This is a genomic window from Streptomyces luteolifulvus (assembly GCF_008806595.1).
In the GTDB taxonomy this organism is placed as follows: domain Bacteria; phylum Actinomycetota; class Actinomycetes; order Streptomycetales; family Streptomycetaceae; genus Streptomyces; species Streptomyces luteolifulvus.
Window position 1 is genome coordinate 54493 of sequence record NZ_VZRB01000023.1, and the last position, 56377, is coordinate 110869.

The 56377-nt window shown below is 71.1% G+C and carries 49 protein-coding genes, 4 tRNA genes and 2 pseudogenes (2 of these 55 running past the window's edge); 21 read left to right on the plus strand and 34 right to left on the minus strand.

Annotated features, from left to right (window positions below):
* From glxA to F7R91_RS28260, 3 genes are all read right to left on the minus strand, one after another.
* Positions 1 to 235: the start of a radical copper oxidase GlxA gene (gene glxA, locus F7R91_RS28250; RefSeq protein ID WP_150952873.1), read on the minus strand. The gene continues 1703 nt to the left of window position 1, outside the view; 235 of the gene's 1938 nt are visible here — the first part of the coding sequence; its start codon is at positions 233 to 235; the stop codon falls past the left edge of the window.
* The gene (locus tag F7R91_RS28255) at positions 232 to 2214 is read right to left on the minus strand and encodes a glycosyltransferase family 2 protein (protein ID WP_150952876.1); all 1983 of its coding nucleotides are present in this window, start codon (positions 2212 to 2214) and stop codon (positions 232 to 234) included. The genes glxA and F7R91_RS28255 overlap by 4 nt, the downstream gene beginning before the upstream one ends.
* Before the next feature lie 487 nt (positions 2215 to 2701).
* Positions 2702 to 2775: transfer RNA gene (locus F7R91_RS28260), tRNA-Lys, on the minus strand.
* Between the two features lie 201 nt (positions 2776 to 2976).
* Between F7R91_RS28260 and F7R91_RS28265 the strand changes: the two genes are divergently transcribed.
* From F7R91_RS28265 to F7R91_RS28285, 5 genes and pseudogenes are all read left to right on the plus strand, one after another.
* Positions 2977 to 4425: a peptidoglycan-binding protein gene (locus F7R91_RS28265; RefSeq protein WP_150952878.1), complete on the plus strand. Its 1449-nt coding sequence runs from the start codon at positions 2977 to 2979 to the stop codon at positions 4423 to 4425.
* A 42-nt stretch (positions 4426 to 4467) separates the two neighbouring features.
* Positions 4468 to 5589, plus strand: coding sequence for an SPFH domain-containing protein (locus F7R91_RS28270; protein WP_150952881.1), 1122 nt, complete (start codon positions 4468 to 4470; stop codon positions 5587 to 5589).
* Positions 5590 to 5687: 98 nt separating this feature from the next.
* A complete protein-coding gene (locus F7R91_RS28275; RefSeq protein WP_150952884.1) occupies positions 5688 to 6293 on the plus strand; it encodes a lytic polysaccharide monooxygenase auxiliary activity family 9 protein in 606 nt (201 codons plus the stop codon).
* Between the two features lie 84 nt (positions 6294 to 6377).
* Complete coding sequence (locus F7R91_RS28280; protein ID WP_150952887.1) at positions 6378 to 6842, plus strand: hypothetical protein; 465 nt, start codon at positions 6378 to 6380, stop codon at positions 6840 to 6842.
* A 47-nt stretch (positions 6843 to 6889) separates the two neighbouring features.
* Positions 6890 to 8555, plus strand: a pseudogene (locus F7R91_RS28285) (long-chain-fatty-acid--CoA ligase).
* Here F7R91_RS28285 and F7R91_RS28290 read toward each other — a convergent pair.
* The 6 genes from F7R91_RS28290 to ehuB form a co-directional block, all read right to left on the minus strand.
* Positions 8521 to 8594 (minus strand) — tRNA-Lys (locus F7R91_RS28290). The pseudogene F7R91_RS28285 and the gene F7R91_RS28290 sit on opposite strands and share 35 nt — an antisense overlap.
* A gap of 123 nt (positions 8595 to 8717) precedes the next feature.
* Positions 8718 to 9476 carry an IclR family transcriptional regulator gene (locus F7R91_RS28295; RefSeq protein ID WP_150952889.1) on the minus strand — a complete coding sequence of 253 codons (759 nt, stop codon included), beginning with the start codon at positions 9474 to 9476 and terminating at the stop codon, positions 8718 to 8720.
* Between the two features lie 194 nt (positions 9477 to 9670).
* On the minus strand, positions 9671 to 10456 hold the full coding sequence (ehuA, locus tag F7R91_RS28300) for an ectoine/hydroxyectoine ABC transporter ATP-binding protein EhuA (RefSeq protein ID WP_150952892.1): 786 nt from the start codon (positions 10454 to 10456) through the stop codon (positions 9671 to 9673).
* Complete coding sequence (gene ehuD, locus F7R91_RS28305; protein ID WP_150952895.1) at positions 10446 to 11096, minus strand: ectoine/hydroxyectoine ABC transporter permease subunit EhuD; 651 nt, start codon at positions 11094 to 11096, stop codon at positions 10446 to 10448. Before ehuD ends, ehuA begins: the two co-directional genes overlap by 11 nt.
* Positions 11093 to 11812: an ectoine/hydroxyectoine ABC transporter permease subunit EhuC gene (ehuC, locus tag F7R91_RS28310; protein WP_150952898.1), complete on the minus strand. Its 720-nt coding sequence runs from the start codon at positions 11810 to 11812 to the stop codon at positions 11093 to 11095. Before ehuC ends, ehuD begins: the two co-directional genes overlap by 4 nt.
* Complete coding sequence (gene ehuB, locus F7R91_RS28315; protein ID WP_191971662.1) at positions 11809 to 12723, minus strand: ectoine/hydroxyectoine ABC transporter substrate-binding protein EhuB; 915 nt, start codon at positions 12721 to 12723, stop codon at positions 11809 to 11811. Before ehuB ends, ehuC begins: the two co-directional genes overlap by 4 nt.
* A gap of 47 nt (positions 12724 to 12770) precedes the next feature.
* Here ehuB and F7R91_RS28320 point away from each other — a divergent pair, with 47 nt between their 5' ends.
* Entirely contained in the window at positions 12771 to 13265 is a 495-nt protein-coding gene (locus F7R91_RS28320; protein ID WP_191971663.1) for a DUF3830 family protein, read from the plus strand.
* Here F7R91_RS28320 and F7R91_RS28325 read toward each other — a convergent pair.
* Both F7R91_RS28325 and F7R91_RS28330 read right to left on the minus strand, forming a co-directional pair.
* Positions 13246 to 14640 (minus strand): amidase, encoded by a 1395-nt coding sequence (locus tag F7R91_RS28325; RefSeq protein ID WP_150952903.1) that lies wholly within the window; start codon positions 14638 to 14640, stop codon positions 13246 to 13248. The genes F7R91_RS28320 and F7R91_RS28325 overlap by 20 nt on opposite strands.
* Positions 14641 to 14668: 28 nt before the next feature.
* Positions 14669 to 15616, minus strand: a complete 948-nt coding sequence (locus F7R91_RS28330) for a D-2-hydroxyacid dehydrogenase (protein ID WP_150952906.1) — start codon at positions 15614 to 15616, stop codon at positions 14669 to 14671.
* 160 nt (positions 15617 to 15776) lie between these two features.
* Here F7R91_RS28330 and F7R91_RS28335 point away from each other — a divergent pair, with 160 nt between their 5' ends.
* The 3 genes from F7R91_RS28335 (at position 15777) to F7R91_RS28345 (ending at position 18475) form a co-directional block, all read left to right on the plus strand.
* On the plus strand, positions 15777 to 16580 hold the full coding sequence (locus tag F7R91_RS28335; RefSeq protein ID WP_150953065.1) for a maleate cis-trans isomerase family protein: 804 nt from the start codon (positions 15777 to 15779) through the stop codon (positions 16578 to 16580).
* Entirely contained in the window at positions 16577 to 17308 is a 732-nt protein-coding gene (locus F7R91_RS28340) for a maleate cis-trans isomerase family protein (RefSeq protein ID WP_150952909.1), read from the plus strand. The genes F7R91_RS28335 and F7R91_RS28340 overlap by 4 nt, the downstream gene beginning before the upstream one ends.
* Positions 17309 to 17386: 78 nt before the next feature.
* Entirely contained in the window at positions 17387 to 18475 is a 1089-nt protein-coding gene (locus F7R91_RS28345; protein ID WP_150952912.1) for an LLM class flavin-dependent oxidoreductase, read from the plus strand.
* A gap of 591 nt (positions 18476 to 19066) precedes the next feature.
* Here the strand turns inward: F7R91_RS28345 and F7R91_RS28350 are convergent.
* Entirely contained in the window at positions 19067 to 20902 is a 1836-nt protein-coding gene (locus F7R91_RS28350; RefSeq protein ID WP_150952914.1) for a putative bifunctional diguanylate cyclase/phosphodiesterase, read from the minus strand.
* Positions 20903 to 21204: 302 nt separating this feature from the next.
* On the opposite strand from F7R91_RS28350, the gene F7R91_RS28355 reads away from it, so the two are divergent.
* The gene (locus F7R91_RS28355) at positions 21205 to 22548 is read left to right on the plus strand and encodes a M6 family metalloprotease domain-containing protein (protein WP_191971664.1); all 1344 of its coding nucleotides are present in this window, start codon (positions 21205 to 21207) and stop codon (positions 22546 to 22548) included.
* A gap of 134 nt (positions 22549 to 22682) precedes the next feature.
* On the opposite strand, the gene F7R91_RS28360 is transcribed toward F7R91_RS28355, so the two are convergent.
* The 7 genes from F7R91_RS28360 to F7R91_RS28390 form a co-directional block, all read right to left on the minus strand.
* A tRNA-Lys gene (locus F7R91_RS28360) sits at positions 22683 to 22756 on the minus strand.
* On the minus strand, positions 22747 to 23364 hold the full coding sequence (locus tag F7R91_RS28365; protein ID WP_150952917.1) for a bifunctional DNA primase/polymerase: 618 nt from the start codon (positions 23362 to 23364) through the stop codon (positions 22747 to 22749). Before F7R91_RS28365 ends, F7R91_RS28360 begins: the two co-directional genes overlap by 10 nt.
* A gap of 126 nt (positions 23365 to 23490) precedes the next feature.
* On the minus strand, positions 23491 to 23856 hold the full coding sequence (locus F7R91_RS28370) for a hypothetical protein (RefSeq protein ID WP_150952921.1): 366 nt from the start codon (positions 23854 to 23856) through the stop codon (positions 23491 to 23493).
* Between the two features lie 136 nt (positions 23857 to 23992).
* Complete coding sequence (locus tag F7R91_RS28375) at positions 23993 to 25333, minus strand: AAA domain-containing protein (RefSeq protein WP_150952924.1); 1341 nt, start codon at positions 25331 to 25333, stop codon at positions 23993 to 23995.
* On the minus strand, positions 25330 to 26943 hold the full coding sequence (locus F7R91_RS28380) for a hypothetical protein (protein ID WP_150952927.1): 1614 nt from the start codon (positions 26941 to 26943) through the stop codon (positions 25330 to 25332). The genes F7R91_RS28375 and F7R91_RS28380 overlap by 4 nt, the downstream gene beginning before the upstream one ends.
* Positions 26934 to 28073, minus strand: a complete 1140-nt coding sequence (locus F7R91_RS28385) for a hypothetical protein (RefSeq protein ID WP_150952929.1) — start codon at positions 28071 to 28073, stop codon at positions 26934 to 26936. The genes F7R91_RS28380 and F7R91_RS28385 overlap by 10 nt, the downstream gene beginning before the upstream one ends.
* Positions 28024 to 28977 carry a phosphatase PAP2 family protein gene (locus F7R91_RS28390; protein WP_150952932.1) on the minus strand — a complete coding sequence of 318 codons (954 nt, stop codon included), beginning with the start codon at positions 28975 to 28977 and terminating at the stop codon, positions 28024 to 28026. Before F7R91_RS28390 ends, F7R91_RS28385 begins: the two co-directional genes overlap by 50 nt.
* Positions 28978 to 29193: 216 nt before the next feature.
* Here F7R91_RS28390 and F7R91_RS28395 point away from each other — a divergent pair, with 216 nt between their 5' ends.
* On the plus strand, positions 29194 to 29787 hold the full coding sequence (locus F7R91_RS28395; RefSeq protein WP_150952935.1) for a histidine phosphatase family protein: 594 nt from the start codon (positions 29194 to 29196) through the stop codon (positions 29785 to 29787).
* Positions 29788 to 30055: 268 nt separating this feature from the next.
* Here F7R91_RS28395 and F7R91_RS28405 read toward each other — a convergent pair whose 3' ends face one another.
* Positions 30056 to 31519, minus strand: coding sequence for a tetratricopeptide repeat protein (locus tag F7R91_RS28405; RefSeq protein WP_150952937.1), 1464 nt, complete (start codon positions 31517 to 31519; stop codon positions 30056 to 30058).
* 280 nt (positions 31520 to 31799) lie between these two features.
* On the opposite strand from F7R91_RS28405, the gene F7R91_RS28410 reads away from it, so the two are divergent.
* Together F7R91_RS28410 and F7R91_RS28415 are read left to right on the plus strand one after the other, a co-directional pair.
* Positions 31800 to 32216, plus strand: coding sequence for a hypothetical protein (locus F7R91_RS28410; RefSeq protein ID WP_408056069.1), 417 nt, complete (start codon positions 31800 to 31802; stop codon positions 32214 to 32216).
* Between the two features lie 52 nt (positions 32217 to 32268).
* Entirely contained in the window at positions 32269 to 33138 is an 870-nt protein-coding gene (locus tag F7R91_RS28415) for a spermidine synthase (RefSeq protein ID WP_150952939.1), read from the plus strand.
* A gap of 21 nt (positions 33139 to 33159) precedes the next feature.
* On the opposite strand, the gene F7R91_RS28420 is transcribed toward F7R91_RS28415, so the two are convergent.
* Positions 33160 to 33669, minus strand: coding sequence for a hypothetical protein (locus tag F7R91_RS28420; RefSeq protein WP_150952941.1), 510 nt, complete (start codon positions 33667 to 33669; stop codon positions 33160 to 33162).
* Positions 33670 to 33766: 97 nt separating this feature from the next.
* Between F7R91_RS28420 and F7R91_RS28425 the strand changes: the two genes are divergently transcribed.
* The 4 genes and pseudogenes from F7R91_RS28425 to F7R91_RS28440 form a co-directional block, all read left to right on the plus strand.
* Entirely contained in the window at positions 33767 to 34471 is a 705-nt protein-coding gene (locus F7R91_RS28425; RefSeq protein ID WP_150952943.1) for a response regulator transcription factor, read from the plus strand.
* The gene (locus F7R91_RS28430) at positions 34468 to 35871 is read left to right on the plus strand and encodes a sensor histidine kinase (RefSeq protein ID WP_150952945.1); all 1404 of its coding nucleotides are present in this window, start codon (positions 34468 to 34470) and stop codon (positions 35869 to 35871) included. Before F7R91_RS28425 ends, F7R91_RS28430 begins: the two co-directional genes overlap by 4 nt.
* Positions 35872 to 35980: 109 nt before the next feature.
* Positions 35981 to 37453: a glycoside hydrolase family 18 protein gene (locus F7R91_RS28435; protein ID WP_150952948.1), complete on the plus strand. Its 1473-nt coding sequence runs from the start codon at positions 35981 to 35983 to the stop codon at positions 37451 to 37453.
* A gap of 130 nt (positions 37454 to 37583) precedes the next feature.
* Positions 37584 to 37861 (plus strand): annotated as a pseudogene (locus F7R91_RS28440) (PIN domain-containing protein); the annotation flags it as partial.
* Between the two features lie 72 nt (positions 37862 to 37933).
* Here F7R91_RS28440 and F7R91_RS28445 read toward each other — a convergent pair.
* From F7R91_RS28445 to F7R91_RS28460, 4 genes are all read right to left on the minus strand, one after another.
* On the minus strand, positions 37934 to 39370 hold the full coding sequence (locus tag F7R91_RS28445; protein WP_150952952.1) for a GH1 family beta-glucosidase: 1437 nt from the start codon (positions 39368 to 39370) through the stop codon (positions 37934 to 37936).
* 176 nt (positions 39371 to 39546) lie between these two features.
* Entirely contained in the window at positions 39547 to 40455 is a 909-nt protein-coding gene (locus tag F7R91_RS28450; protein ID WP_150952955.1) for a carbohydrate ABC transporter permease, read from the minus strand.
* A gap of 12 nt (positions 40456 to 40467) precedes the next feature.
* A complete protein-coding gene (locus F7R91_RS28455; RefSeq protein ID WP_150953072.1) occupies positions 40468 to 41481 on the minus strand; it encodes a carbohydrate ABC transporter permease in 1014 nt (337 codons plus the stop codon).
* A 5-nt stretch (positions 41482 to 41486) separates the two neighbouring features.
* Positions 41487 to 42848 carry an ABC transporter substrate-binding protein gene (locus F7R91_RS28460; RefSeq protein ID WP_150952958.1) on the minus strand — a complete coding sequence of 454 codons (1362 nt, stop codon included), beginning with the start codon at positions 42846 to 42848 and terminating at the stop codon, positions 41487 to 41489.
* A 343-nt stretch (positions 42849 to 43191) separates the two neighbouring features.
* Between F7R91_RS28460 and F7R91_RS28465 the strand changes: the two genes are divergently transcribed.
* Entirely contained in the window at positions 43192 to 44247 is a 1056-nt protein-coding gene (locus F7R91_RS28465; protein ID WP_150952960.1) for a LacI family DNA-binding transcriptional regulator, read from the plus strand.
* A gap of 104 nt (positions 44248 to 44351) precedes the next feature.
* Here F7R91_RS28465 and F7R91_RS28470 read toward each other — a convergent pair.
* The 3 genes from F7R91_RS28470 to F7R91_RS28480 form a co-directional block, all read right to left on the minus strand.
* A tRNA-His gene (locus F7R91_RS28470) sits at positions 44352 to 44424 on the minus strand.
* A 113-nt stretch (positions 44425 to 44537) separates the two neighbouring features.
* Entirely contained in the window at positions 44538 to 45140 is a 603-nt protein-coding gene (gene orn, locus F7R91_RS28475; protein WP_150952963.1) for an oligoribonuclease, read from the minus strand.
* Between the two features lie 109 nt (positions 45141 to 45249).
* A complete protein-coding gene (locus F7R91_RS28480; protein ID WP_150952966.1) occupies positions 45250 to 46488 on the minus strand; it encodes a helix-turn-helix domain-containing protein in 1239 nt (412 codons plus the stop codon).
* A gap of 827 nt (positions 46489 to 47315) precedes the next feature.
* Between F7R91_RS28480 and F7R91_RS28485 the strand changes: the two genes are divergently transcribed.
* Both F7R91_RS28485 and F7R91_RS28490 read left to right on the plus strand, forming a co-directional pair.
* On the plus strand, positions 47316 to 47843 hold the full coding sequence (locus F7R91_RS28485) for a universal stress protein (RefSeq protein WP_150952969.1): 528 nt from the start codon (positions 47316 to 47318) through the stop codon (positions 47841 to 47843).
* A 150-nt stretch (positions 47844 to 47993) separates the two neighbouring features.
* Entirely contained in the window at positions 47994 to 48560 is a 567-nt protein-coding gene (locus F7R91_RS28490) for a GPR1/FUN34/YaaH family transporter (protein WP_150952973.1), read from the plus strand.
* A gap of 115 nt (positions 48561 to 48675) precedes the next feature.
* On the opposite strand, the gene glmS is transcribed toward F7R91_RS28490, so the two are convergent.
* The 3 genes from glmS to F7R91_RS28505 all read right to left on the minus strand — a co-directional run bounded on the left by glmS (position 48676) and on the right by F7R91_RS28505 (position 51782).
* Positions 48676 to 50493, minus strand: coding sequence for a glutamine--fructose-6-phosphate transaminase (isomerizing) (gene glmS / locus F7R91_RS28495; protein WP_150952976.1), 1818 nt, complete (start codon positions 50491 to 50493; stop codon positions 48676 to 48678).
* A gap of 13 nt (positions 50494 to 50506) precedes the next feature.
* Positions 50507 to 50764, minus strand: coding sequence for a hypothetical protein (locus tag F7R91_RS28500; RefSeq protein WP_150953075.1), 258 nt, complete (start codon positions 50762 to 50764; stop codon positions 50507 to 50509).
* A gap of 133 nt (positions 50765 to 50897) precedes the next feature.
* Entirely contained in the window at positions 50898 to 51782 is an 885-nt protein-coding gene (locus tag F7R91_RS28505; protein ID WP_150952979.1) for a DUF4429 domain-containing protein, read from the minus strand.
* An 80-nt stretch (positions 51783 to 51862) separates the two neighbouring features.
* On the opposite strand from F7R91_RS28505, the gene F7R91_RS28510 reads away from it, so the two are divergent.
* Positions 51863 to 53452, plus strand: a complete 1590-nt coding sequence (locus tag F7R91_RS28510; RefSeq protein ID WP_150952982.1) for a beta-N-acetylhexosaminidase — start codon at positions 51863 to 51865, stop codon at positions 53450 to 53452.
* A 56-nt stretch (positions 53453 to 53508) separates the two neighbouring features.
* Here F7R91_RS28510 and F7R91_RS28515 read toward each other — a convergent pair whose 3' ends face one another.
* The 3 genes in view from F7R91_RS28515 to F7R91_RS28525 are tightly spaced (each overlapping or abutting the next) and all read right to left on the minus strand, a layout consistent with a single transcriptional unit that may run on beyond the window.
* Positions 53509 to 55278: an IucA/IucC family protein gene (locus tag F7R91_RS28515; RefSeq protein WP_150952985.1), complete on the minus strand. Its 1770-nt coding sequence runs from the start codon at positions 55276 to 55278 to the stop codon at positions 53509 to 53511.
* Positions 55275 to 55829: a GNAT family N-acetyltransferase gene (locus F7R91_RS28520; protein WP_150952988.1), complete on the minus strand. Its 555-nt coding sequence runs from the start codon at positions 55827 to 55829 to the stop codon at positions 55275 to 55277. The genes F7R91_RS28515 and F7R91_RS28520 overlap by 4 nt, the downstream gene beginning before the upstream one ends.
* A protein-coding gene (locus tag F7R91_RS28525; protein WP_150952991.1) for a lysine N(6)-hydroxylase/L-ornithine N(5)-oxygenase family protein crosses the window boundary here: on the minus strand, positions 55826 to 56377 show its 3' end. 735 nt of this gene lie beyond the right edge of the window; 552 of the gene's 1287 nt are visible here — the last part of the coding sequence; the start codon falls outside the window, past its right edge — the gene reads right to left on this strand; the stop codon is at positions 55826 to 55828. Before F7R91_RS28525 ends, F7R91_RS28520 begins: the two co-directional genes overlap by 4 nt.

Genomic DNA, 56377 nt, shown 5'->3' on the forward strand with positions numbered 1-56377 from the left:
TGCCGGTGCGCAGCAGTGCGGCGTGGATGGTGTTCTGGCGGTACTCCTCGGGGAACTCCACGATCTCCCAGTGGCCGTTGTCCGCTTTGTACTCGGGTCTGTTGATCTGGTACTCGTGGTACTTCTGTGTTCCGACGCGGTAGAGCCACGGCCCGTTCATCCCGGCCAGCGCGAGTGCGACCGCCGTACCGATCGCGAGACGACGGGCCCGACGGTGCCCGGCACGGTCGCTCATTCCTTACGTCCCCCCAGTCCGCCCAGTCCGCCCAGTCCCCCCAGCGCGATCTGCAGGGTCGGGTCCCCGCCCGCCCCGTCCCGTCCGGGCGTGTGCGCCGCAGCCGGCGGTGCGTACGGCGCGGCCACCGTGGGAGCCGGTGCCGGTGCCGGGACCGTGTCCCGCGGCTCCGGGGCGGCGGGCTGCCGCCTCGCGGCCCGCAGCGTCCAGCGCCAGGCGAAGACCGGTGACGCGGTGATCAGCAACGCGAACGAGGCCCAGATGATCATCGCCGGGTGGGCGTGCCCGAGGACGAATCCGGCGACGATGGAGGCGCCGAAGACCACGATGAAGAACAGATGGATGCGGAAGGTCCCGAACAGGGTGTCAGGGCTCGCCGAGTCGCCCTTGGGCGTCACCACGAACTTGCTCTTGCGGCGCAGCAGGGCGTCCATCAGGGAGCGGGCGTAGATCGGCGCGGACAGTGCCGACATCACCATGCCCGCCACACCGCCGGAGCCCTCGGGCTCGTGCGGGGAGACATTGTGCCGGCGGTTCCAGATGTACAGGCCGATCTGGAGCGCGGAGGCGTTGCCGTACAGCATCAGCCACACGGTCGGGTCGATGTTCACACCCGAGGCGCCCAGGCCCAGGAACAGTGCGCAACTCAGCGCCGCCAGGATCCAGTTGAGGGCCGACATCGGGTAGAAGACGATCATCATCGTGTAGTTGAAGAGCTTGCCCGGCGGCAGGGAGAAGAAGCCCTTCCAGTACTGCTTGAGGATCGTCTCGTACGTCCCCCTCGACCAGCGCAGCTGCTGGGTGAAGAAGTCCGTCCAGGCGCCCGGCCCCTCGCCCACCGCGAGCACGTCCGGTGTGTAGACGGACCGCCACTTCCTCCCCGTCGCCGGGTTCTTGTGGCGGTGCATCTCGAAGCCGGTGGCCATGTCCTCGGTGATCGAGTCGTACAGACCGCCGATCTGCTTCAGCGCCTTGATCCGTACGGCGTTGGAGGTGCCGACGAACATCGGGGCGCCGTACCGGTTGCCGGCGCGCTGGATCAGCGCGTGGAAGAGGAACTGCTGCGACTCGGCGGCCTTGGTGACGAACGTGTCGTAGTTGCCGTACACCTGCGGGCCGATGACGAAGCCGACGTCGGGGTCGCGGAAGAAGCCGAGCATCCGCTCCAGGTAGTTGGGCAGCGGCACATGGTCGGTGTCGACGGAGGCGAAGTAGTCGTAGTCGTCGCCGTGCGCCTCCAGCCAGGCGTTGTAGTTGCCGTGCTTGGTCCTGGCGCGGTGCGGGCCCTTGGGCCGGTTCCACTTCTCGATGCCCTTGCGGGAGAAGTGGTGCACACCGAGCCGCTCGCAGACCGCCTTCACCCCGGGGTCGTCGCCCTCGTCGAGGAGCCAGACGTGCAGCAGGCCCCGGTGGCGCACCCTGACCGCCGCCTCCAGGGTCTTCGTGACCATCTCCAGGGGCTCCTTGCCGGGCACGAAGGAGGTCAGGAAGGCGACTCTCGTGCCGGTCTCGGGCACGACCGGGACCGGGTCGCGGGCGACGAGGGTGGCGTGCGCGTTCGACAGCACGTTCAGACAGCGGAAGAACTCGATCAGACCGATCGAGACGAGCATCACGACATCGAGGGCGGGCAGCCACGCGAAGGCCGGGTAGTCACGCTCGGTCCAGTGTTCGGGCTGCAGCAGCCAGCCGAGCAGGACCAGCGAGAGCAGCGGCGCGGCCGCCAGCATCAGGGCGACCCGGACACGGTGCGGTTCCTGCGAGATCAGGGAGCGGTACTGCACCTTGTAGGGCTTGCGCGGATCCGGCTGGGTGAGGGGGCCTGCCAGCCGGCTGTAGTGCTCGTAGTCGTACTTCGGCAGCGATGTTCTGATCCGGTGCAGAGCCCCCGTGTTCCCGGCCCGGTGCGAAGGCAGCCTGAGCTGGGTGGTCCGAGACGAGTCGGAGTTCTGCCGGGCGCCAGTCGGCGTCGACGTCATGAGTCATCCCCCCAACACGCGGTGGGCGCGTGTTCGTCGGTTCCTCGACCATCTGGTCGGGCCCCCCTCGGCCCTCACAGGCGTTTCAGTGACGGGTCACAGCGATCACACAGTGCATTCACAGGGACATCAGACCGTGACCGTGCGGTTGCAGGATGCCCCCCACATCCTTCGTTGCCGGGGCCCCCTTCCCCCGCAACACCGGCAACCGTTTCCTTTCCCCCCAAGTGCCGCGAATACGCAGCATCTTGAAAACCAGGGTTCTACGGCGTTCATCATGATCGCAAGGTGGGAAACGCGGTGTTTACCGGTCATAGGCGCTCATTGTGAGGCCCCTGGGAAGCTTGTGGAGCCTTTGTAGGCAGGCTGGCGCGGATGTTGCGGAAGTGTTCCTTCGGGACGTTCTCGGGCCCATATCTGATCAACGGCCGCACCGCCCCACACGGCAGCAGGCCCCCCGTGCGAAACGGAGGGCCTGCTGTGTCGGTGCGCCGCCAGGGACTCGAACCCCGGACCCGCTGATTAAGAGTCAGCTGCTCTAACCAACTGAGCTAGCGGCGCCTGCTGACCTGCACACCTTACCCCACCCCGGGGCTGCTCCCGACCGCCTCCCGGCCACCTCCCGACCGCCGGGCACCCGCCCCGGGGGGCGCCCTCTGTACATCATTCGGACCGTCAACATGCGCGTCCCGAACACAGTTGGGAAACTGGCGAACGTGCACAGTTGCGGACATTTCCACCTGGAATGTGAAAGGGCGTCGCATGAAGACTCCGGTATTCGAGGAATTCGATCCGGCGAGCGACTGCGACTGCCCCGGATGCGCCCACTGGGGGCGCGTGCCGCCGCACCCCCGGGCCGGCCGCACCGGCGGTCGTCCGGCGGCCCATCGCGCCGTGATCCTGGCGGCCGCGGCCTCCGCCGCCCTCGGCGCGGGTCACGCGGCCCCTGCCGTGGCCGCCCCGCACGCACCCGACCGGCCGGGCGTTCCCGCAGGTGACGAGCCCGAGACACCGCAGGGCGGCAAGGCCCCGCTGCACGGCCCGGGAGGCACTGCGGCGCAGCCGGCGGGCCCGCTGGTCACACCGGCGACCACCCGCGCGGACATCATCATCCGGGCCAAACTGTGGGTCGCCGAGAAGGTGCCGTACAGCCTGAGCGACTACCGGCCCGACGGCTACCGGCAGGACTGCTCGGGCTTCGTCTCGATGGCCTGGAACCTGCCGGGCAACGAATGGACGGGCACGCTCGACCAGTACGGGGTGCGCATCACCAAGGACGAACTGCAGCCCGGCGACATCCTGCTCTTCCACAACCCGGCGGACCCCGAGCGGGGCTCCCACGTCGTCATCTTCGGCGGCTGGACGGACTACACGCACACCTACTACCTCGCCTACGAGGAGACCCGCCCGTCCGCCCGCAGCCAGGCCACGCCCTACCCCTACTGGAGCCACGCGGAAAGCTATGTCGCCTACCGCTACAAGGGACTCACGAGCGGCACGGCGGACGCCGCGGCGGCAGCCGCCGGCACGGGCGGGGCACCGGACACGGGATCGGCGACGGCACCGGACCTCGGCACGGCCGCCGCCCCGGACCCCGCTACGACTCCCGCCCCCGCCCCGGCCCCGGCCCCGGCTCCGGACACGGCCGCGGCGGCCCCCGCCCAGGAAGCGACCCCGTACCCGGGCGCGGTGTACTTCGGTCCTGGCGCCGACAACAAGTACGTCACCCAGCTGGGTCAGTTGCTCGTCGCGCGCGGTGCCGGGACCTACTACACCAGCGGTCCCGGCCCGCGCTGGACGGACGCGGACCGTCGGGCCACGCGGGCGTTCCAGTTGGCGCAGGGCTGGACGGGCGTGCACGCGGACGGGCTGCTGGGCCCGCAGACCTGGGCGCTCCTGACGACCGGCGGGGGAAAGGGCGTCACGGCCCCCGCGGCCGCACCGCCCGCACCGCCCGCACCCCCACCGGCGGTTCCCGGCTACCCCGGACCGGCCGTGTTCCGGCCCGGGGCGGCCAACGAGTACATCACCCAGCTCGGAAAGCAGCTGGTGAAGAAGGGGTTCGGCAAGCACTACACGACCGGGCCGGGGCCCCGCTGGACCGAGGCGGACCGGCGGGGAGTCGAGGACTTCCAGCGCGCCCAGGGCTGGCGGGGCGGCGCGGCGGACGGCTACCCGGGGCCCGAGACCTGGCGGCGGCTCTTTTCCTGACCATCTGTTGTGACGCATCTGGCGCGGAGGCTGGAGGCACGCATGAGCACCATCACTTCACACTCGCCCGAGTCCGAGGAGCCCACCGAGGGACCGTCCAGGCCCGCCCGGCTCATCCAGAACGAGGCGACCACCGAGATCCCCGTCCACCTGCTGTTCCGCGACGACCCGGACACGGCGCCGGTGCCGCTCGGACCGGCGGTCGTGGGGCGCCGGCACGGCACGGGGGAGCAGCCGCGGCTGCGACGGCCGGCACCGGCCAAGGCCCGTCCGGTGCCGCAGGTCGACCCCGAACTGGTGGAGCGGCCCGCGCCGGTGCTGCCCGGGTCGGCGGGTGTGCTCGCCGGTGCCTGCGGGCTGGCCGGTTGCGTGGTCTCCTCGTGGTGGGCGGGCGCGCTGCCGCCGCTCGCGATGGAGGCGCTGCGGCTGCCGTCGTTCGCCGGGGCGGGGCTCGGGCCCGTGCAGTGGGCCGCGTTCACGGGTGCCGGGGTGGTGAGTCTGCTGGGTTTCGGCGGGCTGGCCCGCGGGCGCACCGGGCGGGCCTCGGTGCTCGGCCTGTTCGGCCGCTACCGGGGGACGGTGCGGCGCACCGGCCTGATGTGGGTCAACCCGCTGCTGCTGCGGCGCCGGGTGGACGTACGGCTGCGGCACTGGCGCAGCGAGCCGATGCACGCGGCCGACGGCCACGGGGTCGCGGTGCGGGTGGTGGTGCTGGTGGTGTGGCGGGTGCGGGACACGGCCCGGGCCACGCTGGGTGTCGAGGACCACGAGACATATCTGCGGGAGTGTGTGGAGGCGGCGCTGGTCCGGGTGCCGGTGGAGCCGCCGGGTACCGGCCGGGGTTCCGCCGACGAGGCCGGGGAGGCGCTGACCCGGCTGGTCGTGGCGGACGCGGCGCCGGTCGGTCTGGAGGTGTTCTCCGTGCAGCCGGTCCGGGTGGAGTACGCCCCCGAGGTCGCCTCCGCGATGCACCGCCGGCGTATCGCCGCGCTGGACGCGCAGCACCGGGCCACCGTGCTCACCTCCGTCGTGGACTCGGTCGAGGACACGGTGACCCGGCTGACCATGCGGGGGCTGGTCGAACTCGACGACTACGAGCGGAAGGTGCTCGTGAAGGATCTGACGGTGGCGTTCTGCTCGGGGCGCGGGGAAACCAGCCCGTGATTGGTATGGACATGTTCAAGCGTCAGCAATAATCTGGAACTTGGTCTAGACCTGCACGGCTCACAGGACTTCCCCACACGTTCTCCAGGAGCGGCAGCATGCGCACAAAGACCAAGTTGTATGCCGCGGTGCTGGGCCTCGCCACGACCGGAGCCCTCGCGCTCTCCTCAGGCGGCGCCAGCAGCCACGGCTACACCGACCTCCCCATCAGTCGTCAGAAGCTCTGCCAGAACGGCACGGTCACCAACTGCGGCGACATCCAGTGGGAGCCGCAGAGCGTCGAGGGCCCCAAGGGCTTCCCGGGCTCCGGCGCGGCGGACGGCCGGATCTGTTCCGCGAACAACACACGCTTCGCCCAGCTCGACAGCCCGCGGACACCCTCCGGCGGCGCCTGGCCGACCACCAGGGTGACGGGCGGCCAGAACTACACGTTCCGCTGGCAGTTCACGGCCATGCACGCCACGACCGACTTCAAGTACTACGTCACCAGGCAGGGCTGGAACCAGAACCACAACCTGGCCCGCTCGGACCTCAACCTCACGCCGTTCCTGACGGTCCCGTACGGCGGGCAGCGGCCGCCGTCGACCCTCTCGCACAGCGGCAGGCTGCCCACCGGCCTGAGCGGCCACCACGTGATCCTCGCGGTATGGACGATCGCGGACACGGGCAACGCGTTCTACGCCTGCTCGGACGTCACGTTCTGAAGTCTGAGGGTTACTTGAGACAGGCCGGTCTCCGCGACGGGTACCTTCCCCACACCAGACGTACCTGACCGCGGGGGAAGTGCCATGGACCTGTTGTTCTACGTCGTGCCCAGCCTGATGATCGCCATCGCCGTGTTCGCGGCGTACCGCGTGGTGCGCCGCTGGCTCCAGATCCGGGGCGCCTGGAACAGCGGGCTGACGGCGGAGGGGCGCTGTCTTCGGGCGTACACGACGACCCACGGAGGCAGCAACAACTCGTCCGTCCGCACCACGCTGCACCACGTCTACGAGTTCACCGCCCGCGACGGCCGGGCCGTCCGCTTCGAGGAGGAGGACGGCCCGGGGACCATCGTCGAGGGCGACTTCGTCACCGTGTACTACACCGAGGGACGCGAGGTGGTGGCCACGGCTCTGCCGCCGCGCCGCGGCAAGCAGGCCGCGGCCACCTTCGGCATCCTGGCGTTCCTCGGGGTGTTCGTCGCGTTCTGCATCGGCTTCATGATCCAGTACGCCGTCGTCTTCGAGACGTCGGACACCGGCGGGTTCTGAAGCGCGACCCTCCTCATCTGACGCTACGTCAACTACCGTGCACCTCCATGGAGTCCATGAGGGGCACGGTCGCACAGCTCGTCGCCGCCCGGTGGGGCGACCACCGGCCGGGGCTGTGGTTCGAGGAGCGGACGCTCACCCATCACGAGGTCGCGGCCGGCGCCGCCGCCCGCGCCGCGCTGCTGGCCGAGCTGCTGCCGCCGGGGGCGGAGCCGCACATCGGTGTCCTCCTCGACAACACCCCCGAGTACCCCATGTGGCTGAGCGCGGCGGCCCTCGCGGGAGCCGCCGTCGCCGGGATCAACCCCACCCGCCGCGGCCCCGAGCTCGCCCGCGACATCCTCCACACCGAGTGCCGGATCCTGGTCACCGAACCCGCCCACCTCCCGCTCCTGACCGGCCTCGAACTGCCCGGCGTACGGCTGCTGGTGACCGGCACCGAGGAGTACGACGACCTCCTCGCACCGTTCGCGGACGCGGAACCCGACCACTCCCGGGCCGCCCCCGAGGACCGTCTCCTGCTCTACTTCACCTCGGGCTCGACCGGCGCCCCCAAGGCCGCGATCTGCTCCCAGGGCCGGCTGGCCGCCGCCGGCGCCTCGCTCGTCGGCCGGTTCGGGGTGGGCGCGGACGACGTGCACTACGTCTGCATGCCGATGTTCCACGGCAACGCGGTGATCGCCGACTGGGCGCCCGCGCTGGTGGCCGGAGCGGGGGTGGCGCTGCGGCGGCGGTTCTCGGCGTCCGGCTTCCTGGCGGACGTACGCGGGTACCGGGCGACGTACTTCACCTATGTGGGCCGCGCGATCCAGTACCTCCTCGCCACCGAGCCGCGGCCCGACGACCGGAACCATCCGCTGCGGCTCGGCTTCGGCACGGAGGCGGGTGCCGTGGACGCCGCCGCCTTCGAGCGGCGGTTCGGAGTGCGGCTGGTGGAGGGGTACGGGTCCTCGGAGGGCGGCGCGGCGATCCAGTGGACGCCGGGGACCCCGGCCGGGGCGGTCGGCCGGGCGGCACCCGGTCTCGTCGTCCTCGATCCGGAGACGGGCAAGGAGTGCCCGCCGGCCCTCTTCGACGCGTCCGGGCGGCTGCTCAACGGGGACGCGGCGATCGGGGAGCTGGTCAACCGGGGGCCGAACCCCTTCGAGGGGTACTGGCGCAATCCCGGGGCGGAGGCCGAGCGGCGCAGGGACGGCGGGTACTGGACCGGGGACCTCTTCTGCCGGGACGCCGACGGCTTCCTCTACTTCACCGGCCGCACCGACGACCGCCTCCGCGTCGACGGCGAGAACCTGGCCGCCGCGATGATCGAGAACATCCTGGCGCGCTACGACGGTGCCGCCGCCGCCGCCGCCGTCGCCGTCTACGCGGTGCCGGACCCGGTGACCGGTGACCAGGTGATGGCGGCGATCGCCGGGACCTTCGATCCGGCCGCCTTCGTGCGGTTCCTGGCCGCCCAGCCCGATCTCGGGACGAAGATGGCGCCCCGCTTCGTACGGGTCGTGGAGCGGATGCCGGTCACGGCCACCAACAAGATCCACCGGGCACTGCTCAGGAGGGAAGGGTTCCGGTGTGCCGGTCCGGTGTGGTGGCGCCCGCCCCGGGGAGCCGGCGTACCGGAGGCTGACCCGGGAAGACGTGGAAGGGCCTCTCGCTCCCACGAGAGGCCCTTCACAGGTGCGCCGCCAGGGACTCGAACCCCGGACCCGCTGATTAAGAGTCAGCTGCTCTAACCAACTGAGCTAGCGGCGCATGACTCCCGCCGTCCGCTCTTCGCGGCCGGCGACAGAGAAAATACTACCTGGTCCAAGGGGGTGCTCCGGACCACGCCCGTGAGCGGTAAACCCAGGGCCGGCGTGATCCGGACCACAGACCCTAGATCGTCAGTGAGAGGAGCACGGGTGCCGCGTTTCTGTTCAGGGTGTCTGCGGCCCGGCGGAGGCGGTGGGCGTGTTCGATCGGGAGGGACAGGGCCAGGCTGCCGACCGAGGAGCCGGCTGTGATCGGGACGGCCGCGCAGACCGTGCCGATCGCGTACTCCTGGAGGTCGAGGTGGGGCACGGTGGGCGGCTGGGACTCCAGGCGGGAGAGCAGCAGCTTGTCGCTGGTGATGGTGCGCGAGGTGAGGCGGGCCAGCTTGTGTCGGGAGAGGTGGTCGCGGCGGCCGTTGTGGTCGAGCTGGCCGAGCAGGCTCTTGCCGGCCGCGGTCGCGTGGGCGGAGTAGCGGAAGTCGACCCATTCGTTGACCGCCGGCGTGGCCGGGCCGGCGGCGTACTGGGTGACCTTGACCTCGCCGTCGACGTACCGGCTGATGTAGACGGCGGCGCCGACGGAGTCGCGCAGCCGGTCCAGGGTGCGCTGGAGCTTGTCGTGCAGCGCCTCCTCGCGATCATGGGCGGAGCCGAGGCGGACGAGGGCGTCCCCGGTGACGTACGCCCCCTCGGCGATCTGCTCGACGTAGCCCTCGCGGCGCAGCATCCTCAGGAGCGTGGTCACTCGCTCCGGGCTGAGGCCGGTATGCCGGGAGAGCTGGACGTCGGTTACTCCGGTGGTGTGCCGTGCCACGGACTCCAGGACGCGCAGGGCGTCCTGGGCCGAGTGGTACGGCGCGGTCGGCTCGTGCATCAGCGCCACGGTTTCCCCCTGCGCTCGCTTCTTGGGCCGTGATCCGGACGGCGAACCCCTCCACGATATCGGTCAAGTGACCTGTTGGGAGCGGCTGTTGACCGGTTTCCGTCGCTCTCAGCAGGGGCGGAGCCGCGCTGGCATATGTCCGGGACATGACCCGCAGTGTGGACCTCGGGCGTTGGTGCGTTCACTTCTCGCGGTCAGAGGACCGCACCGAGAAATTCCCGGGTCCGCTCCTGCTCCGGATCGCTGAAGATCTTCTCGGGAGGCCCGGACTCGATGACCCGGCCCGAGTCGAACATCAGGACCTGGTCCGAGATGTCACGGGCGAAGTTCATCTCGTGGGTCACACAGAGCATCGTGATGTCGGTGGTGCGGGCGATGTCCCGCAGCACGTCCAGGACGCCCGCGACCAGCTCCGGGTCCAGCGCCGAGGTCACCTCGTCCAGGAGCAGCACCTGCGGCCGCATCGCCAGCGCCCGGGCGATCGCCACCCGCTGCTGCTGGCCGCCGGACAGCTGGGTCGGACGGGCGTCGCACTTGTCGGCCAGGCCCACCAGGTCCAGCAGCTCGCGGGCGCGCGCCTCCGCCTCGTCCTTGGACAGGCCCAGCACGGTGACGGGGGCCTCGGTGATGTTTCTGAGCACGGTCATGTTCGGGAACAGATTGAACTGCTGGAACACCATCCCGATCTTCTTGCGCACCTCCCGGATCTGCTTCTCGGGGGCAGGGAAGAGCCGCTGCCCGTCGACGGTGATCGTGCCCTCGTCCGGCTTGGCCAGCGTCATCAGCAGCCGCAGGATCGTGGTCTTGCCCGACCCGGACGGCCCGATCAGCGTGACGTGCTTGCCGGCCTCCACACCGAAGTCGAGCCGGTCGAGGACGGTGTGGTCCCCGAACCGCTTGGTGACCTGCTCCAGGCGCACCAGCTCGCCGGTGTGCTGCCCGGGCTTCTTCTCGGGGTTCTTCGCGGTGTCAACGGACAAGACGTCGCTCCATGGCTCGCAGCAGAAGGGAGGCCAGATAGGAAATGAGGATGAAGGCCACACCGATCACGGACAGGGGCTCGGTGAACTGGAAGTGCTCCTGGGAGTAGAGCCGCGCCTGGCCCAGCATCTCCAGCACGGTGATCACCATCAGCATCGGCGTGTCCTTGAGCATCGCGATCACATAGTTGCCGAGCGCCGGCACGACCCGCCGGATCGCCTGCGGCAGGATCACCGCGGTCCAGGTCCTGCCCACCGGCAGGTTGAGTGCCGTCGCCGCCTCCCACTGGCCGGCCGGCACCGCCTCGATACCGGCCCGGTAGACCTGCATCGTGTACGTCGAGTAGTGCAGCCCGATCCCGATGACGCCGGTGGTCAGCGCCGAGAGGGTCACGCCCCACTCGGGCAGCACATAGAAGAGGAAGAACAGCTGCACCAGCAGCGGGGTGTCGCGCACGAACTCCGTGACCACCCCCACCGGCCAGCGCACCCACCGGGACGGCGTCCGCATCAGCAGCGCCCACACCAGCCCGAGGGTGAAGGAGATCAGCGAGCCGAGGGCCAGCGCCTCCAGGGTGACGACGAGGCCGTCCCAGAAGAGCGGCATGAAGTCGCCGACCGCGTTCCAGTCCCACTTCATGCGACACCACCTCCCACGCCGGTCGTCTCGGCGCGCTTCAGCTCATGTGCGGACACCCCACGCTCCGGCGCCCGGCCGATCCCGGCCTTCAGCCGCTTCTCCAGTCCGCGCATGACGCGGGTGAGCAGGAAGGCGATCACGAAGTAGATCAGCAGGATGTACGTGTAGATCTCGGCGCTCTCCTGGAGCGCGAGGCGCACCAGATTGCCGCTGAACGCCAGATCGCCCATGCCCATGACGGACACCAGCGCGGTGCCCTTGAGCAGTTCGATCAGCAGGTTGGAGAACGGCGGGATCATCTCCGGCACCGCCTGCGGCAGCAGGATCAGCCGCATCCGCTGCCAGGGCGTGAAGCTGAGCGCGATCCCGCCCTCCTTCTGCGCGGGCTCGACCGCGTTCAGCGCGCCCCGGACGATCTCCGAGCCGTACGCCCCATAGGTCAGCCCGAGCGCCAGCGTGCCCGCCCACAACGGGACCAGCTGCCAGCCGAAGGCGGGCGGCAGCACGAAGAACACCCAGAAGATCATGACCAGGGCGGAGGTCCCGCGGAACACCTCGGTGTAGCAGCCCGCGAGGAAGCGGACGATCCACAGCCGGTGGGTGCGCGCGATCCCGACGAGGAAGGACACGGCGGCGGCCAGCAGCCCGCTGAGGACGAGCAGCTGGATCGTGGTCCAGATCCCTTTGAGTACGAGTTCCCAGAGTCCCGAGGTCATCCGCCGCACAGCTCCTTCGCGGTCAGATCGGTCATCTCGGCCTCGGTGAAGCCGAAGGGCTTGAGGATGCGGAACAGCTCGCCGCTCTTCTTCAGCTCCCGCAGCTCGACATTGAAGGCGTCACGCAGCTTCGTCTCGGTCGGCCGGAAGGCGAAGGCACCCCCGTCGATGTGCGGCTTGCCGTCCACGAGCGGTGTGAAGGCCTTGGTGGCCTCCGCCTTGGCGGACTTCTTCACCACCTCGCGGGTGGTGAGCGCCGTACCGGCGAACACGTCGGCCCGCCCGGCCTCCACGGCGTTCAGCCCGGCGACCTGGTCCGGCACGATCAGGATGTCGCTCTCCTTGTACCCCGCGTCGACGGCGTACTGGATCTCCGCATAACCGGTCCCGGTCGCGAACCGGGCCTGCTTCTCGACGACGTCCTTGTAGTCGTGCAGCCCCTTGGGATTTCCCTTGCGTACGATGAAGGAATCGAGCATCTGGTAGTCGGGGTCCGCGAAGATGACCTGCTCGCAGCGCTCGGGATTGACGTACATCCCGGCGGCCACCACATCGAACTGCTGTGAGTTCAGCCCGGGGATGAGCGACCCGAACTCGGTCGGCACGGGCTGCACCCGGTCAACCCCGAGCCGCTTGAAGACCGCCTTCGCCAACTCGGGCGCTTCGCCGGTCAGTTCGCCGTTCCTGTCGATGTACCCGAAGGGGATCTCGCCCGCGATGCCGAGGCGTACGACGCCCTGCGCCTTCAGCCGGTCGAGCAGATCGCCGCCGTCGGTGGTGGAGGCGGTGGCCACGCGGGAGCAGCCGGCCGCGCCCAGCGTGCCGAGCGCCGCCACCCCCGCGAGCAGCGACCGGCGTGTGGTCCCGGTGGGCCCATTTGTGTGTTCGCCATGTTCCAGTCGTGGAGCCATGGCGGCGCGGCTACCCGGGACGATGCGATGTATGCACCATGGAACGCATGGCTGACCGTTACATCGACGTCTCGCTGGTCAAGCGTGGAATCACCTGTACGGCAAGGCTGCTGACCGACCGTGCGCCGCTCACCTGCGCGGCCGTGTGGGACGCGCTTCCGCTGTCCGGTGACGTCTACCACGCGAAGTACGCGCGCAACGAGATCTATGCGCTCTTCCCGCCGTTCGCGGAATCGGAGCCACCGCTGGAGAATCCGACCGTCACCCCGATTCCGGGAGATCTCTGTTACTTCTCCTTCGCGGGCGCGGAACTCGGCACCAAGGCCTACGGCTACGACCGCGAGGTTCCCGCCGGCACGACCCTGGTCGACCTGGCCCTCTTCTACGAGCGCAACAACCTCCTCCTCAACGGCGACGTGGGCTGGGTCCCCGGCATCGTCTGGGGCCAGGTCGTCGAGGGCCTTCAGGAGATGGCCGAGGCATGCAACGACCTGTGGCGGTCGGGGGCGGCGGGGGAGACGCTCAGCTTCCGGCGGAGGTGACCCCGGCCTCGTACAGCGCGTGCGCGGCCCGCAGCACCAGGTCGTCCCGGTGCCGGGCCGCCACGATCTGCAGGCCCACCGGAAGCCCGTCCCCGTCCGCGCCGACCGGGACGGTCGCCGCCGGCTGCTGGGTCAGGTTGAACGGGTAGGTGAACGGCGTCCAGCCCGTCCAGCGCCGGTGTGCCGACCCCTTCGGCACCTCGGCACCCGCCTCGAACGCCGTGATCGGGAGGGTCGGGGTGACCAGAAGGTCGTGGGACTCGTGGAAGTGGCCCATACGGCGCCCGAGTTCCATGCGCACATCGACGGCGGCCAGATAGTCGAGGGCGCTCAGCCGGGCCCCCAGGCCGCAGATCTCCCTCAGGCCCGGGTCGAGCAACTCCCGCTGGTGCGGCCCGAGATGCTGGACCACACGGGCCGCCCCGCTGAACCACAGGGTGTGGAAGGCGTCCACCGGTTCGGCGAAGTCGGGGTCGGCCTCTTCGACGTACGCGCCGAGAGACGCCAGCCGCTCCACCGCCCGCCGCACCGCCGCCGCGACCGCCGGCCGCACCGCCACCTGACCGCCCAGGGACGGTGAGTAGGCGAAGCGCAGCCCCCGCACCCCGCCGGACAGCCCTAGCGCGAACGAGCCGGGCGGCGGGCCGAGCGCCGACCAGTCGCGGGAGTCCGGGGCGGCGATGACGTCCAGCAGCAGGGCCGCGTCGGCCGCGTCCCGGGTCATCGGCCCCACGTGCGACAGCGTGCCGAAGGCGCTCGGCGGGTAGAGCGGCACCCTGCCGTACGTCGGCTTCAGGCCGAAGATCCCGCAGAACGCCGCCGGGATGCGGACGCTGCCGCCGCCGTCCGTGCCGAGCGCGAGCGGGCCCGCGCCGAGGGCCACGGCCGCCGCCGCACCCCCGCTCGATCCGCCCGCGGTACGCGACGGGTCGTGCGGATTGCGGGTGATGCCGGTCAGCGGCGAGTCCGTGACGCCCTTCCAGCCGAACTCCGGGGTCGTGGTCCTGCCGAGGAAGACCGCGCCGTGCTCGCGCAGCCGGGCGACGGAGGGCGCGTCCTCGTCCCAGCGCCCCTGCTCGGAGATCGTTCTGGAGCCGCGCAGGGTCGGGGTGCCACGTTGCAGCAGGATGTCCTTCACCGTGACCGGGACGCCGTCCACCAGTCCGGACGGCTCGCCGAGCCGCCACCGCTCCTCCGACAGACGGGCCCGCGCGAGAGCCTCGTCCGCGGTGAGCCGCACGAACGCGTTCACCTCCGGCTGGATCCGCTCGGCCCGCTCCAGGGCCGCGCGCGTGGCTTCCACCGGGCTGAACTCGCCCTTGCGGTAGCCGTCGAGGAGTTGTACGGCGGTCAGCTCGGTGAGGTCGTCCGTCATGCGCCCTCCAGCCATCGTCGGTGGTGCTTCAGCGTCCCGGTACGTATCCGCGCTTCTTGTCGACCACGTTCGCCAGTGGTCTGCCCGCCTCCCAGCGCCCGTACAACTCCACGAACTGGGCGCCGAGTTCGTCCCGCCAGCCGATCGTGTCGCCGCTCATGTGCGGGGACACGATCAGATTAGGGACCTGCCACAGCGGGCTGTCGGGGGTGAGGGGTTCGTGCTCGAAGACGTCCAGGGCCGCGCCCGCGATCCAGCGCTTGGTCAGCGCCTCGACGAGCGCGTCCTCGACGACCAGCTGCCCGCGCCCGACGTTGACGAACCGGGCGGAGGGCTGCATCACCCCGAACCGGCGGGAGTCGAACATGCCGTACGTCTGCTCCGTGAGCGGTGCCGCCGCGATCACCCAGTCGGCGCGGGCCATCAGCCGGTCGAGATCGCCGGGCCCGTGGATACCGGTGGCCGGGGTGCGCCCGACGAGCGCGGTCGTCACGTCGAGCGCCTTGAGCGCACGGACGATCGCGCGGCCGATGGGCCCCGACCCCACGACACACGCGCGCGTGCCGGCCACCCGCTGCGCGTCACGGTGCCGCCAGGTCCGCTCGCCCTGGAGCTCCCAGGTCCGCGGCAGGTCCTTGGCCATCGCCAGGACGAGGGCGGCGACGTACTCGGCGATCGGCCGGTCGAAGATGCCGCGGGCGTTGGTGACCACCGTGTCGGAGGCGGCCAGCTCCGGGCAGAGCAGATGGTCCACGCCGGCGCTCGCCGTGTGCACCCAGCGTGGCCGCGGGCCCTCGCCCGGCCACGCCTCGCGCACGGCATGCGAGGTGAAGTCCCAGACGAGCAGGACATCGGCGTACGGCAGCCGGGCGGCCAGCGTGGAGTCGTCGGCGTGCTCGATCCGGGCACGGCCGGTGAGCCGGCCGAGCCGGGGGAGCGGTTCGGCGTCCAGGACGAGCAGGGTGGGGGCGGTCATCGGGGCACCGTTCTACGGGGTGACCGGGCGGCCGGCACAGGCGGTGACGTGGGCGGATTGACCACGCTCGCACCCGAATCTACCGTCGTCAACACGGGCAGGCGTACGGTCCGTTGTCCACTCGCTTCCCACAGTGAGGCAGGTGACCGGCATGGACACCCTGGGCATCTCCTTCCTCGGCGGACCCCGCCCCCAGCGTGGAGTCGGAGTCGTCGCGCCCTTCGACTTCGCGCTCGACCGCGAGCTGTGGCGCTGGATCCCGGACGAGGTCTCGCTCCATCTGACCCGCACGCCGTACGTGCCCGTCGAGGTCAGTCTCGACCTCGCGCGCCTGGTCAGCGAGCATGCGACGCTCGTCGACGCGGTCCGCACGCTCACCGCGATCACGCCCGAGGTCGTCGCCTACGCCTGCACCTCCGGCAGCTTCGTCGGCGGGATCGCCGGGGAGCAGGCGATGTGCGCGGCGATGACCGGGGCCGGCGCGGTGCCCTCCGTGACGACGTCCGGAGCGCTCCTGGAGGCGCTGACCGAGCTCGGCGTACGGCGGGTGGCGCTGGTGACCCCGTACACGGTGTCCGTCACCCGGGCGCTGGAGGACTATGTGGCCGAGGCGGGCGTCATGGTGACCGGATGCGCCTACATGGGCCTGACCCGGCACATCTGGAAGGTCCCGTACCGGCAGGTCGTCGACATGGCGCACCGAGCCGCGCGAGGCCGGGCCGACGCCCTGTTCATCAGCTGCACCAACCTCCCGACGTACGACGTGATCCCCCAGCTGGAGGCCGAACTGCGCATCCCGGTGATCTCGGCCAACCAGGTGACCATGTGGGCGGCGCTGCGACGCCTGGGTACCCGGGCCGTGGGGCCGTACCAGCTGCTGATCGACACGGCGGCACGGTCCGGTCCCGTACTGCCGCAGGTACCGGAACTGCCCGACGAAGAACAGCAGGAAGGCTGGACATGACAGCACTCGGACTTCTCTACCCGGGCCACTCCGCCGAGGACGACTACCAGCGCATCGAGCAGCTCCTCGGCAGTGACATCCGGGTGGACCTCGTCCACACCGACATCGGCGAGGACGCGCACCGGGTGGACGCACTGCGCCGGATGGGCTCCACGGACCGGCTCGCGGCGGGCGTCGAGGAGCTGCGGATGTCGGGCGCCGAATCGGTGGTCTGGGCCTGCACCAGCGGCAGTTTCGTCTACGGCTGGGAGGGCGCCCACGAGCAGATCCGCAGCCTGGCCCGTGCGGCCGGCCTGCCCGCCTCCTCCACCTCCTTCGCCTTCGTGCACGCGGTACGGGAGATCGGGGTGCGACGGGTCGCGGTCGGCGCGACCTACCCGGACGACGTGGCCGCCCTGTTCGCGGACTTCCTGCGGGCGGGCGGCGTGGAGGTGGTCGCCCTGCGCGAGTCCGGGATCATCACGGCGGCGGAGGTCGGGACCTGGGGCAAGGCCGAGCTGTTCGCGCTGGCACGGGCGGCCGACCACGAGGACGCGGAGGCCGTGCTGGTGCCGGACACGGCCCTGCACACGGCCGCCCATGTCCCCGCCCTGGAGAAGGACCTGGGCAAGCCGGTCCTCACCGCGAACCAGGTCACGGTGTGGGAGGCGCTGCGCCTGACGAACCGGCGGGTGAACGCGCCGGAGCTGGGGAAGCTGTTCACGCGGGAGCCGATCGTGCAGGTGTGACAGATCCGCGGGAATAAGCGGAGGCAGTCTCCAGTTGGTGCCGGGCGGAACGGGTAGGGCCACGACCAGGAGGCACAGGTGTCAGCAGACGAGATCCGAGGCGAGGCCCACGGCACCGCCCCCGCCCCCCTCTCCGTCCTGGACCTGGTCACGGTCGGCTCCGGCCACACCGCCACCGACGCCCTGCGCACCTCCGTCGGCCTCGCCCGTCTCACGGAGTCCCGCGGCTTCCACCGGTACTGGGTGGCCGAGCACCACTCCATGCCGGGTGTCGCCTCCTCCTCCCCGGCCGTGATCCTGGCCCACCTCGCCGCGCACACCAGCCGTATCCGGCTCGGCTCCGGCGGCGTCATGCTGCCCAACCACGCCCCGCTGGTCATCGCGGAACAGTTCGGCACGCTTCAGGCCATGGCTCCCGGCCGTATCGACCTCGGGCTCGGCCGCGCCCCCGGCACGGACGGCGCCACCGCCGCGGCCCTGCGCCGCGCCGAGGGCCGGGGCGAGTCCGCCGACGACTTCCCCCAGCAGCTCGCGGAACTCATCCGCTTCCTCGACGACGACTTCCCCGACGGGCACCCCTACCGCCGTGTCCACGCCGTCCCCGGCCCGGTCCAGGGCACCTCGCCCGGCGGCGTCCAGTCCCCGCACCGCCCGCCCGTCTGGCTGCTCGGCTCCTCCGGCTTCAGCGCCCGCCTGGCCGGTGTGCTCGGGCTGCCCTTCGCCTTCGCGCACCACTTCTCGGCGCAGAACACGGTCCCGGCCCTGGACCTCTACCGGGAGTCCTTCCGGCCCTCCGCCGTCCTGGACAAGCCCTACGCCCTGATCGGCGTCTCCGTCCTCGCCGCCGACGACGAGAAGGAGGCCCGCCGTCAGGTCCTGGCCACCGGACTCAACATGGTCCGGCTCCGCACCGGCCGCCCGGGACTGTTCCCCTCTCCGGAGGAGGCCGAGGCGCACGCGTTCAGCCCGCTGGAGCGCGAGTTCGTCGACTCCTGGAACGCCAACATCATCCACGGCACGGCCGACGAGGTCCGCTCGGGCCTCGACGCCCTCCACAAACGCACGGCAGCCGACGAACTGATGATCACCTCCCACGCCCACGAGGGAGCACTACGCCTGCGCTCGTACGAACTGCTCGCGGAGGAGTTCGGGTTGCCGCGCGACTGACCGCGGGGCAGGCCCCTGGCCCGGGTGCGGTCGGCTCGCGCCGGGGGCTCATCGGGGCGGGCTGCGGCACCGTGTGCTCGCTCAGCTTGGATGGGCTCGTGCGGGAGGCTCGCGTGCGGTGTTGCTGAACCGTCCGCGTGGTGCCGTCCCTGCGCTGGGCTTGGCTCGTGCGGGGAGCGGCGTCGTGGGGCGGGCCCCCGGCCGGGTGCCCTGGCCCAGGTGCGGTCGGCTCGCGCCGGGGGCTCATCGGGGCGGGCTGCGGCACCGTGCGCTTGCTCAGCCCGGCTGCGCTCGCGCGGGAGACTTGCCTGCGGTGTTGCCGAACCGTCCGCGTGGTGCCGTCCCTGCGCTGGGCTTGGCTCGTGCGGCGGTCGGCATCGTGGGGCTGCGTCTTGCGCTCGCGGCCGACCCGGTTCCGGCCGCGCTGGATCCCGTTGCGGTTGCTCGGCGCGGTGCGCCTGCCCGCTCGCTCAGCTCGGCCGCGCTCGTGCGGGATCCCTAGGGGGCGCGCCGGTGCAATTGAGCTCGACGGGTGCCATGACGACACCCGCTGATTCGGCCCGGGAGTGACGCACGCGTTGGGCCGTGCGCTTACCCCTGCGGGCAGGCCCGTAAGCCCAGCAAGCCGGAGATACGATCCGGCGGGACCGGGCGGGAGTAGAGCCAGCCCTGGCCCGTGTCGCAGCCGATCTGGCGTAGGCGGGAGGCCTGGGCGGAGGTTTCGACGCATTCTGCGGTGACCGTCAGGCCGAGGCGGTGGGCCAGCTGGATCATCGCCTCGACCACGACCTCGTCGGCCGGGTTCGGGGCGACGCCGGCGCCGTCGTACTGAAAGCCCCGGACGAAGGAGCCGTCCAGCTTCAGGACGGACACCGGCAGCCGGCTGAGGTACGCGAGGTTGGAGTACCCGGTGCCGAAGTCGTCGATCGCGATCCTCACGCCCGTCTCGCTGAGTGCCTGGAGGGCCTGCAGCGGCCGCCCCGCCGATCCCATCACCGCCGATTCCGTCAGCTCCAGCTGGAGCAGATGCGGCGCGAGCCCCGTCTCCGCGAGCACCCCCGCCACATCCGCGACCAGGTCCGAGTCCCACACCTGACGGACCGCCACGTTCACGCTCACGAAGATGGGCGGCTCGTCTGGGTGGTCCACCTGCCAGCGGCGGGCCTGGCGGCAGGCGGTGGCCAGCACCCAGCGGCCGAGCGGCACGATCGAGCCGTCCTCCTCGGCCAGTCCGATGAACCGATTCGGCGTCAGCACACCGAACTGCGGGTGGTTCCAGCGCACCAGCGCCTCCACTCCCCGCAGCCGCCCGTCCTCCATGTTCACCAACGGCTGGTACTCCAGGGCGAATTCACCGCGTTCGATGGCCGGCCGCAGTGTGGAGACGAGCGCCTGCCGGGTCATCCGGTGGGCGTTGCGCTCCGGATCGAACAGCGTCCAGCGGGACTTGCCGTCGGCCTTGGCCCAGTACAGCGTCGTGTCCGCGTCCTGCATCAGAGCGGTGGCGGTGGTGCCGGCCGCACGCCGCTCCACGACCCCGATCGACGCCGACAGCGACAACCGCCGGCCGGAGATGTCGAAGGGAGCCTGAAGCGCCTTGAGCACGGTCTCGGCGAGTTCGGCGAGCTGCTCGGTGCCCGTCGAGTCCTCGACCAGCAGGGCGAATTCGTCACCGCCGAGTCTGGCCACCAGCGGAACACCGGCTCTGCCGCGGCCCGCCTCGTCGGCGCAGTGGGTGAGGCGTTCGGCCGCCGCCGCCAGCAGCCGGTCGCCGACGCGGTGGCCGAGTGTGTCGTTGACGGCCTTGAACCCGTCCAGGTCCAGATAGCACAGCCCGATCCGGCCCGTGCCGCCCTCGTCATATGAGTCCCGCTCCAGCGCGGCCGAAAGGCGTTCGAAGAACAGGGTGCGGTTGGGCAGCCGGGTCACCGGGTCGTGCATCTGCAAGTGCCGCAGCCGGCCCTGGAGTTCACGGCGTGCGCTGATGTCCGCGACGGACAGCAGGACGCCCGGCTGTTCGCCCGCCAGGGGCGCGACCGTGACCTGCACCCACAGCGAGTGCCCGTCGGGATGCTTGAGCCGGCGCGTGCTCCGCAGCCGCGCCTTGCGGCCGCCCAGCAACTCGCGGTACGCGTGCCAGGTGCGGGCGTCGGACGTCAGGTCCACCAGGTCGGCGGCCACGCATCCGGCGGAGTTGTCCGTGCCGGTGCCGAGGAGGTCGGCGAACGCCTCGTTGGCGCTGACCACCAGGCCCTCGTGGTCGACGACGGCCATCGCCAGCGGGGCGACGGAGAAGGCGGACCGGAAGGGCACCGAGGACGGCGGCGGGCCGGGCTCCGTACCCGCAGATGGCTCGACGTTACTCTCTGTGACGGCCGGCCCGAGGAGGTCTGCCGCGGGCGTCGGCCCTTCGGAGGTTCCGCTCACCGCTCGCTCCCGCAGTGCACTCGGTCTTCGGATGGGTCTCGTCGGGCAGGAATGGTCAGGAAAGTGTGCCGATCATAGAGGCTGGCCCCCGGCCCTTCCAGCCAAAGTCCAGTGTCCCGGAACCGGCAACCCTCCCGACAGATCGTTTCTGCCCGCACCTGGACGCCTCCTAAAACCCTCCGACCAGTTGTGACGTTCTGTGAGCGATTCGGGGTGCCGTCCCGTCGGTGAATCGGGCCCTCTCACTCTTCTGGTGCAGACAATCAGGGCGTAGTACGACAATCTCACACAGGCTGGGTGCGGTGTCCCGTGAACCGCTCCCGGAGGTCCCCGTGCCGCGTCAGCCTGCTCTCAGGGCACTCACCCGTGAGGCCGTCGAGCGGCTCGGCCGGTCCTCCGTGCGGCCCCGACTGCGCAGCACCGCCGCCGTGTTCACCACCATGTCGGCGCTCGCCGCGACCTCGATCCTGACCGGCCCGTCCGTGGCTGGGCCGTTCGGGTTCTCGCCGTGCGCCCTCCAGCGCACCGAGGCCCACCACTCGGAGGGCCTGGACACCTGGAACGCCGCCTATCCGCGCCCGACCCGCTCGCTCGACGCGGTGATGGTCTTCCTGTCCTTCCCCGACGCGGTCCCGCTGACCGCCACAGCCGAGCTGGTCGCCGACCACTTCCCGGCCACCAGCCGCTTCTTCGAACGCGCCTCCTACGGCAAGTTCACCCTGCGCCCGCATCCGTTGCGGCACTGGATCAGGATGCCGCGGCCCTCGACCTCGTACGCCATACGGCGTGACTGGAACTCCGCCCACCGCGCCGCGTATCTGCACGACGCGTTCGCCGCGGCCGACGGCAAGGTGGACTTCTCGCGCTACGACATCGTCTACTTCGTCGCCGACCCCGACGCCCCCGGCGTGGACTCGGACGCCACGAAGGTCGTCAACCTGGACAAGCCGCTGCGGATCGACGGCTCGGACATCCGCCGGGTCGTCACCGTGTTCGAGCGGCATCCGCCGGACCGGCTCGTCCTGGCTCATGAGACCGGGCATGTCTTCGATCTGCCGGACCTGTACCACCGGCCGATGGACGGCAAGGGGGACTGGGACACGTACGTCGGCGACTGGGACCTGATGGGCAGCCAGTTCGGGCTGGCCCCCGATCTGTTCGCCTGGCACAAGTGGAAGCTGGGGTGGCTGGAACCGCGCCAGGTGGTGTGCGTGCCGGGGACCGGCTCGACCCGGCTGACGCTGGAGCCGCTGGGTGCGGGGCCGGGTGTTCCGGCTGTGGGCGCCGCCGGCGCGCCCGTCTTCGGACTGGGCCGCGGCACCAAGCTCGCCGTGGTGCGGACCGCCCCCGACAGCGCGCTCGCCTTCGAGGCACGCGGGCCCGTCGGCAACGATGCGGACGCCTGCGGATCGGGCGTGCTGGTCTACCGGGTGCGCAGCGGCGCAGAGTCCGGCGGCGGGCCGGTCGAGGTGATCGACGCGCACCCGCGCAGCGAGGCCTGCTGGGAGAGCTCGGTCTACCCGCCGCTCGCGGACGCTCCCGTCGCGCTCGGCGAGAGCTTCACGGTGCCGGACGACGAGGTACGGGTGGAGGTGCAGGGCCGGACGGCCTCCGGCGCCTGGACGGTGAAGATCACGCCCGCCTGACGGCCCACGGCGACTTCGGCCCACGGTCAGGGGGTGTGGGTGGCGAAGCCCCCACCGCGCGCGGCGAAGCCGCGCAGAAACAACGATGGCGAGGGGTTCGCGCTTTCCGCGAACACACCTCGCCATCGCCATCGTGCGCCGCCAGGGACTCGAACCCCGGACCCGCTGATTAAGAGTCAGCTGCTCTAACCAACTGAGCTAGCGGCGCCTGCTGACGTCGTAGACCTTAGCATCCTGATCGGCGGGAGGAAAAATCGATATCCGTACGGCCGCACGGGCCGCCCGCACCGCCGCCCACAGCAGGATTTCCGGGCCCGGCAGCCAGGGCTGACGGGTGTCCGGGGCGACCAGCCAGCGGGTGTCGGACCGGGTCGGGGAGGCGACGGCGGACAGGGGCGCGGGGACGGTCACGGCGTCGCCGGTGCCATGGCACAGCAGCGGCGGGATCGACACCGTACGAGTGCACCCGCCGTCCTGCGCGCCCCACTCCTCCCAGCGCAGCAGCGAGGGCAGCCGCTGGGCCGTGCCCGGCGCGGCGAACAGCAGCATCCGCCCGCGGAAGGTCGCGACCGGCCCGGTTCCGGGGCCTTCGTCCCACAGCCGGTCGGCCATCCGGCGGCCGAAGACCACGGGGGCGCTGACGACGTCGAAGACGGACCCGCAGGGCAGCACGACCGGTGCGTCCGGCTGCTCCTCCCAGAGCGCCAGTGTGCTGCGCGGATACGGTCCCGCCGAGGCGAGCCAGGCGGCTCCGTCCGGGGTGACTCCCGAGACGTCGAAGCGAGCGGAGAGCGGCTCGTCGCGTGTACTGCTCATGGCGTCCATGTGTACCGGGCGTGAGCAATCCGTTCCCCAGGGTTGCTGGAAACCGGGACAGGAGCGGGCGGGAAGGGGTATCTTGCCCGGCTGGCATATGCCAGCACGGGTTTTCGCGACCTGCGGTCACACCGGGTCGACGTGCTCCCTGCCCTCGACCCCGCGCAGCAGATCCCGCCCGAACTCCACCATCTTCTTCGCGTAGTCCTCGGTCCACTCGGCCCGGTCCGCGATGTCCGCCGTCGTCAGCCGGTCGAACCGCCGGGGATCCGCCAGCTGGGCCGCCGCGATCGCCTGGTACTCCACCGCGCGGTCCGTCGCGGCGCGGAACGCGAGGGTCAGCTCCGTCGCCCGGGCCAGCAGCGCGCGCGGATCCTCGATCGACTCCAGGTCGAAGAAGTGCTCCGGGTCGGCTGCCACCTGCGTGGGCTCGAAGAGCAGGGGCGCGGGGCGTAGCCGCGGTTCGTTCCGATGCGGCGTGGGCTCCGCCATGTCTCGGCCTCCTCGTTGCTGCGGATGTCACGACGACCCGTCCAGGATGGGCCACCCTCCATTGTCCCGCGCTCACGCAAGAGGGCTCGTGTGATACGCCTCCCTCTGGGCGGGACTCCGGGAGCGCGGTCCCCGGTCAGGGACGCCACGGCACCCGGTGTTCTGCCAGCCGCGCGAGTACGGCGTGGTTCGCCTCCCAGCCGTCCGGGAACTTCACGAGGGTTCCCAGCTGGACCGGTTCCGTCGACGGGTAGTCGTCGAGCAGGTCGCCCACGCCGGCCCGGCACACCACGATGCAGGCGTGGCGGTGCCGGGAGGTCAGGACGCACAGGCGGCCCGTCTCCAGGTGGAACGCGGTGGCGTCGGGGCGGCCGGAGAGAGGGTGCAGGACGACCGTCACATCGAACTCACGGCCCTGGAGCCGGTTCGCCGTGTCGACGGTGACATCCGTGGCACCCAGTTCCGCGAGGGCCGCGCGGACCGCCGCCGCCTGGTCCCGGTGTGCCGTGCCGACGGCGATGCGGTCGGCGGTGAGGGGGACGGGACCGGCCGAGCGTTCCGACGTGGCGGCGCCGCCCCGGTCCAGCAGACGTCGTACGACCGTCGCCACCGCACGGACCGCCTCCGGGTCCGTGCGCGGGGTGTGCCGTGCGGGCAGCTCCAGCAGGCCCCAGCCGGACTCCGCCGCCTCGTCGATCACCCGGTCGGGGCCGGAGCCGTCCGAGGGCACTGCGAAGGCGAGCCGCCGGTCGCCGTGGTCCGTGCCGCTGCGGAACGGGGTGTACGGGTAGAAGGCGTCGGAGACGAGGGGCGCCGCGGACGCCGGGAGCCGCCACGACACCGGCAGGCGGTGCTGCGGCAGCTCGGGGTTGTGGGCGAGCAGGGTCGTCACGGCGGAGGCCGACGGGTCGTACGACAGACCCGCCCACTGCTCGCCGCCAACGATCGAGAAGGGGTCCAGCTGGCCGGGGTCGCCCACGAACAGCGCCCGTTCGAAGAGCCCGGCGACGGCGAGCAGCGCGTCCGAACGCATCTGGTAGGCCTCGTCGACGATCGCGTGCCGCCATGGTTCGTCGACCTTGACGTGGGCCCACTTGGCGGCGGTGGAGATCACGACCGCGAGACCGGTCAGATCGGCAGCCTTGGCGGACTTGCGGACGTTCGGCAGGCCGTCCAGCGCCTTGTCGTACGGGTCGGCGTCGCTGCTGTGCAGCCGGCCCACCGGCAGCTCGGGGCTCTTCTCGGCGAGCCTGACGACGAGATCGTCGACCTGGGCGTTGGTCTGCGCGACGACCATCAGCGGGCGTCCGGCGTCGGCGAGTTCGAGGGCGGCGCGCACCACGAGCGTGGACTTGCCGGCGCCGGGCGGAGAGTCGACGACGACACCGCGGTGGGTGCCGTGCAGGGTGTCGTGGAGGATCGCGTCGGTCGCCCGGGCGGCGGCGGCACCGGGGTCGAAACCGGCCTGGGCGGTCACAGGACGTCCTCCGGGGTCAGGGGGTCGGCGGCTTCCGGTACGGCCTGCTCGCCCGGCGGGCCGCCGTGCGTCCACGGGGTCTGCTCCGGGTCGGGCAGCTTCGCCCCGCCGCGCTGCTCGTGCTCGAACAGGGTGAAGCACACGCGGTGGCCCTTCTCCGGGACGGATCCCGCCTCGGGCTCCTTGCCGCGGCCCATCTTGTCGACGATCCGCAGGACCAGGAGCACGGCGCCGTCCCCGGTGTCCTCAGGGCCGACGGATTCCACGAACTCGGCCGCCTGGGGCTTGCCGCCCAGTGAGCGGTAGACCTTCGCGCGCTCCCCGAGGTACGGCCGGTCGTCCGTGCGGACCGTCACCAGCGGGCGCGGGCTCGGCCGCTTTCCCTCGCTGTACGCCATGACGACATCGGTGACCTCGCCCGCGAACGCCTCCCCGGCCAGCCGCCGCCCCGCCATCACCAGCGGGTCGTCGAGGGCCTCCTGAGCATCGAGGCGGGCCTGCTCGCGCTCGCGCGTGGCCAGTTTGTTCGCGGCGGTCACCGCGTCGTCGCGGCGCGGCTGCGGCGGCTCACCGGCGACGACTCGGTCGCGGTGGCCGGTGAACGACCAGCGGTCGCGCGTCCACCGCTCCTCGGCATACGCCCCCGCGGGCAGCTCCCGCAGCAGGTCGAGGCCGCGCCACACCGCGTCCCAGGTGGGCCGGGTACGGCTCTCGACCAGGGCACGGATCTCCCGCTCGGCGGCCGTGAGCGCGGCGAGCCGGTCGTCCGCCTCCAGGCCGTCCTCGGCGGCGGCCAGCGTCGTGCGGGCGCGGTCGTAGCGCTCGATGGCGGGGGCGAGCAGCTTGTTGTCGAACGCAGGGTCGGTGGCGGGACCGGCGGGCGGACACAGCAGCTGGCCCCGGGCATCGCGCGCCAGCTCGGCCGTGAGCGCGGCCTCGGCGCCCGGGGTCCCCTCCGGCGGGTCGATCCAGGCGAGCAGGGCGCCCAGGTGCTGGTCCTCCAGCGTGGACTGGCCGGTCGCCCAGTGCCGGGCCAGTACGTCCGTCATGGCCAGCAGCAGCGAGGAGCCGGGCACCCGGGCCCGCTCCCCGAAGTGCGTCAGCCATCGCCCGAGCAACGGCACCCGGGGCGGGGCGGGGTGCGGGGTCTCCGGGTCCTGGTCCGCCGTACGCCGAAAGCGCATGGAGCGCCCGAGCAGCCGTACGAGGTCGATGCCCGCGCGGCTCGGCACGATCAGCTGCGGGGCGTCCGCGCACAGTTCGACCTCGACCTTGACCCGCTTGCCGGTCTCCGGGTCGGTCTCGTTGCGCTCGGCGGCTTCGACGGCGTCGGCGTACGCCTCGACGTACGGCAGGACCACGTCCGCCAGTTCGGCCAGGAACGCGAACCGCAGATCACGGTCGCGCGGCTGCGGTACGACGAGCAGCTGCGGCGCGTCCCGGTCGGTGCCGACCAGCGCGCCGAGCGGGGCGCCGGCCTCACCGGCGGTGGTCAGCGGCACCAGGACCAGCGGCCGGTCCGACAGATGCCGGTGACGGACGGTGGCGGCGGGCTGGGCGCGGCCGGTGGTGACGGCTTCCAGCCGGGCGAGGGCGGAGATCAGCGACATCCGGCCGTCACCCCCTGGCCGAGCGCCTCGGCCCGCAGTTCCGCCGCTCTGCGCAGTGCCGCCACCGCCGGGTCCTCCGGATCGCCCGCTTCCCCGCGGGCCGCCGCCAGGACGTCCGCGACGGTGGTCAGACCGCCCAGTTCCGCGCGGACCGAGCGGCCGAGGGCGGTGACCGCGCCGGCCGTGCGGGAGCGGTCGCGGCAGTGGAAGGCGAGCTCACAGGTGGACAGGCACTCGGGCGCGTAGGTCGCCGGGACCGACTCCACGGCCGCCGTGAGCTCGGCGGCGGGCCGGTCCGGGGCGAAACAGGTGCCCTCGGGGAGGCTCTCGGCGATGTCCTGGATACGGGTGAGGCGGGTCAGCTGACGGGCGGTGACCGCGCGCTGTTTGCGGACGTCGACGGCGGACCCGGCGGGCAGGTTGGAAAAGTCCTTGGGGCACACGAGCAGCACGCGATGGCGTACCCGCGGGGCCGGAGCCTCCTGGGCGAGGCGCGCGGCGACCTGCTCCAGCGCGATCACGTACACCGCGGCCTGGCGGGCGGCCGCGCCCACCTTCGCCGGGTCCGCTGAGCCGTCCAGCATCGGGAAGGACTTGATCTCCACGACGGTCCAGCTGCCGTCCGGGTGCACCACCACCGCGTCCGGCTCCAGGAAGGCGGGGGAACCGGCGACGTCGAGCGCGAGCATCGGATGGTCGAGCAGTGTCCAGGTGCCGGCCGCGGTGGCCTCGCGCAGCGCGAGGGACGTCCGCGCCGCACGGCCCTCGGGGCCGATGGCGGACAGCTCGGGCACCTGGGCGTGCGACGGCGGCTCCGCTCCCGGATCCAGCTTCTCGTGCACCAGCCGCAGCAACTCCGCGCCGCCGTCCCCCTTGACCCGCGCCTCGAACGCATTGCCCCGGGTGAGCGCGAACTGCGACTGCCCGAAGGCGGACGGCGAGCCCAACGCGCTCGCCAGCGCCGCCTTGTTCACTCCGGCGCCGTCGAGGATCGCGCGCCGGTTGCAGCCCGGGTTGGCGGCGAGGGCGGCCAGGGCGCGCGCGTCCAGCGCCTTGGCCGGTACGTCGGGACCGCGGAGGTTAGCGAGCCGCCGCCGCAGCGCCGTCTCCCGCGTCCGTGGAAGAGGCACCCGGCTCGGCTCCCGATCCGATCCGTGACTCGCGCTGCCGTGGTATTCGCTCACCCGCGGAAGTCTGGCATCCGTCACTGACAATCGGGGCCGGAGTGCCGACGGAGCGCGCTGCGACAAGTGAACTCCGGCCCTCGAACCGGGCCCTGATCCGGTCCGCGTACCGCATCACGAGCGGCGCGAGCAGCAGTCCGGCGCCCATCACGGCGGCGCCCGCGACGGCGTCGAGGAAGTAGTGGTTGGCGGTGCCCATCACCACGATCGTGGTCAGCAGCGGGTAGGCGACGCCCAGGACCTTGGCGGTACGCGTTCCGCCGTACCGCCACAGCATGACCCCGCACCACAGTGCCCAGCCCACGTGCAGGCTCGGCATGGCCGCGTACTGGTTCGTCATGCCGCCCAGGCCCCGCGGCGCGCTCGCCTCGCCGCCCCACCAGCCGTACGAGCTGTACTGGGCCATCGTGTCGACGAATCCGTAGCCGTCCGCGAGGAGGCGGGGCGGGCAGGTCGGCAGCAGGGTGAAGCCGATCAGGCCTATGAAGGTGGACGTCATCAGCCAGGTGCGGGCCGCGCGGTAGTGCTCGGCACGCGACCGGAAGATCCAGACCAGGATCACGGGCGTGACGAGGTAGTGCAGCGACGCGTAGCAGAAGTCGGCCGGGACGCCGAGCCACGCCTCGCGTGTGAAAAGGCGGTTGAGCGGGTGCTCCGCGTTGATGTGCAGGACCTTCTCGACGCGCAGGATGCCCAGGCCGTGGTCGACGGCGGTCGACACATCGCCCCGCGCGAGGAGCCGGCCGGCGGAGTAGCAGGCGTACACCAGCAGGATCAGCGGCAGTTCGGTCCACCAGCGCAGGCGGGTCCGTGGGGCCACCTCGATGCCTGGTGCCTCGGTCTGCGGCATCCGATCGCCCTCCCCCTTCGATGTCGCGCGGCGCCCGGAACCTGGGCCGTGCCACTTTACGGTGCATGCACGCGCCCCGGCGGGGCGCCCCCGGCCCTCGAAGACGCAGAGATCGCCCGCCGGGTTGCCCCGGAGGCCTGCCGGGCAGGCACCCGCACAGGGTGCGGGATGATGGACCGGTTCCGCCTCGGTTTTTCCTGGAAAGGTCCCTCTCGCATGGCACCGCGCATCCTGCTGGCCCGGCACGGACAGACCGCGTGGTCGCTGTCCGGCAAGCACACCGGCAGGACCGACGTGCCCCTGCTGGAGGAGGGCCGGCACGGCGCCAAGCTGCTCGGCGAGCGTCTGAACCGGGCGCCGCTCGACGGACTGGCCGGGGCCGAGGTGCGCACCAGCCCGCTGGCACGCGCGCGTGAGACGTGCGAGCTCGCCGGGTTCGGCGCGCGCGCGAGCACCTGGGACACGCTGCTGGAGTGGGACTACGGCGCCTACGAGGGCATGACGCCGCAGGAGATCCAGGCGGTGCGGCCCGGCTGGCTGATCTGGCGGGACGGGGTGCCGGAGGGCGAGTCGCTCGCCGAGGTGACCGCCCGGGCCGACGAGGTGGTGGCGTGGGCACGGGCCGCGGACCGGGATGTGCTGGTCTTCGCGCACGGCCACATACTGCGCTCCATCGGCGCGCGGTGGCTGGGCCTGCCGATCGACTTCGCCGCGCGGATACGGCTGAACCCGACGTCACTGTCCGTCCTGGGCTGGGCGTACGGGGAGCCCGCGATCGAGAGCTGGAACGATCTGGGGCACCTGGCCTAGGGGGTGTCGTTTGGATCAGGCTGGCCGTGAGAAGCGGCGCCTTGCATCCAGGTCGAGCGGGGTGTGGTGCGTGCAGCTGCAAGGCGGAGGAGGGCGTCGACGCGGAGCGTCGGCAACCGACGACAACGCGGCAGATGTGCGTGCCACACCCCGCGACGCCGGCATGATCCAAACGACACCCCCTAGGGCCGGCCCAGGCCATGATCCGCCGGACAGGCCCTGGGGCCCGCCCCCGGGTACGTGGTCCGCAGTCCGCCGGGCGCACGGCTCATGTCGTGCGTGGCCGGCTCGCGTGCCGTTCCAGGAACGCCGACACTCCGGATGCCCGCCGGTGCGGCAGGAGCACCCGGGCCGTCCCGGCCAGCATCGACTGGATGCGGGACGACTGGACCTCGCCGAGCAGATCGAGGACCCGCATGCCCGCCGCCGCGGCCTCGTCGGGACGGCCGCCGCGGGCGAGGTCGTCCGTGAGTTCGGCCGTGTAGAGGGCGATGTTGCGCTTGAAGTGCGGATCCTGCAAATGGGCCGCACGGCGCGCGTGCCGGGCGGCGCGCGGCCAGTCGCCCAGGGTCGACCAGCACTGGGCCTCCAGCCCCTCCAGTTCGGCCTCTCCGTAGAAGGTCATCCACTCGGGGTCGGCGTCCGAGGAACCGCGTTCGTAGAGGGCCTGCGCGCGGGCCAGCGCCTGTTCACAGGCGGTGCGGTCGGCGAGCCCCGCCCAGCCGCCCGCCTCGCGCAGCGCGAGCAGCGACAGCAGCCGGGGGGAGCCCAGGGAGCGCGCAACGCGCTGTGCGGCCTGGGCCGCCCGTACCGCCTCGCGCGGCCGGCCCGCGTCACGGGCGAGGAAAGCGGTGTTGCAGAAGGCGTGCGCCTCCAGGGCGTCGTCCCCGGTCATCCGGGCGGTCGCGAGCGCCTCCGCGTAGTGCGAGCGGGCGTCGTCGAAACGGCCCGAGTCGTGGGCCAGCCAGCCCACCGAGATGGCGAGTTCACCGGCGCCGGAGTGGAGCCGGTCGGCGGTCGCCTGCCGGGTCGCTCCGGCGTCGAGCAGCGCGTACGCCGCGCGCAGGGGAGCCGCCGCGCGCCGGTAGAGGCCGTCCGCGCCGTGCCGGTCGTCGAGCAGCCGGATCCGGCGGACGGCCTGTTCGAGGACACCCACCTCGCTCGCCCCGACGCGGCGGTGGGGCCGCTGGGCGGCCGCGGCGTCGGGGGCGGACACCAGGGGGCCCAGTGAGGCGGCGGCCAGCGTGGCGCCCCCGCCGGTCATGAATAGGCGACGCAGCACGTCGCTCTCCTCGTGGTTCTCGTAGTTCTCGTCGTCCTGGCGACGGTTCTGGTGCGGGTCGTGCGGGTCGTGCGGGTCGTGCGGGTTGTGCGGGTCCTGCCCGTCGTATGTGTCATACGGCTCGGACACCCCTTGCGTCTCATCCGTGGCGCGAGCCCGGCGTCCGCGGACGGACGAGCGGGGGGCGAAGCCCAGGTCGGCGAGCGTGCGGCCCGGGAACATGTGCAGGAACACCCGTTCGTACGCGTAGTTGGGGCAGCGGATCTCACCGGCCTCGACCCGACCGACGTAGCGCGCGTCGCAACTGACCCGCTCGCCGATCTCACGGGCGGCCCGTCGTACCGCAGCGGCGAACTCGGCCGGCGAGCGCTGTCCGCGCAACCGCCGGAACGCGAGATTCGGCTGCGGTGGGGTGGGCTGCTGGGACGAGGTCACCGTTGACGGCGCCATGGCCGGTCCTCTCGTACGAACCGTCGAACCATGCCGGATCGGGGCGACTTGTCTCACTTGTCCGAGTGTCCGCCCTGATCTCCGGCGGGCAAGAACGTACCTGCTGTGCCGGACCCGTGATGCGGTGTTTGGCTACAAACCGGATATCTCATACGTGATCTGCCATGAACTGCCATCCTTTGCGGCGGACTTCCGCCGTAGCCGTTGACGCCCGGACGCGTTGGACTCCGTGGACCGGGAGCCACCCGACTCCCGACCCGCTCGTCCGAGGAGGCGTTCTGTGGTGGAGGCCGGGATGGAGACCGGGCAGAGCATCGATCCCGGTACGCCGCACAGCGCACCGTCGTGCCAGGCGGTCGCCTGCGATGTCGTCACGGTGCCGGCGCGGCAGGGGCTGGAGGCGGTCGACATCCTGCGGCGCGGCGTGGGTGAGGCGGTGGGGCCCGTGCTGCTCGACGGGGGCGGCACTCTCGGCTTCGTGGTGCCGCCGGGAACCGCCGCGGCCTGGGACGTGCCGGGCAGCGTCTGCACGGAGACCGAGGGCCAGGGGCTGAGCCGGAACCCCGAGCCGCCGGTGGAGGGCTCGGACTGGCTGCTGCCGCCCGGGGACGCGGACCTCGCGACCGATCCGGCGGTGCTGCGGGCGGCGCTGGACGAGGCGGCGCGGCTGATCGAGGCGGCCGACAACTGCCGGTGACCTCGCCGGAGCCCGATGGGCCGACCTGCCCGTACGCCCTGATAATGGGCCAGTGGGAAAGTCCAGGAAGCCCGGGCGCGGCGGCGGGGCCGCGGAAGCCGTCGTCGAGGCCGTCGACGGTGGGCTCGCCGAGCTGATACCCGACCGGGACCGGGCGCGGGCCTGGACGCTGCTGATCGACGGGGCGCCGCAGTCGCACGTCGATCTCGACGACCCGGCGTACCTCTCCTTCGAGTACCAGCGCCGCCTCGGGCATGTGATCGACCTTGCCGCCCCGGCCGGCAGGCCCGTGCACGCCGTGCACCTCGGCGGCGGCGCGCTGACCCTGGCACGGTATGTCGCCGCCACCCGGCCCCGCTCCACCCAGCAGGTCGTCGAACGGGACGCCGCACTCGTCCAACTGGTCCGCAGGGAGCTGCCGTTGGAGGCGAAAGCCCGGATACGGGTACGGTCGGCGGACGCGCGGGACGGGCTCGCCAAGGTCTCCGACGGCTGGGCCGACCTCGTCATCACCGATGTGTTCAGCGGGGCCCGTACGCCCGCCCATCTCACCTCGACCGAGTTCCTCGACGAGATCCGCAGGGTGCTGAAGCCCGGCGGGACCTACGCCGCCAACCTCGCCGACGGGCCGCCGCTGGCCCATCTGCGCGGCCAGATCGCCACCGCCGCCGCCCGCTTCCCCGAACTCGCGCTGGTCGCCGACCCGGCCGTGCTGCGCGGCAAACGCTTCGGCAACGCGGTCCTGGTCGCCTCCGACCACCCGCTCCCGGTCGCCGAACTCACCCGCCGCGCCGCCACCGACCCGCACCCCGGCCGGGTGGAACACGGCAGGACCCTCGTCGACTTCACCGGAGGAGCCTCGGCGGTGACGGACGCGGCGGCGGTGGCCTCCCCGGCCCCGCCGCCCTCCGTGTTCCGGTAGGACGGCCCGGCCCGGTGGGCGTCAGTACGTGCCCACCTCCACCCGCGGCGGTCCGTCGTGCCAGGTGCAGAACACCGACACCCGCTCCGCGCCGGAGGAGAACTCCACCCGGATCCACGACTCCGTCTTCCAGACCTGCATCGACCAGCCCGGTCCCGGTGTCGCCGACACGAGCGTCGCGTACGTCCTGTCCAGGTCGAAGACCACCCGGCCGCCGTCGGTGTCATAGCTCTTGACCTGGCCCGAGGCGGTCGGGGAAGGGTCGGCGGCGGTCCGCGAGGGCGTCGGAGCGGGCTTCGTGGACGGATCGCCCTTCCTGCGCGACGGACTCCTCGACGGGGACGGCCGGTTCGTCGACGACGCCAGCGGCTTCGACTCCTGCGTGGTCGCCCCGGCAGCCGTGATCGGCAGGGCGCGCGGCGGGTCGTACGCCGTGCCCGCCATCACCGTATGGACGCCCCACCACGACAGCGTGACCGCCGCGCCCGTGGCGAGCGACCAAGCCAGTACGTGTACGAGTCCTCTGCGCATCGCGGCCATACTGCCTCACGCGTCCCACGGGGCGCACATGGTCGGAGTTATCCACAGGCTCGGGTCCGCTTCTTCCGCATGGCGTACGGTGCGGCGCATGGCAAGTGTGCTCGTGGTCGAGGACGACCAGTTCGTACGCTCGGCGCTCATCCGGCATCTGACCGACGCCGCACACACGGTGCGCAGCGTCGGTACGGCACTTGAGGCGCTGCGCGAGGTCGCCCACTTCCCCTTCGACGTCGTGATCCTGGACCTCGGACTGCCCGATCTGGACGGCTCCGAGGCCCTGAAGATGCTGCGCGGGATCACGGACGTCCCTGTGATCATCGCCACTGCGCGGGACGACGAGACGGAAATCGTCCGGCTGTTGAACGCCGGCGCGGACGACTACCTCACCAAGCCGTTCTCCGTCGAGCACCTCTCGGCCCGGATGGCCGCCGTCCTGCGGCGGTCCCGCGCCGCCGCCGGTGACGTCCCGCCGTCCAACGTCATCCGTGTCGGCGGCCTGACCATCGACCCGCTGCGCCGCCAGGCCGAACTGGACGGCGTACGGCTGGACCTCACCCGTCGTGAGTTCGACCTGCTCGCGTTCCTGGCCGGCCGGCCGGGTGTCGTCGTACCGCGCAAGGAACTGCTCGCCGAGGTGTGGCAGCAGGCGTACGGCGACGACCAGACCATCGACGTCCATCTGTCGTGGCTGCGGCGGAAGCTGGGCGAGACGGCCGCGGCGCCGCGCTATCTGCACACGCTGCGCGGTGTCGGCGTGAAGCTGGAACCGCCCGGAGGGGAGCCGTCGCGATGAGATGGGCACTGGTCAGGGTCTGTCTGGCGGTCACCACGATGGTGGTGGTCGCCTTCGCGGTCCCCCTCGGACTGGTCATCCGGGAGATGGCCCGCGACCGCGCGTTCTCCAACGCCGAGCGGGAGGCCGCCGCCGTCGCCCCGGCGCTGTCCATCACCACCGAACGCGACCAGCTGGAGCGGGTCGTGGCCTCCGCTGGCTCCGACGCGGGGATGGCCGTGCACATCCCGGCCGGCGACGGCGCGGCGGCCGTCGACCTGGGGCGGCAGCGTGCCGCCGACGAGGACATCGCGACCGTGCGGAAGCTGGGCCGCGCCTCCACCACAGCGGTGTCGGGCGGCTCCACACTGCTCCAGCCGGTCGCGCTGAGCTCCGGGGAGATAGCCGTCGTCGAGGTGTACGTCCCCGAGTCCGACGTCAGCAACGGCGTCGGCACGGCCTGGGCGGTGCTGGCCCTGGTCGGGGCCGCGCTCGTCGTCGGCTCGGTCGCCGTCGCCGACCGGCTGGGCGTGCGGATGGTCCAGCCCGCGCAGCGCCTTGTCGAGGGCGCCCATGAGCTGGGGGAAGGGAAGCTGGGCGCCCGGGTCCCGGAGGAGGGGCCGAACGAACTGCGGCTCGCGGCCGTGGCGTTCAACTCCATGGCCGACCAGGTCGTCCAACTGCTCGCGAACGAACGGGAGCTGGCGGCCGATCTGTCCCACCGGCTGCGCACCCCGCTGACCGTGCTGCGGCTGAACGCGGCCTCGCTCGGCGACGGACCCGCCGCCGACCAGACGCGAGCGGCGGTCGCCCAGCTGGAGCGCGAGGTCGACACGATCATCCGTACGGCCCGGGACGCCAAGCCGCAGACCGCGGCCGCCGGTCCGGGCGCCGGATGCGACGCGGCCGAAGTGGTCCGGGAGCGGATGGGGTTCTGGTCCGCGCTCGCGGAGGACGAGGGCCGCAAGTGGCGGGTGGCCGGGGCGGACCGGCCGGTGCGCATACCCGTGGCCCGCGCGGATCTGGCGGCCGCCCTGGACGCGCTGCTCGGCAATGTCTTCCGGCACACCTCGGAGGGCACGGCCTTCGCGGTCGACGTGCACAACGGCGAGGACGCGGTGATCGTGCTGGTGTCGGACGCGGGGCCGGGCATCCCGGACCCCGAGGCGGCCATGGCGCGAGGGCGGGGCTCCGGCAGCGACGGCTCGACCGGGCTCGGCCTGGACATCGTGCGCCGGCTCGCGGAGGGGACCGGCGGGGACGTACGCATCGGGTCGTCCGTGCTCGGCGGGACCGAGGTGCGGATCTGGATCCAGCTGGACGGCAGGGAACCGGTCCGGCGAGGGCATCGCGGGGCCGTGCGGCGCCGCCGCCGCGGTAGATTGGTCTCTACCTTTAACCGCTCCCGATCCCTTCCTTAAGCGCACCCTAAGATCCCCAACGCCCGTCCGGATCAGGAACTTTGCCCGATTCCGGGTCGCTAGCGTGCTGTCGCACCCCACCCCCGTGAGCAGCGAAGGCAGGCACGCGATGAGCACGCACCGGCGCAAGATCAGTGGCAGGAACAAGGCGATCGGCGGCCTGGTGGCCGCGGCCGTCGTGGGCGGCGGCGCCGTCCTGCTCACCGGGACCGCGCAGGCGGCCGGCGTCGGCGCCGCGTACACCAGGACCAGCGAATGGTCGACCGGCTACACCGCTCAGTACGTCGTCACGAACAACAGCGGTGCGGCCAAGAAGGGCTGGACGCTGGAGTTCGACCTGCCCTCCGGGTCGAAGCTCAGCTCCCTGTGGAACGCGGAGTCGAGCGTCAGCGGGCGGCATGTCACCGTGAAGCCCGCGAAGTGGGAGACCGAGGGCCTCGCGCCCGGCAAGTCGGTCACCGTCGGCTTCGTCGTGAACGGCACCGGCGACCCGAGCGGCTGTCTCATCGACGACGCGAAGTGCTCCGCGGACAGCGGCCCCACCCCCGAGCCGACCGGCCGTCCGACCCAGTCCCCGAGCCCGACGGCGACCCCCACGAAGACCCCGGCCCCCACCAAGACCCCGACCCCGACGAAGACCCCGACCCCCACCGCCTCCCCCTCGGAGAGCACCGGCAGCGGCACCCCCGCCACCGCCGGCTTCGCCCCGTACGTGGACACCTCCCTCTACCCGGCCTTCGACCTGCTCGGGGCCGCCCAGGCCACCGGCGTGAAGAACTACAACCTCGCCTTCATCACCGACGGCGGCGGCTGCACCCCGAAGTGGGGCGGCGTCAGCGACCTCGGGAACGACGGCGTGGCCTCGCAGATAGGCGCGCTGCGCGCCAAGGGCGGCGATGTGCGCGTCTCCTTCGGCGGGGCCGCCGGCTCCGAGCTGGCGACGACGTGCTCGTCCGCGGACGCGCTGGCGGCGGCGTACGGCAAGGTGGTGGACGCCTACAAGCTCACCAAGGTCGACTTCGACGTCGAGGGCGGCGCGCTGCCGAACACGGCCGCCAACACCCGCCGCGCCCAGGCCATCGCCAAGCTGCAGAAGCAGCACCCCGGTCTGGACGTCTCCTTCACCCTCCCCGTCATGCCCGAGGGCCTGACCCAGGACGGGGTGAACCTGCTCGCCAACGCCAAGTCCAACGGCGTGAAGACCGACACCGTCAACATCATGGCGATGGACTACGGACCGGCGTACAGCGGCGACATGGGCACCTACGCCGTGCAGGCGGCCACCGCCACCCAGGCTCAGGTGAAGAGTGTTCTCGGCCTGTCCGACAGTGCCGCCTGGAAGGCGGTCGCCGTCACGCCGATGATCGGTGTCAACGACGTCGTGTCCGAGATCTTCAAGGTGGACGACGCCTCCCAGCTGGTGGACTTCGCGAAGGCGAAGGGTCTGGGCTGGCTGTCGATGTGGTCCGGCACCCGTGACAAGCAGTGCCCCGGCGGCGCGAAGAACTCCGCGGACGCCACCTGCAGCTCCATCGTTCAGGAGCCGCAGGCGTTCTCCAAGGCCTTCGCGGCCTTCAAGTAGAACCCCGGCCACCCCCTCGGCCGGTCACCGGCCGCCTCCCGGCGGCTGCCCAGGAGGCGCACAGCGAACCCTGCTGTGCGCCTCCTTCCGTTTGCCTGCGCGTCCGGAACCCCTGACGGGCGTTCGGGGAGCGAAGAGCGCAGAGGACAGGGCCGCCCTGGTCCAGGACCTGGACGCGCTGTTCGGCTGGACCCCCTGCACGACCGGGCCCTGACACGCGCATGGGACGTGCAACGGGAACTCACCGAGAAGGGACGGCACCGTTCCGCAGGTGCCGTGGATCTGCTCGTCGCTGCGACGGCGGAACTCCAGGGCCTGACCGTGCTGCACTACGACAGCGACTTCGAGACGATCGTCTCGGTCACCGGGCAGCCGACCCAGTGGCTCGCGTCATCGGACAGTCTCTGAGCGTGTCTCTGAGCGTGCCCTGCGAACCGTGAGGCGCGGCACCTCCCCTCCGCGCGCCGCGCCCCGCCCCGGCTACACCCCCTCGGGCCCGGGCAACGCCCCCGTCCGCGCCGCCTCCCCGTACCACCGCGCGCTCGACTTCGGGGTGCGGGCCAGTGTCGCGTAGTCGACGTACACCGCGCCGAAGCGCTTGCCGTAGCCGTAGGACCACTCGAAGTTGTCCATCAGGGACCACAAGAAGTAGCCCCGGACGTCCGCGCCGTCCGTGATGGCCCGGCGCACCGCCGACAGATGGCCGTGGAGGTACGCGATGCGTTCCGGGTCGTGGACGCGGCCGTCGGGGTCGGGCTTGTCGTCGTAAGCCGCGCCGTTCTCCGTGATGTACAGCGGCAGCCCCGGCGCCTCCCGCGTGTAGCGCATGATGAGTTCGTGCAGGCCCGTCGGGTCGATGGTCCAGCCCATCTCGGTGCGCTCGCCGGGCGTCTGGTGGAAGGCGACGTCGTCCGCGCCCGGCCAGGGAGAGTGCTCGCTGGCGCCGTGACCGTCGGCGCGCGGGGCACTGATCTCCGTGTCCGCCGCCGACACCAGCGTCGGTGTGTAGTAGTTGAGGCCCAGCGCGTCCAGCGGCTGGTGGATCGCCTCCAGATCACGGTCCTGGACGTACGACCAGTCCGTCACCAGCTCCGTCGCGGCGAACAGCGTCTCCGGGTACGCGCCGTGCAGCATCGGGCCGTGGAACACACCGTTGGCCAGGTCGTCGATCTTGCGGGCTGCGGCCACGTCCGCCGGATCCCGGGAAAACGGCCTCACCACCGAGGAGTTGAGGCTCACCGCGACCGCATTGCGGGCCGGCAGGACCGACCGCAGGGCCGAAGTGCCCAGCCCATGCGCCAGGTTGAGGTGGTGCGCCGCCCTCAGCGACGCCGCCGGGTCCGTACGGCCGGGAGCGTGCACCCCGGAGCCGTAGCCCAGGAACGCGCTGCACCACGGCTCGTTGAGCGTGATCCACTGCTCCACGCGGTCGCCCAGCGCCTCGCCGACGAGCTGCGCGTACTCGGCGAAGCGGTACGCCGTGTCCCGCTCGGGCCACCCGCCCGCGTCCTCCAGCTCCTGCGGCAGGTCCCAGTGGTAGAGCGTGACGGCCGGCTGGATGCCGTGCGTGAGCAGCTCGTCGACCAGGCGGCGGTAGAAGTCCAGTCCCACCTGGACGGCGGGGCCGCGGCCCGTGGGCTGGACCCGGGACCAGGAGACGGAGAAGCGGTAGGCGCTCAGGCCCAGCTCCGCCATCAGCGCCACGTCCTCGCGGTAGCGGTGGTAGTGGTCGACAGCGATGTCACCGGTCTCGCCGGCGGCCGTCTTTCCCGGCGTATGGCTGAAGGTGTCCCAGATGGACGGGGTGCGGCCGTCCTCCCGCACCGCGCCTTCGATCTGGTACGCGGAGGTCGCCGCGCCCCAGAGGAAGGCGGGAGGAAAGGTCACCGGGGTCACCGGCTGTGCGGACTCAGGCATGGAAGCGCTCCCATAAGGGGTCGTGGAGACCGATGATCGGGGGGAGGACAGCAGGGCGGAAAAGGGAGGAAATAGAAGGACCGACGGGGAGAGAAGGACGACGGAGAGAGAAGGACCGACGGGGAGAGAAGGGGCCGAGGCGGCGCCGGCTCGGCCCCCATTGGAGAACGGCGGGCTCAGCCCTTGACCGCGCCCTGCATGATGCCGCCCACGATCTGCTTGCCGAAGATCGCGAAGACGACCAGCAGCGGCAGCGTGCCCAGCAGCGCGCCCGCCATGATCAGGGACTGGTCGGGGGTGTATCCGCGGCCCAGTCCCGCGACCGCGACCTGCACGGTCGGATTGCCGTTCTGGCTCAGCACCAGGAACGGCCACAGGAAGTCGTTCCAGGTCTGTACGAACATCAGCATCCCCAGGACCGCCATCGCGGGGCGGGCCGCCGGGAACACGATGTGCCACACCACGCGCCAGCTGCTCGCGCCGTCCACCCGGGCCGCCTCGATCAGCTCGTCCGGCAGCGCCTGCAGCAGGTACTGCCGCATGAAGAACACCCCGAACGCGCTGACCAGCGACGGCAGGATCACCGCCTGAAGCTGGTCGGACCAGTCGAGCTCGGCGACCATCATGTACAGCGGGATCACACTGAGCTGCGGCGGCACCATCATCGTGCCGATCACGATCAGCATCAGCGCGCTACGGCCCCTGAAGCGCAGCTTGGCGAAGGCGAACCCGGCGATCGTCGACAGAACGACGATGGTCGCCGCCGAAACGCCCGCCACGAACGTGGTGTTGAGGAACGCCTCGCCGAGGTTGGCGTCGTTCCAGGCGAGATCGAGGTTGTCGAAGAGGTTCGAGCCGAACCAGAACGGCGGCGGGGTCTGCGCGAGCCGCTGGTTGTCGCGCGAGGCGGCGATCGCCGTCCACACCAGCGGGAACAGTGAGCCGATGGTGAACAGGGCGAGGATCAGATAGGCGATGGGCCCGGCGTGCAGCGTGCCGCCCGCGCGGGCCGACCTGGGCAGCCGGGACCGCCTCGGCGGTTCGGGCGCCGCGTCGGCCGGGGGTTTCGTCAGGGTCGTCGTCACGGCCGGTTCTCCTTAACTACTGGCGCGCAGCCGGCGCGAGATGACGTAGTTGACGATCCCGATCACGATGAGGATCAGGAACATCGTCCAGGCGATCGCGGAGGCACGGCCCAGGTGCTGATTGACCCAGCCCTGCTCGTACAGATACAGGCCGAGCGTCTGGAACTGGTGCTCCGCGCCGCCGGACGCACCCTTGTTGGCGTCGAACAGCAGCGGCTCGCCGAAGACCTGGCTGGCGCCGATCGTCGAGACGACGACCGTGAACAGGATCGTCGGCCGCAGCGAGGGCAGCGTCACATGGAAGAACTGCTGCCAGCGGTTGGCGCCGTCGAGCGCCGCGGACTCGTACAGGTCCTGGGGGATCGCCTGCATCGCCGCCAGGTAGATCAGCGCGTTGTAGCCGGTCCACCGCCAGATGATGATCGACGACACGGCGAGCTGCGAGGGCCACTTGTCGTTCTGCCAGTCGATCGCGTCGACGCCGACGAAGTCCAGCGCCCAGTTGATCATGCCGTAGTCACGACCGAAGAGCAGCACGAAGACCAGCGAGGCGGCGGCGATCGATGTCGCGTACGGCGCGAGCATCACGACGCGGTAGAACGTCGACGCGCGCAGCTTGTAGTTGAGGATGTGGGCGAGCCCCATCGCCATCAGCAGCTGCGGAACGGTGGAGATGATGCCGATGGTCAGCGTGTTCCTCGCCGCGTTCCAGAAGAAGTCGTCGTCGAAGATCCGTGTGTAGTTGCGCAGCCCGGCCCACTCCATGTCGGTGGGCGCGGTCAGCTCGACCGTGTGCAGCGAGGCCCAGCCGGTGTAGATCAGCGGGAACAGGCCGAAGGCGAGGAAGAGCAGGAAGAACGGGGAGACGAACGCGTACGGGCTCCAGCGCATGTCCCGCTGCCAGCGGCGGGACAGCCGGGCCCGGCGGCGCCTGTCCGCCTCGGGCACGGCAGCGGCGGCCGGACGGCCCGGGGCCGCGCCCCCCTCCTTCGCGGGGGGCGCGGCGGTGTCGTGCCGGGTGGCCATACCGGTCACTTCTCCAGGTTGTTGTCGATGGTCTTGGTGGCCGTGTTCCAGGCCTCCTCGGGCGACTTGCCCTTGGTGACGAGGATGACGCCGTTGTCCGTCAGGCCCTGCTGGATGATCTGGTCCTTCGGGCCGATGACCTGGACGGGGCTGGCCTTGGCGGCCTCCGCGAAGATCTTGCCGATGGGGGCCTCACCGGTCATCTCGTTCTGCGCGCCGGTCACCTCGGCCGAGCTGTACGCGGCCTGCGCGCTCGGGAAACTGCCCTGCACGCCGAACAGCTTGGCCTGCTGCTCGGGCGCGGTCAGCCAGGCGGCCAGCTCCGCGGCCTCCTTCACATGCCTGCCGCTCTTCGGCACGGTCAGGAACGAGCCGCCCCAGTTGCCGGACTTGGGCGCGACGGCCACGTCCCACTGGCCCTTGGCGTCCGGCTTCGACTTGCCCTTGATGTAGCCGAGCATCCACGGCGGGCAGGCCATCGCCGCGAACTTCACGTTGGCGATCGTCTGGTCCCAGGCCGGCTGGAACTGCGTCTGCGCGCCGACCAGCCCGTCCTCGGCGGCCTTCGCGGTCAGGTCGAAGGCGCTCCTGACGGCCGGGTTCGTCTTGTAGATGACCTCGCCGGAAGAGTCGTAGAACTTCTCCTTCTCACTGCTCAGCACGGCGTTGAGCAGTCCGCCGGGGGAGTCCATGAAGGTGGTGCCCTTGGGCGCCTTGGCCTTGTACTGCTTGCCGACGCCGACGAACTTGTTCCAGTCGCCGGCCCACAGCTTGCCGACCTCCTCGCGGCCGGTGGGCAGACCGGCCGCCTTGAACAGGTCCTTGCGGTAGCAGATCGCCATCGGGCCGACGTCGGTGCCGAGGCCGATGGTCTGGCCGCCGGACGTGGTGGCCTGCGCCCACTTCCAGTCCAGGAAGCTGCTCTTGTTCACGCCCGAAACCTTGGAGAGGTCCTCCAGCTTGCCCGCCTGGGTGCTCACGATCTCGGCTATGTTGCCGACTTCGACGCCCTGGATGTCCTGCAGGCCGCTGTTGGTGGTGAGGTGGTTGACGAGCGCCGGGTAGTAGTTCTCGTTCCGCTCGGTGACGTTCTCGGCGATCTTGATGTTCGGGTGGGACTTCTCGTACTCGGCGTAGAGTCCGGCCTCCTTGAAGCCGAACGTGCCGAAAAGTCCCAGCGTGATGGTGGTCTTGCCCTTGCCGCCGCCCGACGACGAGCCCTCGTCGCCGTTGTCGCCGTCGTCGGCACAGCCGGCCAGCAGCCCGGCGCCCAGTGACGCGACGGCCGCGAGGACCAGCGCTTTGCGGGCGATGGGGTTCCCCCCGCTCGAGCGCAGCCGAGAGTGGGGGAGGGTACGTGCTCGCATTGCGTCCTCCTGTTGCCCTGACGTGCCGACCCCCCGGCCAACTGCGTTGTCGGGCCCGTTGTTTCAAGCTGCGGCTCGGGCGGGGAACGTGCGGGATGTGTATGTGTCAGGTACTGTGGGAGCGCTCCCACGAGTGATGTGTTGAAGAGTCGCGGGTCGGAACGGGGGTGTCAAGAGTGGGAACGCGGAGAGATGTGTTCAGTTATCGGGCCGTTAGCTGCCGCGGGGCGCGGCGCCTTGCGGCCGGAGCAGCGCGCCTCCTCCAGAGGCGGGCCCGGTTGCCGCGGCGACAGGGCTGTTAGATTCCAGGCCAAGGTGGGTTCGAGGTGGGAAGGCGGAGCCAATGGCAAGCCACGGAGCGCGGGGCCGCAGTGGGGGCCGGCCGACCTTGGAGGAGGTCGCCGCGCGCGCCGGCGTCGGGCGCGGCACGGTCTCCCGGGTGATCAACGGCTCGCCCCGGGTCAGCGGGGCGACGCGCGCCGCGGTCGAGGCGGCGGTGGCGGAACTGGGCTACGTCCCGAACACGGCGGCCCGTGCCCTTGCGGCCAACCGCACCGACGCGATCGCCCTCGTCGTACCCGAGCCGGAGACCCGGTTCTTCGCGGAACCGTACTTCTCCGACATGCTCAAGGGCGTCGGGGCCGAACTGTCGGACACGGAGATGCAGCTCCTGCTGATCTTCGCGGGCAGCGACAAGGAACGCCGGCGCCTCGCCCAGTACCTGGCCGCGCACCGGGTGGACGGCGTCCTGCTGGTGTCCGTGCACGCCGACGACCCGCTGCCCGATCTGCTCGCCCAGCTGGAGATCCCGGCGGTGATCAGCGGCCCGAGGTCGGCCACGGAGGCCCTGGCTTCGGTGGACTCCGACAACTACGGCGGCGCCCGCTCCGCCGTCGAGCACCTGCTGGCCCGCGGCCGCCGCGAGATCGCGCACATCACCGGACGGCTGGACGTCTACGGTGCCCAGCGGCGCGTCGACGGCTACCGGGACGCGCTCACCGAAGCGGGCCGCACGGTGGACGAACAGCTCGTCGAACCGGGGGACTTCACCGAGGAGGGCGGCCGCCGCGCGATGACCGCGCTGCTCGCCCGCCGGCCCTCGCTGGACGCGGTCTTCGCCGGCTCGGACGTGACGGCGGCCGGTGCCCGTCAGGTGCTGCGCGAGGCGGGCCGCCGCATCCCCGAGGACGTGGCCCTCGTCGGCTACGACGACTCGGCCATCGCCCGCCATATGGACCCGCCGCTGACCAGCGTCCGCCAGCCCATCGAGGAGATGGGCCGCAGCATGATCGACCTCCTGCTGACCGAGATCGCGGACCGCCGCCCGGCGGCGAGCCGGGAACTGGAACGCCGACATGTGGTGCTGGCCACGGAGTTGGTGGAGCGCACGTCCTCGTGAGGCGGGGCCGCCGCGGGTTCGCGGCGGCTCGTTCAGGAGCAGTCGACGGGCCGAACGCAGTCAGCCGGTGACCTCCGACTGAAGGTCACCGGCTGACTACTCAGGGTGAGTGACGGGACTCGAACCCGCGGCATCCTGGACCACAACCAGGTGCTCTACCAGCTGAGCTACACCCACCATGACCGGCGGTTCTCGCGTGGTTCCCCGACCGGCTGAGAAAAAGTGTACAGGGTCCGAAGGGGTGCTCGCGCCAGGGTTTTGCGGCGCCCCCGCGCGGGTCCTGGGGACGGCTACTGGGCAGGCAGGACGTGCTTGGCGGCGATGGTCCGGGCCGTCTCCGAGTCGGGACCCGGCTGGGCCACGAAGATCGCCTCGCGGTAGTAGCGGAGTTCCGCGATGGATTCGCGGATGTCGGCGAGGGCGCGGTGGTTGCCGTTCTTCTCGGGGCTGTTGAAGTACGTCCGCGGGTACCAGCGCCGGGCCAGCTCCTTGATCGAGGAGACGTCGACGATCCGGTAGTGGAGGTAGTCCTCCAGCGTCGGCATGTCACGGAGGAGGAAACCGCGGTCGGTGCCCACCGAGTTGCCGCACAGCGGGGCCTTGCCCGGCTCCTTCACATGCTCGCGGACGTATGCCAGGACCTGCTCCTCGGCGTCCGCCAGCGTCGTGCCGCCGGGCAGTTCCGCGAGCAGTCCGGACGCGGTGTGCATCTGACGCACCACCTCCGGCATCGTCTCCAGGGCCGAGTCCGGCGGACGGATGACGATGTCCACCCCCTCGCCGAGTACGTTCAGCTCGGAGTCGGTGACGAGGGCGGCCACCTCGATGAGAGCGTCGTCCGACAGCGAGAGGCCGGTCATCTCGCAGTCGATCCACACCATGCGATCGTTCATGCGTCCACCCTAAGGCTGACGTCCGCCCACGAGGTCCCCGGAGTCGGTGTGAGCCTCGAACGCCGGACGGGCTGACTTTCCCGTCCGGCGTTTCAAGGTCGCCGTTGCCTCAGCTGCCGCTGCGCTGCCCCGGCAGGCTCGCCCGGGTCGCCAGGTACGCCTCCGACAGCGACGCCGTCGAGCCCAGTGCGCTCGCCGCCGCGGTGCGGCGGGTCTGCAGCGGGAGCGGGCCGCCCTCCTGGTGCAGGGTGGGCGGTGGTCCCGCCGGGCCCAGGGCGGACGGTGGTCCGGCCGGGCCCGGGGCGGCATCGTCCGTCGGGCGGTCGCCCTGCGGCCTGCGGGCGCGGTACGCGGCCCGGTAGGCGGCAGGGGACGAGCCGAGCTGGCGGCGGAAGTGACCGCGCAGCGCCACCGGCGAGCGGAAGCCGCAGCGGCCCGCGACCTCGTCCACCGAGTAGTCCGACGTCTCCAGGAGGCGCTGCGCCTGCAGCACCCGCTGGGTGATCAGCCACTGCAGCGGCGCGCTTCCGGTCAGCGAGCGGAAGCGGCGGTCGAAGGTGCGCCGGCTCATGTAGGCCCGCGCCGCCAGCGTCTCCACGTCGAACTGCTCGTGGAGGTGTTCCAGCGCCCAGGCGACGACCTCCGCGAGGGGGTCGGCGCCGATCTCCTCGGGTAAAGACCTGTCGAGGTAGCGCTCCTGACCGCCGCTGCGGCGCGGCGGGACCACCAGGCGCCGGGCCAGGGCCCCTGCCGCCTCGTTGCCGTGGTCCGTCCGCACGATGTGGAGGCAGAGGTCGATCCCCGCCGCCGTACCCGCCGATGTCAGGACGTCGCCGTCGTCGACGAACAGCTCTCTCGGATCCACATGCACCGACGGATAGCGTTTCGCCAGCGTCGGCGCGTACATCCAGTGGGTGGTCGCGGGGCGGCCGTCCAGCAGGCCGGCCGCCGCGAGCACGAAGGCGCCGGTGCACAGCCCGACGATGCGGGCGCCTTCCTCATGGGCCCGGCGCAGTGCGTCGAGCGCCTCCTCCGGTGGCGGGGAGGTGATCGAACGCCAGGCGGGCACGACGACGGTGCCTGCCCGTGAGATCGCCTCCAGGCCATGTGGTGCGGTGAGTTCCAGGCCCCCTGTGGTCCGCAGTGGGCCTTCTTCACCGCCGCACACCAGTAGTCGGTAGCGCGGCACGCCGGCGTCCTGGCGGTCGATGCCGAATACCGACAGCGGTATGGAACTCTCGAAGATGGGGCCGCCGCTGAACAGCAGCACCGCGACGATCTCCTTGCGGCGTCGCCCGGAGAGTTTCCGGGCCGCGGCTTCCGGCGCGGCAGTGGAGTCGTGGCTCATACTGCTAAGCCCCCCTCGGTGGTCGCGGCTCCTCGGTTGTGTCGCTCCTGCACGTTTCCCCTCGGTCCTGCACGAGTCCCCCGCCGTAAGACGTCAAGATCGAATCTACTGTGTCTCGCGGTGCCGAGGTGACAAGTTCGGCACCCGGCACATTGTCGACATGGCAACTTGGCGTGAAGCATTCGATCACGAAGCGTTGCACTCGTGGGCCGTGCAGGGAAGTGCGCCTTGTCGCAGTGGCCAATCCCCGTAGGGTGCGCAGGGCCCCCGAGGCCCTTTCCGTGCAGGTCGAACGGGGGTTGGAGGGTGGTTGGGGGTGGGGATGCACGTATCTCGGAAGTTGGCTGAAAAGAAGCGGTTGCGTGCGCGGAAACCGGTCAGGCGACCGGTGTATCTCGCCGGGGGCGGAGACTTGGCTCCGTGACACTCGGTGCCGCATCCGTGACAGCGGCCCTGGGCCGGCCCGGCGGCGATGGCGGCGGCCCCGCGGCGATGCGGCGGTTCCGGCCGCTCCGGCGGGGAAGGTGTCGTGCCGGAGCGTGATCACCGGAACGCGGGCGGGTGCCCGGCTGACGCGGGCTGAGGCCCGGCTTGCGCAGGTGAGTGAATCCTGAGCAAACCGCCTGTACACCGCAGCAACCATTGCGTGACGGGCGTCCCCTCGTGCATGCTCCCTGGAACCCCAGCGGAGTGCGCGCGGGATCTGGGCCGTGGAGGCGTGCCGCCGTACCCTTGGGGGTATGGGGTTGGGAAGATGATTCCCGGACACAGCTCCCGTCGCCCACTGTCGTCCCACCCGACACAAGGATCACAACGCCGAGACAGCCATGGCCGGTCACGAATTCTTCGAACCCGCGGACCGCAAGCGGCCCGTCGCCGATCCCACGGCGTCCGAGCCCCAGGCGGCGCAAGAGCCACGCCATTCCTGCGACCCCGCCTTCAAGCACGGCGTCGTGGTCGGTTTCGACGGCTCCACGTCCAGCGAGCGCGCCCTGGCGTACGCCATCGGCATGGCCCATCGCTCCGGCTCCGGCCTGATCATCGTGCATGTCGCCAACCGGCTGCCCACCACCGTGTGGGCGGGCTGCGAACCGCCGGTCTTCGTCGATGTGCCGGATCACCGGACCGAGGTCCTGGGCCTCGAACTCGCCTGTGCGGAGTATCTCTCCGAAGTGCCCTGGATCCTCGTCGAGCGCGGCGGCGACATCTGCCACGAACTGGAGGAGGTCGGGCGGGAGTACGAGGCGGACGCGATCGTCGTCGGCTCCACGCACGGCATCGTCGGTCGGATCTTCGGTTCTGTCGCGGGGCGGCTCGCCAAGCGGGCGCAGCGGCCCGTCGTTGTCATTCCGTAACTCGCCGTTGTCCCTGGTGAGATGCGCCGTCGGCGCGGTCGGACTCCCTTGTGCGGTACGCAAATCTACTCGCGCGTAGAGGTGTTTGTGCCCTTGTGAAGGGCATATATGGCTCACCGCGCAACTGCACATGCATGAAGGGAGCCCGCCGTGGACAACGACGTCTCTGCGGGAAGCGGAACCACTACCGTGGTCGGCCGACTTGCCCTGGGTATCACCCTGTTGGCATTCGGGCTCGGGCACACCGATGTGATCGACGGAGTGTCGGCTGCCGACGCCGTCTCGCTGGCCCACTACGTTGGCGGCGTCGCGCTGTTCGTCGCCGGCCTGTTCGCCTTCCGTGACCGTGACACGGCATCCGGTACGGCCTACTCGGTGCTCGGCGCCCTGTGGTTCACCTGGGCCGTCACGGCCGGCACCACCATGTCCGCCAATGCGGCAGGGCTGTTCCTGCTGCTGTTCGCTCTCGTGACCCTCTCCCTGACCCTCGCGGGCGGGGACCAACTCACGCAGGGCACCTACGGGTTGTTCTTCGTCTCCCTCGTGCTCCTCGCCATAGCGGAGTTCGCGACCAGCGGCAGTCTCACGAAGGTGGGCGGCTGGTTCGCCGTGGCGGCGGGGGCGGTTGCCTGGTACGCGGCGACCGCGGCGTTGGCCCACTGGCCGACGGTGCTTCCGAGGCGTGCTGCCGGCCGAGGTGTGACGGCCACCGGCTGAACGGCAGCAGGTGCCGGGGTGTTGGGCGGCCCCGGCGCATGAAGGGACCCCCGCGTGTCTGGTGGCGACACGTGGGGGTCCGTTCTGTTGCCCGGCCGGTACTACTCCACCGGTACTACTCCACCGTTACCGACTTCGCCAGGTTCCTCGGCTTGTCGATGTCCCTGCCCAGGGCCAACGCCGTGTGGTAGGCGAGGAGTTGGAGGGGGATGCCCATGAGGATCGGGTCCAGCTCGTCCTCGTTCTTCGGGACGACGATCGTCTGGTCGGCCTTCTCCTGCTCCTGGTGGGCCACCGCGAGGATCCGGCCGCTGCGGGCCTTGATCTCCTCCAGGGCCGCGCGGTTCTTCTCCAGCAGGTCGTCGTCCGGGACGATCGCCACCGTCGGCAGCGCCGGCTCGATCAGGGCCAGCGGGCCGTGCTTGAGCTCGGAGGCCGGATAGGCCTCCGCGTGGATGTACGAGACCTCCTTGAGCTTCAGGGAGGCCTCACGCGCCACCGGGTAGCCCCGGACACGGCCGATGAAGAGCATCGAGCGGGCGTCGGCGTACTGCTCGGCCAGCTGCTTGATCTGGTCCTCCTGCTTCAGGACCTCGGTGATCTGCTCCGGCAGCTTCCGCAGGCCCTCGATGATCCGCTTGCCGTCGCGGACCGACAGGTCACGGGTGCGGCCCAGGTGCAGCGCGAGCAGGGCGAAGGCGACCGTGGTGTTCGTGAAGCACTTCGTCGACACGACGCACACTTCCGGGCCGGCGTGGACGTAGATCCCGGCGTCCGCCTCTCGCGCGATCGCCGAGCCGACGACGTTCACGATGCCGAAGACCCGGGCGCCCTTGCGCTTGAGCTCCTGGACCGCCGCCAGCACGTCGTACGTCTCACCGGACTGGGAGACGGCGACGTACAGCGTGTCGGGGTCCACGACCGCGTTGCGGTAGCGGAACTCGGAGGCCGGCTCGGCGTCCGCGGGGATACGGGCCAGCTCCTCGATCATCTGGGCGCCGATCATGCCCGCGTGGTACGAGGTGCCGCAGCCGAGGATCTTCACCCGGCGGATCTGGCGCGCCTCGCGGGCGTCCAGGTTCAGGCCGCCGAGGTGCACGGTGGAGAAGCGGTCGTCGATGCGGCCGCGCAGCACGCGGTCCACGGCGTCGGCCTGCTCGTGGATCTCCTTGTGCATGTAGGTGTCGTGACCGCCCATGTCGTACGACGCCGCCTCCCACTCCACGGTGGTCGGCTCGGCCGTCGTACGGGTGCCCTCGGTGGTGTACGTGCGGAAGTCGTCGGCCTTGAGTGTCGCCATCTCGCCGTCGTCGAGAGTCACTATCTGCCGCGTGTGGGCGACCAGCGCGGCGATGTCGGAGGCGACGAACATCTCCTTCTCGCCGATGCCGAGCACGACCGGGGAGCCGTTGCGGGCCACCACGATGCGGTCGGGGAAGTCGGCGTGCAGGACGGCGATGCCGTACGTGCCCTCGATGACCCGCAGGGTCTCGCGGACCTTGTCCTCCAGCTTCTCGGCCTGGGCGCGGGCGATCAGATGGACGAGGACCTCGGTGTCGGTCTCCGAGACGAACTCGACGCCGTCCGCCTCCAGCTTGCGGCGCAGGTCGGCGGCGTTGTCGATGATGCCGTTGTGGACGACGGCGACCTTGCCCTCGGCGTCGAGGTGCGGGTGGGCGTTCACGTCGGACGGGGCGCCGTGGGTGGCCCAGCGGGTGTGGGCGATGCCGGTGGTGCCCTTGAAGCGCGCCGGGACCTTGGCCTCCAGATCGCGGACCCGGCCCTTGGCCTTGACCATCTTCAGGCCGGTCGACTTCGGGGACGTGATCACTATGCCCGCGGAGTCGTAGCCGCGGTACTCCAGCCGCTGCAGGCCTTCGAGCAGCAGCGGAGCCACATCACGCTTGCCGATGTATCCGACGATTCCGCACATATATCTGTATTCCTCAGCCGTAGACCATGCGGCGCAACTGCCTGAGCGTAAGCTCCGGCGGCGCCACCGCCCGGTATTTCAGGTCCGCCTCGATCCGTTCGAAGATCGCCGTGTTGACCAGACCCTGGGCCTGGAGCTCACGGTGGCGGCGCCGCACGTACTCGTCGGTCGTCTCGTCGAAGTAGGCGAGCACGTCCTGGATCACACGCAGCGCCTCGCCCCGGTTCAGGGGCGTGGTCCGCGTCAGATGATCAACGAGTTCGTCGTGCACCCGGTAGATCCTGCGGTACCGAAGATTGTTTCGCAAGAATCCTGCCCGATTTCGGGCATGTGCCCCGCCCATCGCACGATGATCAAGGGCGGTGCATCGGCCGCCTCCGGCCGCGGGCCGGTGCGGGCGGTTCTCACATTCGTTTGAGGACCGCCTGCTTGGCCATCGTGAATTCCTCGTCCGTCAGGACTCCCGTGCGGTGGAGTTCCCCGAGTTCGCGCAGTCGACGCAGCAGGGCGTCGTGGCCGTCCTCGGCGGTGGCGGCTGTGAGCTGTCGGGGGACGTCGGGTCGCGAGGGGTCCGCGTCCGTGGGGGCCGCCGCCGGGTGGGTGAGCCGGGCCTGCACGGCTGCCGCGACCAGGGCCATCAGCGGGTCCTTCCTGAAGCCCCACAGCTCGACGGCGTTGGGGTCGTACTTCGGCGGCGCCTTGGTCGGGGCGTGGCGCACGGTGAAGCGGAGGTGGCCGTTCTCCAGGCCGGCCGCCGGGTGCCACTCCACGGCGGCGATGTCGGTGAGCGCGAGGACGCGGGCGCCGGCGGCGGACTTGGCGTCCTCCGTCTTCCAGTTCCACTCCAGGCGGACCTGCTCGCCGTCGAAGCTCGCGGTGCCGTCCCCGGCGGACGCCGACAGCGGGACGGACGGGCCCGGCAGCAGGTACGTGTCCACGGGGCCGGCCGGAACCCGGTCCAGGAGCAGCGCGCCCCGGACCTCGTCCACGAAGTACTCGGCGACGCCGTACCGGTCGGACTCGACGATCAGCTGGTAGGGATCGTTCGGCTCGGTGAGCCGGCCGCCGGTCGCGTGCAACAGCGGGTCGGCGCCGTCCCGCAGCCGCAGTCTCACCCGCCCGCTCTTCTTGCCCTGCTCGAAGGAGATGCCGGCCAACGCGCCCAGGGGGACGACGAGTTCACCCAAGGCCTTGCGGAACAGACTGATGTTCTTGTCGCGCCCCGGTGTGAGCCGCAGCGCGTCGCCGTCGAAGACCCACGTGCCGTCCTTCTGCAGGATTTCCGCCATGAGGAGATTGTTTCATCGGCTTGGCGGAAGGGTGGTCTATACCTATCGTGGTGCCTACTCATCCCTTGAAGGGAGCGCATGTGACTCGGCACCACAGAACGCCCCGCCTTCTAGGAACGCTGCTGCTCGTGGCGGCCGCCTCGGTCTCCGCCGTGGGGTCGGCCCCCGCCGCGGCCGGCCCCACGGCCACCCCGCTGGGCAGGGTCGTACCGGCCCCCGCCTCCGTCCGGGCGAGCGGATCCCCGTACCGCATCACCCCGGACACGCACATCCGCGTCGACGCCTCGCGCGAGGCCCACCGCGTCGGCGAGTACCTCGCGGACATCCTGCGGCCCTCCACCGGCTACCGGCTGCCGGTCACCTCGCACGGCACGGGCGGCATCCGGCTGCGCCTGGCCCCGGGTCCCCTCGGCGACGAGGGCTACCGGCTCGACAGCCGCCCCTTCGGCGTCACCATCAGCGCCCGCAAGGAGGCCGGCCTCTTCCACGGCGTACAGACCCTGCGCCAGCTCCTGCCGGCGGCCGTCGAGAAGAAGACCGTGCAGCCCGGACCCTGGCTGATCGCGGGCGGCACCATCAAGGACACCCCCCGCTACGCCTACCGCGGCGCGATGCTCGACGTCTCCCGGCACTTCTTCACCGTCGGCCAGGTCAAGCGGTACATCGACGCGTTGGCCCTCTACAAGATCAACAAGCTGCATCTGCACCTCAGCGACGACCAGGGCTGGCGCATCGCGATCGGCTCCTGGCCGCGCCTCGCCGCATACGGCGGCTCCACCCAGGTCGGCGGCGGCGCCGGCGGCCACTACACCAAGGCGGACTACCAGGAGATCGTCCGCCACGCCGCCTCCCGCCATCTGGAGGTCGTCCCCGAAATCGACATGCCGGGTCACACGAACGCGGCGCTCGCCTCGTACGCCGAACTGAACTGCGACGGTGTGGCACCCCCGCTCTACACCGGCACCGACGTCGGCTTCAGCTCCCTGTGCGTGCCCAAGCAGGTGACGTACGACTTCGTGGACGACGTCATCCGCGAACTGGCCGCCCTCACACCCGGCCGTTCCCTCCACATCGGCGGCGACGAGGCGCACTCCACGAGCCATGAGGACTATGTGGCCTTCATGGACCGCGTCCAGCCGATCGTGGCGAAGTACGGCAAGACGGTGATCGCCTGGCATCAGCTGACCGGAGCGCACCCGGCCGAGGGCGCCCTCGCACAGTACTGGGGTCTCGACGACACCGGCGCCGACGAGAAGGCCCGGGTCGTGAAGGCCGCCCGGAACGGCACCGGGCTCGTCCTGTCCCCGGCCGACCGGATCTACCTCGACATGAAGTACACCGCGGACACGCCCCTCGGCCAGGACTGGGCGGGGCTGGTCGAGGTGAGGCGGTCGTACGACTGGGATCCGGGCACCTACCTCGCCGGGGCGCCCGCTGCGGCGATCCGCGGGGTCGAGGCGCCGCTGTGGACCGAGACGATCGTGACGGACGCCGACATCGACTACATGGCCTTCCCTCGGCTGCCGGGTGTGGCCGAGCTGGGCTGGTCGCCAGCCGCCACACACGACTGGGACGCCTACAAGGTGCGGCTCGCGGCGCAGGGGCCGCGCTGGGACGCGCTCGGGATCGGGTACTACCGGTCGCCGCAGGTGCCGTGGCCCAGCGGGTGAGGAAAGGCTGACGGGCACCCCGCAGGACCGTACTGCGGGGTGCCCGTCCGTCCGTGTCAGAACCCGGCGATGGGGTTCTTCAGGGTGCCGACCAGCTGCAGTGCGCCGGACGGGTCGGCGAGGTCCACCATCTGCCGGTTGTCGCGCAGCTGGAGCCGGTTGAGGCAGGACAGCGCGAACCGAGGGGCGAACATGTCGTACTGCCGGAATGCGTCGGCGAGTTCGGGCACCGACCGCTGGTAGTCGCGGGTGACCTCCGCGACCGTGCGCCAGAAGTCGTCCTCCTCCAGGATCCCCTCGGTGGCCAGGTTCGCGGCGAGGAAGCGGAAGAAGCAGTCGAAGACGTCCGTGAAGATCGACAGGAGCTTGGTGTCCTCCGGCACCTCCACCCGGATCCTCGCCACCTCGGGCGGCAGTACCGCGTCCGGGTCCATGACCACGATCTCCTCGGCGATGTCCTTGTAGACCGCGCGCTGCACCACGCCGTCCTTCAGGACGAGGATCACGTTCTCGCCGTGCGGCATGTAGGCCAGGTCGTAGGCGTAGAAGCTGTGCAGCAGCGGGGTGAGGTATGCCCGCAGATAGTGCCGCAGCCACTCCCGCGGCGCCAGCCCGGACTGCTCGATCAGGGCGCCCGCGAAGGAGGCGCCCTCGTGGTCCACATGGAGGAGAGAGGCCATGGTGGCCAGGGACTCGCCCTCCCGGAGGGACGCCACCGGGCTCTCGCGCCACAGCGCGGCGAGCATCTTCCGGTACGGCGAGTAGTGGTCCGTCGCCGCCTCGTACTCCAGATGCCGGTAGCCGACCGCCGCCCGCTCACGGATGATCGACAGGCCCGTCGACTTCAGGACCGGGTCGCCTTCCACGAGCTGGGCGAGCCAGTCGTTGATCGCCGGGGTGGCCTCCATGTAGGCGGCCGAGAGCCCGCGCATGAAGCCCATGTTGAGGACGGACAGGGCCGTCTTCACATAGTGCTTCGCGGGGTTCGAGGTGTTGAAGAAGGTCCGGATGGACTGCTGGGCCAGATACTCGTCGTCGCCCTCGCCGAGGCAGACGAGGTGCCGGCGCGCGACCTCCGCGGCGAAGGTGACGGTGAGCTTGTTCCACCACTGCCAGGGGTGGACGGGTATGAGGAGGTAGTCGGCCGGGTCGAGCCCCTGCCCGGTCAGCTGCCGGTGGAACCGCTCGACCGTCTCCTCGCCCAGCTCCTCCCGTACGAAGGTCTCGTAGTCGATCCCCACGCCCGCGGTGAACGCGGCACGCGAGCGGTGCGCGGCCAGCCACACCAGCCGGACCGGGCTCGCGGTCTCCGGCGCGTACGACAGATACTCATGGATCCCGAAGCCGAGCCGGCCGTTGTTGGCGACGAAGCAGGGGTGGCCCTCGGTCATCCCGGTCTCGATCGCCTGGAAGCCACTCCTTGTGAGCTCGGCGACCGGGATCTGCGGCTTGGTGAGCTTGTAGCAGGTGCCGGAGAGGGTGGAGGAGATCTCCTCCAGATAGACCGGCAGGACCTCGTCGCTCAGGCCCAGCGACTCCTTCAGCTCGATGAAGAAGTCCAGGGCGGCGAGCGGGAGTTCGGCGTCGTCGCGGTGGCGGGTGATCGAGCCGGCGTCCACCTGCCAGTGGTCGAGGGCGTGGCGGGTGGCGGTGAACCGGTAGCTGGTCAGACCGTCGTCGCTGCGGACGACGTAGGCGTCGCCGTCCCGTTCGGGGGTGAACAGCCGCTCGTGCGCGAACTCGGCGAGTGCCTTGCGGACCAGCAGCCGGTTGGCCCGGCCCCAGCGTTCGGGGGAGAGGTGGGTCACGGAGTCGGTGAGGCTCATGCGCCCTCCCCCGTCGCCGCGACGAACTGCTCCCGGGTGCAGAAGCTCAGCAGCGCCGTCTTTTCCGGCTTCCGGATCTCACGGGCGGGCACGAACCCGACGGCCTCGTTCAGGGCGTGCACCGCCTTGTTGCGCACATCCGGCTCGACGACGACACGGGCGGTGGCGGGGTCCTCGAAGAGGTGCGCCATCACGGCTGTGATGACGGCCCGGGTGAAGCCGTGCACGGGCGTGTCGGCGGGCGCGACCAGGAAGTGCATGCCGACGTCGCCCGGCTCGGGCTCGTACAGGCCGACCAGCTCGCGGTGGGCCGGATCGTACTTCTCCATCAGGAAGGCGGGGACGCCGTCCCACAGGCCGAGGCAGGCGTGGTGGTGCTCGTCGGCCGCGATCTCCATGTACGCGCGCTCGACGTCCTCCAGCCTGGCGTCCTGCATCATCCAGAAGGCCGCCTTGGGGTGGGTGACCCAGCCGTGCAGGAGCTCGGCGTCCTTCAGGGGGTCGAGGGGGCGGACCGTCAGGGTTCCGATGCCGGTGACGGTGGTGCTCATACGGCGAACTCCTGGAAGGCGATCGTCTTCTCGACGGGGTAGTACTCGGTGCCCAGCAGCTCGCGGATGATGCAGCTGTTGCGGTAGGGACCCATGCCCAGGTCGGGGGAGGTGACGCTGTGCGTGTGGACGCCGGCGTTCTGCAGGAAGACGCCCCGGCCCGTGGTGTCGACGGAGTAGTTGCGGGCCACGTCGAAGCGGCCGTGGCCGTCGAAGCGCAGACGGTCGCGGACCGGTTCGAGGAAGGCCGGCTGCTGGTAGTGGTAGCCGGTGGCCAGCACCAGGCCCTCGCTGCCGATCTCGAAGTCCTTGTCCTGCTCGTCCTGGTGGAAGGCGAGCGTGTACGAGCCGTTCTCGTACCGGGCGCCGGTCAGCGTGGAGTTGGTGAGCAGACGGGTGGGCACCGGGCGGTCGCCGCTCTCGACGTTCTTCTGGTACAGCAGATCGAAGATCTCGTCGATCAGTACCGAGTTGATGCCCTTGAACAGGCCCTTCTGCTCCTTCTCCAGCCGGTAGCGGGTCTGTTCGGGCAGCGCGCGGAAGTAGTC

Bases quoted from the DNA above. Each gene is read 5' to 3' on its own strand.
- F7R91_RS28255 (WP_150952876.1), bottom strand. From the start codon at position 2,214: ATGACGTCGACGCCGACTGGCGCCCGGCAGAACTCCGACTCGTCTCGG.
- F7R91_RS28265 (WP_150952878.1), top strand. From the start codon at position 2,977: ATGAAGACTCCGGTATTCGAGGAATTCGATCCGGCGAGCGACTGCGAC.
- F7R91_RS28270 (WP_150952881.1), top strand. From the start codon at position 4,468: ATGAGCACCATCACTTCACACTCGCCCGAGTCCGAGGAGCCCACCGAG.
- F7R91_RS28275 (WP_150952884.1), top strand. From the start codon at position 5,688: ATGCGCACAAAGACCAAGTTGTATGCCGCGGTGCTGGGCCTCGCCACG.
- F7R91_RS28280 (WP_150952887.1), top strand. From the start codon at position 6,378: ATGGACCTGTTGTTCTACGTCGTGCCCAGCCTGATGATCGCCATCGCC.
- ehuD (WP_150952895.1), bottom strand. From the start codon at position 11,096: ATGAAGTGGGACTGGAACGCGGTCGGCGACTTCATGCCGCTCTTCTGG.
- ehuC (WP_150952898.1), bottom strand. From the start codon at position 11,812: ATGACCTCGGGACTCTGGGAACTCGTACTCAAAGGGATCTGGACCACG.
- ehuB (WP_191971662.1), bottom strand. From the start codon at position 12,723: ATGGCTCCACGACTGGAACATGGCGAACACACAAATGGGCCCACCGGG.
- F7R91_RS28320 (WP_191971663.1), top strand. From the start codon at position 12,771: ATGGCTGACCGTTACATCGACGTCTCGCTGGTCAAGCGTGGAATCACC.
- F7R91_RS28325 (WP_150952903.1), bottom strand. From the start codon at position 14,640: ATGACGGACGACCTCACCGAGCTGACCGCCGTACAACTCCTCGACGGC.
- F7R91_RS28330 (WP_150952906.1), bottom strand. From the start codon at position 15,616: ATGACCGCCCCCACCCTGCTCGTCCTGGACGCCGAACCGCTCCCCCGG.
- F7R91_RS28340 (WP_150952909.1), top strand. From the start codon at position 16,577: ATGACAGCACTCGGACTTCTCTACCCGGGCCACTCCGCCGAGGACGAC.
- F7R91_RS28365 (WP_150952917.1), bottom strand. From the start codon at position 23,364: ATGAGCAGTACACGCGACGAGCCGCTCTCCGCTCGCTTCGACGTCTCG.
- F7R91_RS28370 (WP_150952921.1), bottom strand. From the start codon at position 23,856: ATGGCGGAGCCCACGCCGCATCGGAACGAACCGCGGCTACGCCCCGCG.
- F7R91_RS28380 (WP_150952927.1), bottom strand. From the start codon at position 26,943: ATGTCGCTGATCTCCGCCCTCGCCCGGCTGGAAGCCGTCACCACCGGC.
- F7R91_RS28390 (WP_150952932.1), bottom strand. From the start codon at position 28,977: ATGCCGCAGACCGAGGCACCAGGCATCGAGGTGGCCCCACGGACCCGC.
- F7R91_RS28395 (WP_150952935.1), top strand. From the start codon at position 29,194: ATGGCACCGCGCATCCTGCTGGCCCGGCACGGACAGACCGCGTGGTCG.
- F7R91_RS28405 (WP_150952937.1), bottom strand. From the start codon at position 31,519: ATGGCGCCGTCAACGGTGACCTCGTCCCAGCAGCCCACCCCACCGCAG.
- F7R91_RS28420 (WP_150952941.1), bottom strand. From the start codon at position 33,669: ATGCGCAGAGGACTCGTACACGTACTGGCTTGGTCGCTCGCCACGGGC.
- F7R91_RS28425 (WP_150952943.1), top strand. From the start codon at position 33,767: ATGGCAAGTGTGCTCGTGGTCGAGGACGACCAGTTCGTACGCTCGGCG.
- F7R91_RS28430 (WP_150952945.1), top strand. From the start codon at position 34,468: ATGAGATGGGCACTGGTCAGGGTCTGTCTGGCGGTCACCACGATGGTG.
- F7R91_RS28435 (WP_150952948.1), top strand. From the start codon at position 35,981: ATGAGCACGCACCGGCGCAAGATCAGTGGCAGGAACAAGGCGATCGGC.
- F7R91_RS28445 (WP_150952952.1), bottom strand. From the start codon at position 39,370: ATGCCTGAGTCCGCACAGCCGGTGACCCCGGTGACCTTTCCTCCCGCC.
- F7R91_RS28455 (WP_150953072.1), bottom strand. From the start codon at position 41,481: ATGGCCACCCGGCACGACACCGCCGCGCCCCCCGCGAAGGAGGGGGGC.
- F7R91_RS28460 (WP_150952958.1), bottom strand. From the start codon at position 42,848: ATGCGAGCACGTACCCTCCCCCACTCTCGGCTGCGCTCGAGCGGGGGG.
- F7R91_RS28465 (WP_150952960.1), top strand. From the start codon at position 43,192: ATGGCAAGCCACGGAGCGCGGGGCCGCAGTGGGGGCCGGCCGACCTTG.
- orn (WP_150952963.1), bottom strand. From the start codon at position 45,140: ATGAACGATCGCATGGTGTGGATCGACTGCGAGATGACCGGCCTCTCG.
- F7R91_RS28480 (WP_150952966.1), bottom strand. From the start codon at position 46,488: ATGAGCCACGACTCCACTGCCGCGCCGGAAGCCGCGGCCCGGAAACTC.
- F7R91_RS28485 (WP_150952969.1), top strand. From the start codon at position 47,316: ATGGCCGGTCACGAATTCTTCGAACCCGCGGACCGCAAGCGGCCCGTC.
- glmS (WP_150952976.1), bottom strand. From the start codon at position 50,493: ATGTGCGGAATCGTCGGATACATCGGCAAGCGTGATGTGGCTCCGCTG.
- F7R91_RS28505 (WP_150952979.1), bottom strand. From the start codon at position 51,782: ATGGCGGAAATCCTGCAGAAGGACGGCACGTGGGTCTTCGACGGCGAC.
- F7R91_RS28515 (WP_150952985.1), bottom strand. From the start codon at position 55,278: ATGAGCCTCACCGACTCCGTGACCCACCTCTCCCCCGAACGCTGGGGC.
- F7R91_RS28520 (WP_150952988.1), bottom strand. From the start codon at position 55,829: ATGAGCACCACCGTCACCGGCATCGGAACCCTGACGGTCCGCCCCCTC.